Consider the following 54,658-nt stretch of genomic DNA (forward strand, 5'->3'; position numbering starts at 1 on the left):
GGGTGGAGGGGGTGGAGTGCGGGGCGTTCGACGTGAAGTGCGCGATGGTCTCGGCCGGCAGGGGCGGGACGTCGATGGGGATGGACCCGTTGCGGAGCGAGCGCGTGGCCAGCGCGCCGGCGGCGACCGCGGCACGGGCCGCGATCGGGGAGAGCTCCGACGGTTCGCCGAACGCGACGGACCGCAGGAACTCGGTCATGGTGAGCAGGTCGGCGTCGGCGTGCCCGTCCTGGACGCCGTCGATCGGGTACTCGCGGTCCCCCGTGGTGTCCCAGCCCCGGCGGTGCGTCCAGACCTTCACGACGCCACCACCGGTGTCGCCGATGTTCTCGAGGCGCCCCTCGGTGCCGATGACGGTGTAGTTCCGCCAGTAGTCCGGGGTGAAGTGGCACTGCTCGTAGCTGGCCTGCACCCCGTTGTCGAGCGTCATCATCACCATCGAGACGTCCTCGACGTCGACGACGGGGTTCAGCCCGGTCTGGGCGAGCGGCGGCCAGTTGTCGTGGGAGAACCAGTCCCCCATGAGCTCGCCGCTGCGGTCGCGCCGGTCGGTGACGTCGCCGTAGACCGACAGCGAGCCCATCCCGACGACCCGGGCGGTGTCACCCCCGCCGAGCGCGTGGATGACGTCGAGGTCGTGGCTCGCCTTCTGCAGGAGCAGGGAGTTCACCTTGCTGCGGTCGGCGTGCCAGTCCTTGAAGTAGTAGTCACCGCCGTTGCCGACGAAGTGCCGGCACCAGACGGCCTTGACCTGACCGATCTCGCCGCGGTCGACGATCTCGCGCATCAGGCGGACGACGGCGGCGTGCCGGAAGTTGTGCCCGACGTACAGCGGCGTCCCGGTCTCCGCCGCGGTGTTCAGGACGGCGTCGGCGTCCTCGACCGTGATGGCCAGCGGCTTCTCGAGGTAGACGGCGATGCCCGCGCGGAGCAGGTCGATCGCGATCTCGGCGTGGGTCCAGTCCGGCGTGGTGACGATGGCCGCGTCGACGTGACCGGTGAGGTCACGGTGGTGTTCCACCACCAGGGCGTCCGGGTACTCGTCGTGCCCGCGCCGCCGACCGGCCGCGGTGACGTCCGCCACGGCCACGACCCGTGCCTGCAGCGCCGCGTCGTCGGCCGTTGCCTCGGCCACGTGGCGGGCGATGGCGGACCGCTGGCCCATCCCGATCACCGCGACGCGGAGTCCTGCGTTGTCAGCGCCCATGCTCACAGCTCCCTTGCGTGAATGTGACGCCCATGATGCCGAATCGATCATGAATGCACAATAGGCGCTCACGGATCGCTCACGCATCCGTGCCGGGGAGGGTTTTACACGATCGAAACGTCCGGACCGTTCCGGGGTGGCCGCAGGGGGTGCTCAGTCGGCGACGACGAGCTCCACGCCGGCGCTGGCCAGGTCAGCAGCGAACGAGGCAGGCACCGGCTGGTCGGTGACCAGGACGTCGATGCGGTCGAGCGGGCAGATCCGGGCGAAGGTCGACCGTTCGATCTTGGTCGAGTCGGCGACCACGACGACGCGTCGTCCGACCGAGGCGAAGTGGCGGCTGACCTCGGCCTCGCCCTCGTGCATGGTGGTCGCGCCGTACTGGCCGGTGAGACCGTCGACGCCGAGCACCACGAGGTCGAGGGCGAACTCGTCGAGGGTGTCCCGGACGAGCGGCCCGACGAGCTCGTAGGACTGCCGCCGCGCCACTCCACCGGTGACCACGATCTTCACGTTGGCGCGGACGGACAGCTCGTACCCGACGTTCAGCGCGTTCGTCACGATCGTGATGCCGAACTCGCCGTCGGCGCGGATGAACCGCTCGCTCTTGCCGAGTTCACGCGCGACCTCGGTCGTGGTCGTCCCGCCGTTGAGGCCGACGGTCTCCCCCGGCTGCACCAGTCGGGCGGCCGCGCGGGCGATCGCCGTCTTCGCCTCGGCCTGCCGGGCGATCTTGTACTGCAGCGGGAGCTCGTACCCGGCCCCGAGTGCTGCCGCTCCCCCGTGCGTGCGCGTGACGAGCCGCTGGTCGGCGAGGGTCGCGAGGTCACGGCGAGCCGTCGCGGCGGAGATCCCGAGCAGCTCCCCGATCTCGGCGATCGACACGTTGCCGCGTTCGCTCACCAGTTCGAGCAGGGCGTTCAGCCGCTGTTGGGGGGTCATGACGGTCATCCTACGGCGTCACCACCGTCCCCCGGTGATCGGAAATGACGTTTTCCCCTTCCCTTGCGCACGATCGCTCGCTACGCTTCCTGATCATCGATCACCCGGATCGATCCGGACCCGGAAGGCTCCCATGACCGACACCTTCGTGAGCGCTGAACTGGCCTCGCAGCCGGAGACCTGGCGTGCAGCCGCCGCGCTCCTGCCGACCTTCGCCGACGCGCTCCCCCAGCCGGGCGAACGCGTGGCCGTGATCGGCTGCGGCACGAGCTGGTTCATCGCCATGAGCTACGCCGTCGCCCGTGAGCAGGCGGGCCTCGGTGTGACCGATGCCTTCGCCGGATCCGAGTACCCCGCGTCCCGCGAGTACGACCGCGTGCTCATGATCAGCCGCTCGGGCACGACGACCGAGATCGTCGACCTGCTGCAGGCCCTGCCGTCGCAGCGGACCGTCCTGATCACGGCCGTCGCCGACAGCCCTGCCGCGGCCGTCGCCGACCAGGTGATCGCCCTGCCCTTCGCCGACGAGCGCTCGGTCGTCCAGACCCGCTTCGCCACCACGACGCTCGCACTGCTGCGGGCGTCCATCGGTGACGACGTCGACGCGCTCGCAGCCCAGGCCGAGACCGCGCTGACGGTGCCGATCGACGACCTGCTCGACGCCGAGCAGGTCTCGTTCGTCGGTCGTGGGGCCGCAGTCGGCCTGACGTTCGAAGCCGCGCTCAAGACGCGTGAGGCCGCGCAGTTCTGGGCTGAGTCCTACCCGGCGATGGACTACCGGCACGGTCCCATCGCGATCGCCCAGCCCGGCCGGCTCGTCTGGTCGCTCGGCACGGCACCCGAGGGCCTGGCCGACGAGGTCGCCACCACCGGCGCCCGCTTCGTCCAGCACGACCTCGACCCGATCGCCGGACTCGTCGTGGTGCACCGGTTCGCCGTCGCCCTGGCCGAGGGACGCGGGCTCGACCCGGACAACCCCCGGTCGCTCACCCGGTCGGTCATCCTCACCTGATGGGTGGCGCAGGCGCGGTGCTCGGGGTCGACGTCGGCGGCACGGGCATCAAGACCCGGCTGACGACGGCCGACGGACTCGTCCTCGACGAGACTCGGGTACCGACGCCGCGCGACGACCCGGGCGCCGAGCGCCTCGCCGCCGTCGTCGCCGAACTGGCCGCACAGGCCACCCGACGGGCGCCGCTCGGAGCCATCGGGGTGGTGACCCCCGGCGTCGTCGACGAGACCCGCGGCACCGTGGACCTGTCCGTCAACCTCGGGTGGCGCGACGTCCCGGTGCGTGACCTCGTCCGTGCCGAGCTCCTGCGTCACGGGATCGACGTGCCGCTCGCCTTCGGCCACGACGTCCGCGCCGGCGCCCTGGCCGAGGTCCGGGCCGGTGACCCGGCGCTCTCGCGGGGGTCGGTCTCGTTCGTGCCGGTCGGCACCGGGCTCGCGAGCGCCCTGGTGGTCGACGGCGTCGTCGTGTCCGGCGGTGGCTGGGCGGGGGAGATCGGGCAGGTCCGCATCCAGACCGGTCCGCACGCGGGCCACCGCGTCGAGGAGATCGCGTCCGCCGGGGGAGTCGCACGTCGTTCCGGCGCGCCGTCCGCTCACGCCGCCATGCTCCTGGTCCGCCAGGGCGACCCCGCTGCCCGTGCGGTCTGGGACGACTGCGTCGCGGTCCTGGCCGACGCGCTCGCCTGGACGACCGCGGTCGCCGGGGTCCACACCATCATCGTCGGCGGGGGACTCGCCGAGTCGGGGCCGCTGCTGCTCGACCCGCTGCGCGACGCCGTCACGGAGCGCCTGCAGGGCGTCCGTGTCCCCGTCGTCGTCCCCGCCCGGCACGGCGACGCAGCCGGCGCCATCGGAGCGGGGATCCTCGCACGCGCGCTGCTCGAGACCGAGACCGGGGTCCTGCTGTGACCACCCTCGTCCGGGCCCATCGCATCGTCACGGCCCAGGCAGACCTGCACGACGGCTGGCTCGTCATCGGTGACGACGACACCGTGCTGGCGACCGGCACCGGGTCCCCGATGCGCACGGACACCGCCGTCACCGTCGACGGCGCAGTCGTGCCCGGGTTCGTCGACCTGCACGCCCACGGCGCGCTCGGGCACGACTTCGCCGGGTGCTCCGCCGAGGACGCCCGTGCCGCCGCTGGGCACCACCGGTCACGGGGCACGAGCACCCTGGTCGGGTCCATCGCCACGGGCGAGCGCGCGGACACCGTGGCGGCCCTCACCCGGCTCCGGCCGCTCGTCGCCGACGGCACGCTCGCCGGACTGCACCTGGAGGGGCCGTGGCTCGCGCCGGCCCGTCGCGGGGCGCACCGCGTCGACCTGCTGCACGCCCCGGACCCCGCCGAGGTCGACGCCTACTGCGACGCCGCGGGTGGCGCGATGCGGATCGTCACGCTCGCGCCGGAGCTCCCGGGTGCACTCGACGCCGTCGCCCGTTTCGTCGACGCCGGGGTCGTCGTCGCCGTCGGCCACACCGACGCCACCGCCGAGCAGACCCGCCGCGCGGTCGACGCCGGGGCCTCGCTCGTCACCCACCTGTTCAACGGGATGCCCCCGCTGCACCACCGTGCGCCCGGGCCGGTCGGGGTTGCGCTCTCCGACGACCGTGTGCTGCTCGAGTGCATCGTCGACGGCCACCACTTGGACCCGGTCGCCGTCGAGATCGTCCAGCGCAGCGCTCCGAGCCGGATGGTCCTGGTCTCCGACGCCATGGCGGCGACGGGCTGCCCCGACGGGGCGTACACGGTGGCCGGATCGGCGGTGACCGTCCGCGACGGGCTCGCCGTGCTCGCCGACGGTTCGTCGCTGGCGGGCAGCACGATCACGGTCGCCGACGCCGTCCGCCGCCTGCTCGACGCCGGGACCGACCTGCCCGAGGTCGTCGCGGCGTCCGCGGGGCGTGCCGCACGCCTGCTCGGGGCTCCGGCACCGCTCAGCGTGGGCGCCCCCGCCGACCTGGTCGTGCTCGACCCGGAGCGCGGCAGCGTCCGAGCCCTGCCGACGGCGGTGGTCGCATGATCCTCGTCGTCACCCCGAACCCTGCCGTCGACGTGACCTACCGGGTCGCCGAACAGCGCATCGGCGAGACCCAGCGCGTGCTCGAGGTCCAGCGGCGCCCGGGCGGCAAGGGCCTGAACGTCGGACGGGTCCTCGCCGCCACCGGTGTCCCGACCCACGCCGTGGTGCCCCTCGGCGGCGACGGCGGGCACTGGATCGCCCACGCCCTCGACGACCTCGGACTCGCCCACACCGACGTCGCTGTCCAAGGCGAGACCCGCACGACCGTGACGGTGGTGGACGACCTCGCCCACCCGACGATGTTCGGCGAGCCCGGACCCGTGCTCAGCCCCGACGAGTGGGACACCGTCACCAGCGCGGTCGAGCAACTGCTCGACGACGGCGTCGCCGGCGGCACCCGCGGTGCCGCCGGCGCCCCGGCCGCCGCGGCCCTGGTCGTGTCGGGCTCACTGCCCCGCGACACCGACCCCACGGTCGTCGCCCGCTGGGTCACCACCGCCCGCCGCCGCGGTGCGCTCTCCGTGGTCGACTGCTCGGGCACCGCGCTGCTGGCTGCCGCGTCGGCCGGGGCGACGGTCTGCAAGCCAAACCGCGAGGAACTGCTCGAGGCCACGGGCACGGACGACGAGCGCTCGGGGGCACTCCGGCTCCTCGGACTCGGCGCGACGGTCGTCGTGGTCTCTCGCGGCTCCGACGGCATCGCCGCCCACACCACCGAGCACGTGCTCGAGGTGCCGGCGGTCCCCGGGGTCTCGGGTAACCCCACCGGCGCCGGCGACGCAGCCACCGCCGGACTCGTCGGTGTCCTGGTCGATGTCCTCGTCGGTGCTGGCCTCTCCGCGCCCGACGGCAGCGTCCCGGCCCCCGACGACGCCACCCTGTTCCGAGCCCTCCGCTCCGCCGCTGCACACGGGGCCGCCGCCGTCCTCCAGCCGGTGGCCGGCGTGGTCGACCCGGCAGACGTCGACCGCTTCCTGTCCACCCCGCCCGCTCCCGCCCACGACCGAACGAGGACCCCCGCATGATCACCGACCTCGCCCTCACCGGCCTGCTCGACACCGCCCGCACGGCTCGCCGCGGGGTCGGTGCGTTCAACGTGGTGCTGCTGGAGCACGCCGAGGCGATCGTCTCCGGCGCCGAGCTGGCCGCTCTGCCGGTGATCCTGCAGATCAGCGAGAACTGCGTCCGGTACCACGGTGGCCTCGCACCGATCACGACCGCGACCCAGGCGGTCGCACGTGCCGCCGACGTCGAGGTCCTCGTGCACCTCGACCACATCGAGGACCCGGAGCTGGTGGTGGCCGGTGTCGACCTGGGCGTCGACTCGGTCATGTACGACGGCTCACACCTGGACTTCGCCGCCAACGTGGCAGTGACCCGCGAACTCGCTGCCCGGTGTCACGCCGCGGGCGTCGCGATCGAGGCCGAGCTCGGCGAGGTCGGCGGCAAGGACGGTGTGCACGCGCCCGGCGTCCGCACCGATCCGACCGACGCCGCCGCGTTCGTGGCCGACACCGGGGTCGATGCCCTGGCGGTCGCGGTGGGGACCTCGCACGCGATGCAGACCCGCGAGGCGTCGGTGGACCGTGACCTGGTCGAGCGCCTCCGTGCCGCGGTGCCGGTGCCGCTCGTGCTGCACGGGTCCTCGGGCCTGTCCGACGACGAACTCCGTGGCGCCGTGCACGCGGGGATGACGAAGATCAACATCTCGACGCACCTGAACGGCCTGTTCACCCGTGCGCTCCGTACCGTGCTCGATGAGCGGCCGGACGTCGTCGACCCGCGCAAGTACGTGTCGGCGGGCCGGGACGCCATCGCCACCGAGACGGCACGGCTGCTGACGCTCCTGCACGCCTGACGCGCGAGCGGGCGCGAGCTGGCGCTCAGCAGAGCGGGACGTTCACCGCGAGCCCGCCCATCGCGGTCTCCTTGTACTTCGACGACATGTCCGCCCCGGTCTGCCGCATCGTCTCGACGACCTGGTCGAGCGACACGTGGTGCACCCCGTCGCCGCGCAGGGCCATCCGGGCGGCGTTGATCGCCTTGTTCGCCGCGATCGCGTTCCGCTCGATGCACGGGATCTGCACCAGGCCGCCGATCGGGTCGCAGGTCAGCCCGAGGTTGTGCTCCATCGCGATCTCGGCGGCGTTCTCGACCTGCTCCGGCGTGCCCCCGAGGACCTCGGCGAGCCCCGCAGCCGCCATCGACGCCGCCGAACCGACCTCGCCCTGGCAGCCGACCTCGGCGCCGGAGATCGACGCCCGTTCCTTGTAGATCGACCCGATCGCCCCGGCGGTGAGCAGGAACCGCACGACGGCGTCGTCCCGTTCGGCGGCGGGGGCCTCGGCGACCGCGGGCACGTAGGTGAGCGCGTAGTACAGGACCGCGGGGATGATGCCGGCTGCGCCGTTCGTCGGGGCGGTGACGACACGTCCGCCGGTGGCGTTCTCCTCGTTGACCGCCATGGCCACGAGGTTCACCCACTCCATCGCGAAGAGCGGGTCGTGGTCGGGGTCCTCGCGGGTGAGCTGCTCGTGCCAGGTGGCGGCGCGACGACGGACGTCGAGTCCCCCGGGCAGGCACCCGCCCCGGCGGACGGATCGGTCGACGCACGACTCCATCACGCCGTGGATGCCCAGCAGTCCGGACCGGATCTCGGCGTCCGTCCGGGTGACGGCCTCGTTCGCCAGGGCGACGCCGCTGATCGGCAGGCCGGAACCGGCACACGCGGCGAGCAGCTCGGCGCCGCTCGAGAACGGGTACGGCACGGCGTCGTCGACCGGGATCGCGGCACCGGCGACGGCAGCGGATGCGTCGGCCGCGGGCTCCGCCGCCTCGTCCCGTGCGATGAACCCGCCACCGATCGAGTAGTAGGTCTCGTCGGCCAGGTCGGTCCCGTCGGCGTCACGGGCACGCAGCCGCATGGCGTTCGGGTGCCGGGGCAGCATCGTCAGGGGGTGCAGGACGATGTCGGCGAGGCGGAACGGCACGCTCGCACCGCCATCGAGGCGCAGGACACCGTCGCGTTCCACGGCGTCGAGCGCGAGGACCATGGCATCGGGGTCGACGGTCTCCGGGTGTGACCCCATGAGCCCGGCGACGACGGCACCGAGCGTGCCGTGGCCCTGCCCGGTCGACGCGAGGGACCCGTACAGGTCGACCACCACGGACGCCACGGGCAGGCCACGGACGAGGGTGGCGAACTCGGCACCGGCCCGCATCGGGCCGACGGTGTGCGAGCTCGAGGGGCCGACACCGACGCTGAACAGATCGAAGGCGGAGACCGGCACGCCGCCACACTAACCCGTCCGGACGGACCGGTGCTCAGCGCCGCGACCCCGGAGCCGTCAGCGCCGCCGACCACCCTCGGGCGGCATCACGAACCACAGCACGACGTACGCGATCCACAGCGGCCCGGGGAAGAAGCTCAGGATGACCCAGACCACCCGGACCAGGGTGCGGGACAGGTTGAAGCGATCGGCGAGACCGGCGCAGACGCCGGCCAGCAGACGACCGTTGCGGGGACGGGAGAGTGTGCTCATACCGACGACGCTACGCAACGCCGCCGGTCGAGCGCATCCGGGACGCACCCCGAGCGTGGTGGGGGAAACCCCCGGACCGGCCCTGAGCGGCCCTGGGATCAGGGGATGAGGACGATCTTGCCGCGGGTGTGGCCCTGCTCGAGCTCCTCGAAGGCGTCCTGCACGCGGTCGAGCGGGTAGGTCGCGGCGATCGGCACCTCGATGGCGCCGTTCGCCACCTCGAGGGCGAGCGCGCCGAGGATCTCCGGGTCGGCGGTGTCCGCGCTGCCCGAGGCCTTCGCCCCGACCTCGGCGGCCTCGTCGAACGCGATGATCGTCTCGATGCGGTCGACCGGCACCCCGAGGGCGATGCCGAGCCGGACGTACTCGGCGCCGTGGGTGTCGATCACGGCGTCGATGCCGTTGGTCGCGAGTTCGGTGATGCGCTCCTGCAGCCCGTCGCCGTACGCGACCGGCCGTGCACGCTTGGAGCGGAGCCACTCGTGGTTCGCCTCGGAGGCGACGGCGATGACGTCGATGCCCTCGTTCGCGAGGAGCTGGGTGACGAAGCCGCCGACCCCGCCGGCGGCGCCGGACACCACGACGGTCTCGCCCGGACGCGGGTCGACCGCACGGACGGCTGCGGCTGCGGTGGTCGCGATGACGTCGAGGCCACCCGCCACGGTCCAGTCGAGCAGGCGTGGCTTCTGGACGACCTGGACGGCCGGCACGGAGACGTACTCGGCCTGGCTGGCGCGGTCCCACGACCAGCCGATCACCTCTTCGCCCTCGTCGACGCCGTCCACCTCGGCCCCGACGGCCACCACGATGCCGGCGAAGTCGGTGCCCTGCCCGGACGGCAGATCGCCGCCGAACGCACCCTGGCGGATGGCGGACTCACCGGGGTTGATGCCCGCGGCGCGGACGCGGACGAGCACCCGCCCGGGCGTCACCTCGGGAACGGGCACCTCGGCGACGTGCAGGACCGATCGGTCACCCCACTCGTCGAAGCGGACAGCGCGCATGGTCTCCGGGATCTCAGTCATCGGAACCGACGCTACCCCGGCGCGCGGCACCCGGTCTGCGTGGACCGCTCCATCCCTGCGAGGACGCGAAAGGGAGAGGGTGCGAGACTGGGGGCATGCCCATCCTGAACAAGGACATGCAGGTCTGCATGTCGCTGGCCGCGCGCCCGAGCAACATCGGCACCCGGTTCCACAACTTCCTGTACGACGAGCTCGGCCTCAACTTCCTGTACAAGGCGTTCACCACGACCGATCTGCCCGGCGCCGTCGTCGGCATCCGCGCGCTCGGGATCCGCGGCTGCTCGGTGTCGATGCCATTCAAGGAGGCGATCATCCCGCTGGTCGACCACATCGAGGACTCCGCCGCCGCGATCCAGTCGGTCAACACGGTCGTGAACGACGACGGCGTGCTCACCGCGTCGAACACCGACTACGAGGCGATCGCCGCCCTGCTCGGGTCGCACCAGGTCGACCCGGCTTCGCGGGTGCTGCTCCGCGGCTCGGGCGGCATGGCCAAGGCCGTCACGGCGGCGTTCCGCGGCGCCGGCTTCGACCGGTTGACGGTCGTCGCCCGCAACGAGCAGACCGGCCCGGCCCTGGCGTCGCAGTACGGCTACGAGTGGGTCGCCGACGAGCGCGAGGCGGGGGAGACCGACCTGGTCGTCAACGTCACCCCGCTCGGCATGCGCGGCGACCAGCAGGACGCACTCGCCTTCGCGCCGGAACGGATCGAGGCGGCGCACACCGTCTTCGACGTGGTCGCGTTCCCGTCGGAGACCCCGCTCGTGCGGGCGGGCCGCGACGCCGGCAAGCACGTCATCACCGGCGCCGAGGTCATCGCCCTGCAGGCGGCCCGTCAGTTCGAGCGGTACACGGGCGTCGCCCTGACCGACGACCAGGTGGCGCGGGCCAGCGAGTTCTCGCGCGCCGAGTAGTCGACGCACCCACAGGGCGGACGGGAGGTGGGCCCCACCCGCCGGTTCCGGCGTGACGCGCCAGCGGCACGACGGCCGCGACGGGAGGCCCGTGGCGACGCCGCCACGGGCCTCCCGTCCGTCTCGTGGGCCGTCTCAGGCGTTCGCCGCGCGCCCGACGGCCACCCACTCGAGCCGGCGGAGCGTCTCGCGGTTGCGGATCCAGATGAGCGGCTGCATGAGGAAGTCGGGCACGTAGGAGCCCGGTCCGGCCACGGCGTTCTCGGTGATCGTGACCTTGCTGCCGTGCCGGTGCGGTTCGACCGTCAGTTCGACGCGGGCCTCGCCGATGGGCCAGCCCTTCGGCTGGATGACCATGCGGTGCGGCGGCTCCCACACCAGCGACGTCGTGACGTCGTTGATGACGATCGGCCACGCACCGAACGAGTGGTGCAGGTGGGTGCCGACCTGCGGCCAGCCGGACTCCTCCTTGCGCATGCGCGAGGCGCCGACCACCCAGGTCGTGTAGAGCCACCCGTCGCCGAGCACGTCGAAGACGGCTTCGGGACGGCAGTGCAGGATGCGGACGTTCTTCGCCATGGTGATCAGCCTTCCGGGGTGAGGTCGACGTCCTCCGGCAGGCCGAAGGTGTGCCGGAGTGCGCTCTTCGCCGCGTGCCAACCGGCCATGCCGTGCACGCCGGGGCCCGGCGCGGACGACTCGGAGCACAGGTACATGCCGCCGCCCATCCGCCACGGGTCGCTGGACAGGACGGGGCGCTTGACGAGCTGCCAGAAGCTCGCGGCACCGGCGGCGATGTCGCCACCGACGTAGTTCGGGTTGTACTCGCCCATCTGCACGGCGGTGCGGGAGCTCGACGACAGGATCGTGTCGCGGAACCCCGGCGCGAACCGCTCGATCTGGCGGGTGACGGCCTCGGTCGGGTCGACGTCCGACCCCGCGGGGACGTGCGCGTAGGCCCAGAAGACGTGCTTGCCCTTCGGGGCGCGGGTGGGGTCCACCACCGTCGGCTCCGCGCCGAGCACGTACGGGCGCTCGGCGTGCTGGCCGTTCGCGACGGCACGTTCGGCGGCCGCGATCTCCTGGCGGGTCCCACCGATGTGCACGGTCCCGGCCTTCCGCAGCGACTCGTTGGTCCACGGCACCGGGTCGGACAGCGCGAAGTCGACCTTCGCTGCCGCGTTGCCGAACCGGAAGCGACGCAGCGCCCCACGCTTCGGCGTCGGGATCTGCTTGCCCGCGATCCGGAGCATGCCGGGCACGCTCGTGTCGAACAGCACCGCCTTCGCCGGGGTGAGGTCACCGAGCGACCGGACCTCCTGCCCCGTGACGATGCGGCCGCCGTGCGCGACGAGGTCCGCGGCGAGCGCATCGACGATCGCCTGGCTGCCCCCGATCGGCACCGGCCAGCCGCGGGCGTGCGCGTAGGAGCCGAGCGACAGGGCCGCCGCCGCGGTGGACAGGGACGGCAGGTGCTGGATCGAGTGCGCCGCGACGCCGGACACCATCGCCGGGGCGGCCTCGCCGCGGAAGCGCAGGTTCCACGCGGCGGTGCCCTGCTCGAGCGCCCGCAGGCCGAAGCGCAGGACGGTCAGGGGGTGCCGCGGCACGTGCAGCAGCGCGTCGGTCGCGAAGTCGGCGACCTGGTCGGCGTTCTCCGCCAGCGGGGCCATCAGCTGCTTGAAGGCCGGCCCGTCCACCCCGAGCTCGGCGGCGGTGCGGTCGAGGTCCTGGTAGGCGATGCCGGCGCGCCCGCCGTCGAGCGGGTGGCCGTACTGCACCTCGGGCAGGCGGAGCTCGATGCGCTCCTCCATCCGGAACAGCCGGAAGAACTCGGACTGCAGGGCCATCGGGTGCACGGCGGAGCAGACGTCGTGCAGGAAGCCGGGCAGGGTGAGCTCGGCCGTGCGGGCGCCGCCGCCGATCGTGTCGTTCCGTTCGACGACCTCGACCGACAGTCCGGCGCGTGCGAGCGTCACCGCTGCCGCGAGCCCGTTCGGTCCCGCTCCGACGACCACCGCATCAACCATGCACCGAGCCTAGGGACTCGTGACTGCGTGTGGTGTCGGTCAGATCACCGAGGCGCCTGTCGACACCGCCACTCGCTTCCGATCCAGGACGTCGTCGATACGGTGCGCACCGGTGATGAACGCTGCTGCGTCGGGGTCGATCGCTCGGGCGATCGCGACGATGTCGTCGCGGATGGCCGGCAACGGCGCATTGTGGATCGGTTCGTGGTGGGCGAGCCGGTTCCGGAATCTCCGCACGGCATCGAGTCGCCGGTGCAGCTGCTTGCGTCGGACCGCCCCCAGGCCGGGGAACGCGTGCACGAGCCGGGGCTGCCAGAGCGTCGTCTCGTAGCTCCAGATCGGGTCTCGGGGGATCCCCGCATCGGTGAGGCCGACCCAGAAACCGAAGCTCGTCGCGGCGACCACCTGATCCGGTTCGGGATCGGTGAAGCCCCGTCGCCGCAGGGTTCGAGTTGCGTCGTCGACCGCTCGGCGTTCGCGGTCCAGCAGGTGGACAGCGGAGTCGTTCCACCAGTCGTCACGACGGCCCCGGCGGAGTTCGTCGTGGAGAGCATTCCGGACGAACACTTCGAGGCAACCGACGGGACCCCAGAACGCCGACGCGATTTCTGAGTTCCAGGCGTAGAGCCGGGCGGCGAGGTCGGTACGGCCGTCGTAGCGAGCCGTGTACCGGTCGAAGCGCGCTGCGCTGAGCAGCCTCGGGAGCGCCTGCAGCGTGGCTGGATCGATCATCGCGCCCCTCGTCGCACCCCTCTGAGACAGCAATCGCCCCAGGAGTCCGGCGAGCCGAATGGTCCTGGGGCGTTACTCGATGAGCCTATCGAAGACGGGCCGGTATATCAAGTACCGGTCAGGTGCGCGAGGTGTCGGGGTCGGCCGGGTCCGACTCGTCCTGGTCACCATCGGCGTCGTCGGGTTCGTCGGCGTCGACCGGGGTCGATCCGACGGGGTGCTCGGCGAGCAACTCGGCGAAGTCCTCGTCGAGCATCTGCTGCAGCCGGTCGTCACGGCCGATCTCGTAGTCGTCCGCCGGGCGCTGCGCCCAACCGAGGCGTCCGACGACGGTGGTGCCGATGTCGTCCCAGGCGCGGGCCCGCGCGGCGAGCACGATGCCGTCGACGAAGTGCTGGTCGTCGCGCCGCTTGTCGAGCATGGTGGCGAGCTGCTCGTACGTGGCCTCGCGCATCCGGAGCTTCAGGTCGTCGCCCCGCCGGTAGTCGTGCTGGTGGCGGGAACGGCCCTTCTGCTTGCTCGAGGTGGAGCGGATCTCCCGCATGCGTGCGGCGTCGCCCCGCTGTTCCTCGGCCATGCGGTGGAGTTCCTCGCGCGTGGCCTCGGCGATGAGCGCGTGGTCGAAGTACCCCTGGTCACGCAGGGCGTTCGTGATGATGCGGTTGGCCACCGCGATGGTGACCGCGGCCTTCGCGATGAGGAAGCCCTCGTCGACCGCCCGCTTCAGTTCGACCTGGCTGATGGGTCGATCGCGCACGTCGGGGTTGCGTCGTCCGAACAAGGCCATGCTCCGACGATACCGGCGACCGGTGTCGGTCGGCCTGCACGACGGCGACGGGCGTCAGAGCAGCAGGCCGTACACCGCGACGTCGACACGCTCGGGCCCGAGGGGCAGCGCCCCGCGCAGGGTGCCCTCGTGCGCGAAGCCGAGCCGCTCGGCGAGCCCCCGGCTCCGCGCGTTGTCGACCGCCGTCCGGATCTCCATCCGTGCGCACCCGCGCGCCCGGGCGACCCCGATCAACACGGTGGCCGCCCGCCGGACGACACCACGGCCCTCCTGTCCGGCGTCCACCCAGTAGCCGAGCGATGCCTGGCCCAGGTACGGGTCGAACGTCAGCGACGCCACCCCGACGATGCGGTCGTCCGCCCGGATGACGCAGGGCAGCGCGCGGTCCATCGCGAACTGGCCGAGCAGGCGCTCCGTGTGCAGGGCGATGGCCTCGCGGGTCTGGGGATCCCAGGCCCAGGGCTCGGCGGCACGCAGACGATCGGTGTTGGCGTGCACGAGTGCGAGCACCTGGTCGACCGTCGTCAGGTCGCGCAGCGTCAGCGTGTAGCCGTCACCGAGGTCGCGTCCGAACGTCGTCACCGTTCCGACACTAGGCAGCCCTGCCTGTCACTCGTACCGGAGCGCCTCGATCGGGTTCTGCCGTGCGGCTCGTCGTGCCGGCAGGGTCCCCGCCAGGAACGCGATGAACATCACGACGAGGATGATCGTGGCGACGGACCCCGGTGCGAACTGCATGATCTGCAGCCCCGGCAGGTCTTTCAGGAGCGTGCCGGCCAGGACGTTCGAGATCCCGGTGCCGAGCAGGATCGCGACCCCGGCGCCGATGGCACTGCCGAGGAACCCGATGAAGACGGCTTCGAGCGAGAACAGCGTGTAGACCTTGCCGCCGCCCATGCCCATCGCCTTCATCAGCCCGATCTCGCGGGTGCGCTCCTGGACGCTCATGAGCAGGGTGTTGATGATGCCGAAACCGGCGGCGATGAGCGCGATCACGGCGAAGGCGTTGAGGACCCCCACGATGCCGCTGATGACGGTCTGGAACTGGCCGAGCTGGTCCTGGATGGTCTGGCCGAGGAACCCGTCGTCGGCCAGGGACTTCTTGACCGTGGTGACGGAGGCGTCGGCGTCGAGCGTCGCGGTGGCGCTGGCGTAGGACGTCGCGATCGAGTCGGGCTTGCCGATCTCCTGCGCGGCCTGCATGGCATCGGTCAGTGCGGCGTTCGCCCCGGCACCGCTGCCGAACAGCGACTCGTTCTGCACCCCGACGACGGTGGCGGTGAGCGTGTGCTCCTTGCCCTGGTAGTCGTCGACGGCGATCGTGAGCTCCTTGCCGACGGCGGCCGAGGCGCTGCCGAGACCCATGTTCTTCAGGTAATCGGTGGGCAGCATCACCTGGTTGGCGTCGGTCTCGTCGTCGAGCTGCTTGCCGCTCGCCAGGTCGGCGTCGAGCTCGCCGGCGTTGGCCGTGAGCGACACGACGTACTTGCCCTGGTCCCCGTACTCGGCGTACTTCGGCGCGAGGGCGACCGCGGGGCGGAGGCTCTTGATGCCGTCGGTCTTCTCGATGGCGTCGACGTCGGACTGCGAGAGGTACGAGAACGACGCCGGGCCGCGGTCGACGCTCTGACCGGACGCCTCGGGGTCGTACTTCGCCGGGCCGCTGTCGGTCGAGGTGGAGTCCACGGCCTTCGTGACGACCAGGGTGCCGTCGTCTCCGATCGAGGAGACCTGGCTGTCGATGTAGTTGCTGACGCCCGTGCCGATGGCCGACGTGAGGGTGATCGTGAAGGCGCCGATGAAGATCGCGATGACGGTCAGGGTCGTGCGCAGCTTCGAGCGGAAGGTGTTCGAGACCGCGGTGCGCAGGAGGTCGAGGAAGTTCATGCGGAGTGCCTTCCGTGCGTGGCAGACGCGTCGACCGCGTCGTCGGGTCCGCCGACGATCAGGCCGTCGCGGACGTTCACGCTGCGGTCGCAGCGCGCGGCGAGCTCTTCGTCGTGCGTGACCACGACGAGCGTGATCCCCCGCTCGCGCTGCAGCCCGAACAGCATGTCCTCGACCACCTGTCCGGTGTTCGTGTCGAGGTTGCCGGTCGGCTCGTCGGCGAAGATCACGCTCGGCTCGCCGACCAGCGCCCGGGCGATGACCACGCGCTGCTTCTGCCCGCCGGACAGGTCGTTGGCGTCGTTCTTCGCCTTGTCGGCCAGCCCGAGCGCATCGAGCGCCGCCATGCCCCGTCGCTTCCGCTCGGCCCCGGAGACACCGGCGATCTTGAGCGGGAGCACGACGTTGTCGAGCACCGAGGTCTTCGGCGTCAGGAAGAACTGCTGGAACACGAACCCGAACGTGCTGTTGCGCGTGCGGTTCACCTGCCGGGCACCGAGCGTCGCCGCGTCGGTGCCGTCGAGCAGCACCTGTCCGGCCGAGGGCTTGTCGAGCAGCGCGAGCAGGTGCATCAGCGTCGACTTGCCGGAGCCGGACTTGCCGACGATCGCCAGGCTCTCGCCCTGGTGCACCGCCAGCGACACCCCCTTGAGCGCGTCGAACCGCGTCGCGCCGCGGCCGTAGGTCCTGGCGAGGTCACGGGCCTCGAGCACGGGAGTGGTCATGGCTTCACCGTAGTGTCCGATGCACGACTGCAAGTTTGCGTTTGCTGTAGATCATGTGACGTTCCGGTTACAGTCGGGCCATGCCCGACTCCGCGACGCCGTCAGAACTCGGTCTCCGTGACCGCAAGCGCATCGAGACCCGCAACCGCATCGCCGAGGCGGCTCGGTCCCTGGCCCTCGAGCAGGGCGTCGACGGCACCACGATCGAGCAGGTCGCCGCACGGGCCGACGTCTCCCCGCGGACGTTCTTCAACTACTTCGAGAGCAAGGAGGACGCGGTCCTCGGGCACACCGAGCTCGACCTCGAACCCGCCACCCTCGAGGCGCACCTGGCGGCCGTCGCGGGGGAGCCGGCGGCGCAGGCCGTCGTGGACCTGGCGTTCCTGGTGTTCGGGTCGTCGTTCGGCGACGAGCACGAGCGCCTCGAGCGCAAGGCCGTCATCGTGCGGTTCCCGCAGCTGATGCGTCGGCAGGTCACGCGGATGACCACGGTCGCCGAGGCGATGACCGGCGCGGTGCGCACGATCCTCGAGCGCGACCCGGCCTGGGGGCCGGAGGCGGCGACCCCGCAGGCGGCGGAGATGCTGCTCGGCATGTGCATGACGGGGCTCCGCAGTGCCGCTCGGCACGAGGGCTCCGACCCGGAGCAGGTGCGTGCGGCGGTGGTCGCGTCGATCCGCGACACGGCTGCGCGCATCGCCGCGGCCTGAGACGTACCCACGAACGGACGGGAGGTGGGCCCCACCAGCTGGCACCGCGCCTCCCGTCCGTTCGTGGGGACGTCGAGAACGGTCAGGGCTTCGTGATGAAGCCCTCCTTCACCATCCAGTCGAAGGCGACGTCGGCCGGCTCACGCCCCTCGACGTCGACCTGGCGGTTGAGCTCCTGCAGCACGGCGTCCGTGAGCTTCGGCGAGATCTGGTCGTAGATCCCCTCGAGCTGCGGGTACTCCTTCAGCGTCTCCGAGTCGATGACGGGCGCGACGTTGTACGCCGGGAAGAAGCCCTTGTCGTCTTCGAGCACCGTCAGCCCGAGCGACTTGATGCGGCCGTCGGTGGTGAAGACCTCGCCGAAGTTGCACTTGCCACGGTCGGTGGCCGTGTAGACCGTGCCGGTGTCGAGGATGCTGACGTTGCTGCTCGGCACCCCGTTCGACCCCGAACCGCCGAGCTCCAGACCGTACTTCTTGAGCATCGGCTTGAAGCCGTCGGCACGGGAGTTGAACTCCGACTCCACGCAGAACGTTCGCTGGTCGACCGGCAGCTTGGTGATGTCGGAGAGCGTCTTGACGTCCCCGAGCTCCTTGACGGCCTCGTTGCGGACGGCGAACGCGTAGGTGTTGTTCATCGGCGCCGGTTCGAGCCAGGTCAGCCCGTTGCCGGCGTCCTCCTTCTTCACGGCCGTCCACTGCTCGGTCTTGTCCGGGATCCCCTTCGTGTGACCCATGAAGGTCAGCCAGGCGGTGCCGGTGTACTCGTACGTGAAGTCGGCCGCGTGCGAGGTCATCAGCTCACGGACCGCGACGCTGCCGGGCACGTTCGTCTCGTCGGTGACGTCGAACCCGGCGGCCTTGGCGGCGAGCACGGCGATCTTGCCGAGCACGAGCTGCTCGGTGAAGTTCTTCGACGTCACGGTGATGTGGGCACCGGCCGGCAGGTCGTCGATGCGCTGGATGGAGCCGGCGCCGGCCTCGGGCACGAACGAGGTGGCGGGCTGCAGGCCGCACCCGGTCAGGACGAGGGCGGTGGCACCGGCGACGAACGCGGCGGCTCCGACCCGGGTGCGGGTGCGGCGGGTGCGGCGGGTCATCGGAGTCCCTTCGGTCGTGCGACCGTCTCGACCACGCGGCCGAGCCAGTCGATGGAGAGGGCGAGCAGGGCGACGAGCAGGGCCCCGGCGACGAGCACCTTCGGCAGGAACAGCGTCACGCCCGTGGTGATGAGCAGACCGAGTCCGCCCGCACCGACGAAGGTCGCCAGGCTCGCCGTGCCGACGAGCAGCACGAGGGCGGTCCGGATGCCCGAGAGCATCACGGGCACCGCGAGCGGCAGTTCGACGCGCATCAGCACGCTGAAGGCGCTCATCCCCATGCCGCGACCGGCCTCGACCAGGCGGTCGTCGACGCTCTGCACGCCGATCATGGTGTTCCGGAGCACCGGCAGGATCGCGTAGAGCACGAGCGCGATGACGGCGGACGAGCTGTTCAGGCCGAGCCAGGCGGCGAGCAACACGATGAGGCCGACGGCCGGGGCCGCCTGCCCGAAGTTCGCGACGGCGAGCACGTACGGGCTCGCCCGGCGCAGCGGCCCGCGGGTGAGCACGACGCCCAGCGGGATGCCGATCACGAGCACCAGGACCGTCGACTGCAGGGTCAGCACGAGGTGCTGGCCGGTCAGGGCCAGGATGTCCGCCGGGTTGAGCGTCGTGCGCTCCGTCGGGGTCAGGTCCGCCGTCGCGAGCCACACCGCGAAGCCGGCCAGGACGACCAGGATCGCGATCGGCTGGAACAGCAGGCCCTTCCACGAGGTGCTCGCACCGGTGGCGGGGCCGGCAGTGGCGACTGCGCTCACAGGTCTTCTCCGGTGGGCATGGCCGACACCGGTGACGACGGCATGGTCTCGATCGGGTTCGTGTTCGTGCCGACCGGCGTGTAGGCCTGGTCGCCTGCGGCGGTCGCGCGGGAGCGGGTGATCGCCTCCATCACGGTCTCGACGGTGATGACCCCGCGGAACGCGTCACGACGACCGGTGACGAGCGCGGCGCCGGCGCTCGATACGAGCATGGTGTCGAGCGCGTCGTTGAGGGTCGCGGCCTCGCCCACGACGGGCAGGCCGGGCTCGACGCCGTCGGGGATGCGGTCGAGACGCTCGAGCTGGCGGCGCGACGGCCACCCGATCGGGCGCTGGCGGTGGTCCACCACGACGGCGTGCTGGTGCCCGCCGGCCTCGTTCATCCGCTGCAGCACGGCCTTGACCTCTTCGCCGGGCGAGCACGTCACGGCCGACTCGACCTCGACGTCGCGCACGCGGTTCAGCGTGAGCTGCTTCAGGCCCGCACCGGAGCCGATGAAGTTCTCGACGAACTCGTTCGCCGGCTCGGCCAGGATCCGCTCCGGGGTGTCGTACTGCACGATGTGCGCACCCTCGGTGAAGATGACGATCCAGTCGCCGAGCTTCACGGCCTCGTCGAAGTCGTGCGTGACGATGACGATCGTCTTGTGCAGTTCCTCCTGGATGCGCAGGAGCTCGTCCTGCAGGCGCTGGCGGGTGATCGGGTCGACCGCACCGAACGGCTCGTCCATGAGCAGGACGGGCGGGTCCGCCGCGAGCGCACGGGCCACGCCGACGCGCTGCTGCTGGCCACCGGAGAGTTCGCGGGGGAACCGGTCGCGGTAGGTGTCGGGATCGAGCGAGACCAGGTCGAGCAGCTCGTCGACCCGCGCCGCGATCTTCTCCTTCGACCAGCCGAGCATCTTCGGCACGATCGCGATGTTCGCCGCGACCGTCATGTGCGGGAAGAGCCCGCCGGCCTGGATCACGTAACCCATGCGGCGGCGGAGCTCGTCGCCGTCGATGCCCGTGACGTCGTCGTCGCCGACGACGATCCGCCCCTGGGTGGGCTCGATCAGACGGTTGATCATCTTGAGGGTCGTCGTCTTGCCGCAGCCGGACGGGCCGACGAGCATGACGATCTTGCCGGCCGGGATCTCGAGCGTGATGCCGTCGACGGCGGGCTTCGACTGCCCGGGGTACCGCTTGGTGACCTCGTCGAGCAGGATGCTGCGCCCGGTGACGTCCCCGTCGGGCGCGGTGGTGGTGGCGGAGTCAGTGCTGGACACGGATACCTCTCGAGATGGTCAGGCGGCCGAGGCCGATGAGGAGCAGGTCGAGGACCAGGGCGAGCAGGACGACGCCGACCACCCCGACCACGACGGAGAACAGGGCGTTGGCGCCGCCGAGGCGGGACAGCCCGGAGAAGATGAAGCCGCCGAGCCCGGGGCCGAGCGCGTACGCGGCGATGGCGGCGATGCCCATCACCATCTGCGCGGCAACGCGGACACCGCTCAGGATGATCGGCCACGCCATCGGCAGCTCGACCTGCAGCAGGGTGCGGAACCGGCTCATGCCGATGCCACGCGCCGACTCGACGACGGCAGGCGGGATCTCGGCGAGACCGACGACCGCGTTGCGCAGGATCGGCAGCGCGGCGAAGAAGACGACCGTCACGACCGACGGCAGGACGCCGAAGCCGAGCGGGACGATGAGCAGGCCGATGACGGCGAACGACGGCAGGGTGAGGCCGATGGCCGACACCCCGTTCGCGAACGCGGTCAGGCGCGGGCTGCGGTAGACGAGTGTGGCGAGCACCACGGCGATGACCGTGGCGAGGACGACGCACTGGACGACCAGTGAGAAGTGCTGCCACGATGCGAACCAGATCTGGTTCCATCGCTCCACGACGTACTGGAACACGGGTGGGCGCTCCCCTTCCGGTCGGCTGAACTGCCCACAGATCGGGGCACGAGCTCGGCCAAAGCTACGCAGCAGCTGGACCGGTTGTACAACGCAACCCGACCGATACGACGGTTTCCCTTGCAGTTGCGAGGATGACAACCCCTGATCAGCAGGGGTTCACCAGGGCGAGCCTGGGAGAACGGTAACGATCGGTCTGCGTGCTCGGCTATGCGCCCAGGCCGCGCAACCCCGCTCGCTCAGCGATGTCGACGAGCTGCTCGCGCCACCGGACCCATTCCTCCGGGGACTTGTCGGCCAGGTTGCCGTCACCGTCCCCGGCCAGGCCGTCGAGCATCTCGCGCACGATGTCGGCGTGACCCGCGTGCCGAGCGGTCTCGTACGCCATGTGCACCAGGATCCGGTGCAGGGTGACGTCCCGGTGCCCCTCCGGCCACCACGGCACGGTCCCGGTGGCGGTGAGGTCGAGCGCCTCGATCGTGGCATCGGCGTGGGCGGCACTCCGGTGGTGGAAGGCCACGATGTCGGCCATGGTCTCGTCGAGCGAGGCGTACATGTCCTCGCCGTCCTCCGACTCGAGCCAGGCGGGCTGGTCCGGCAACGGCCGCCCGAACACCTCGCCGAAGTAGCCGGCCTGCACCCCGGCGACGTGCTTCACGAGCCCGAGGACGTTCGTGCCCGTCGGTGTCACCGGCCAGCGGGCCTGCCGTTCCGCCAACCCGTCCAGCTTGGCCAGCAGGGCGGCACGGTGCTTCTGCAGGTACCGGTGCAGCGTCCGCTTCACCGCGGCGTCGGCGACCGTCGCGCCGTCGGGGTTCCGCGCTGCCCCTTCGTCCGACAGCAGGGCGTTGCCGCTCGCCGCCGGGGTGCTGGTGCTCGCGGGGTGCACCTCGGGGACCGCTTCGACGTCGCTCATGCCCCCGATCGTGCCACCCGGAGCTCCTCCAGGCGCGCCGACTCCTGCACGGCGACCCGTTCGGCCGTCAGCAGCAGCCCGGCGACCTCGGCACCGGTGCGTGCCGGGGCGTCGTTCCAGCTCGTCAGGTCACGCACCCGCCCCATCCGGATGTCCGGCGCGGGGCACCACAGCACGGGCTCGCCCTCGTCGCGGGCGAGGGCGTGCCACACGACGTCGAGCGCGTGCTGCACCCGGGGCGCGTGGACCGCGTGCGGCCCGCCGGCGGCAGACACGACCGCGCCGACCAGGCAGGCACCGACGAGCGGCCGGCCCTGCACGTCCATCGCGGCGGCGCTGGAGGCCTTGCGCTCGCGGCCGTGCTCGTCGAGGTAGGCGAACCAGGCGTGCTGGACCCACCCGCGTTCGACGACCGCGCGGGCATCGGAGAGCAGGTGGACGAGTTCGCCGAGTTCGCGCACCCGGTCGTCGACCCGTCGCGCGCGGGCGGCGGCGCGGCGGTCCGACAGACGGTCGAGCAGGCCGCGGAGACCGGGTCGGACGGGAGCGGGGGAGGCGTCGGTGGCGACGTCGTGCTGGACGCGGAGCTCGAGGGTCATGGTGGCCCCTCCGATCGGCTGTGCACGGATGGTGCGGTCACGATAGCCCCGCGGGGACTCAGTCGTCCAGCACCGCGTCGATGCTCCGTCGCGCGACGCTCCGGAAGGCGCGTTCGTCTGCGGTCGCCAGCGCGGACGCGAGCGCGACCACCCACCCACGTGCGCGCAGCCAGGTGGCATCCGGCGCCGCGACGCGCGCCCGGAACGCCCGACGCCCCGGCCAGTCCAGCGTCAGCCAGGCGGTGGCGAGGTCGACGGCCGGGTCGCCCGCGGTGACGTCCCCGAAGTCGACCACGGCCGACAGGCGGTCGGCTCCGTCCGACGAGTCGACGAGCAGGTTGAAGGGGTGCAGGTCGCCGTGCACCCAGACGGGAGGCCCGGCGTGCGCGGGCACGGCCGCTGCGGTCCGCCACAGCGTGGCCAGCTCTCCGGCCCGGTGCACGCCGTGCTCGTCGAGTCGCGTCAGCACGGCGTCGCTCCGCGACGCGAGCGGCACCGCACGGAACGGGTTCGCCGGGGCGTCGTCCGGGGCGGGGACGTGCAGGAGTCCGACGAACGCGGCGAGCGCCTCGGCGACGGGGACCCCGGCCGCCCGTTCACCGATCGCCGTGCCGGGCAGCCACGGCACGATGCTCCACGACCACGGGTACCCGAGGGCGGGGCGGCCGGTCCGCACCGGGGCCGGCACCGGGACGACCGATCCGACCCGGGCGGCGATGTCCGGCAACCAGCGCTGTTCGTGTTCGACGAGCCGTGCGGCCAGCTCCCGACGGGGGACCCGGACGGCCAGGTCGTCGCCCAGACGCAGCACGACGTTGTCCCAGCCGTTCGCGACGACCTCGAGCGGGAGCCCGGCCAGGTCGGGGTGCTGGTCGCGCAGCAGGGACCGGACGAGCGGGACGTCGACGTCGACCTCGGCAGCGGGTGTGGGCACCGCGTCAGGCTAGTGGGCCGCCGGACACATGCCCGCGAACTGGGGCCGGTGGCGCGACACCCTTCTCGGTAGTCTCAGAGGCGAGGTGACGTGGGTGTTTCCCTGGGGGGACCCGCGTCACTCCGGAGCGATGAGCGCGACGAGCCGCGGGATCTCCGGACGCAGCCGTTCGGTGACGAACGCGTCCAGCAGGACCGTCCAGAGTTCCCGCAGGCCCGCGAACAGGTCAGCCCGGCGGGTCATCACGTCCGAGACGGTCTGCACGCCGGTGTAGGCGCGGACGACGACCCGGCCGACCAGGTCCGGGTCCCACCGCTGGTCGAGCTCGCCCACCTCGACGGCCTGCCGCGCGAACCCGGCGACCACCGTGGTCCAGTCGGTGTACGGGTCCTGCCGGGCGACGTCGCTCGCGGCCACGTCCGTCGACAGGCGCACCCCGGCGCTCACGACGACCTCGGACGTCATCTGGACCGCGAGCCCCTGGCACAGCCACATGATCGACTCGAGCGGGGTGGTGCCCCGGGCCACCGCGGCCTCGCCGTAGCGGCGGGAGATCGCGTGCTGCTCGGCGACGACCGCCCCGGCCATGTCGGCCTTCGACGTGAAGTGGAAGTACAGCGCACCCTTGGTCATCCCGATGCGTTCGGCGATGCCGTCCATCGAGGCACCGACGTACCCGCGTTCGTCGAACTCCGCGGCCGCGCCCTCGATGATCGCCGTCCGGGTCGCGAGCGACCGCTGCTGCCGGGTCGGTCGGTCCTGCGCCATGGGGTCCGATCGTAGTCAGCGCACGCTGCCGCCGGGGTCCACTGGCCGCATTCGGCAGGCGTTCGGCCGGGTGCCCTACGGTCGGTCGCCATGGACGGATGGCGGAACCCTGCGCGCTGGGCACGGACGGGTCGGTGGCTGCTGCTGCCGATCGCGGTGCTCGACTGGGTCGCGCTCGCGCCGCAGACCATCGTGGTGCTCGCGTTCCTGATCGCCGTCGTCGGGCTCGCCGGCATGGGTGCGGCCCTCGTGGTGCACATGCTCCGCCGGTCCCGTGGGGCGATGGCCGGCCTCGGGGTCGTCCTGCTGCTCGGTGGCCTCGTCGTGTTCGGCCTCGACCCGTTCCCCGGCTCCTTCCCGCTCATCCAGTCGTGGTGGCCGGAATCGATCACGCAGCCGCAGCACGTCGGCAGCGCGTACTGGCAGCTCGCCGGCCTGGGCATCGAGCTCGCCGGGTTCGCCCTGCTCGCCACGCTGCTCGTGGTCTCGCTGACCGGCACTCCGCGCCCGCGGCCGGACCGCTTCCGCTCCTGACGCGCGCGGCACGATCAGCTGGCGCGGCACGACCGGATGGCGCAGCACGCACGCTCAGTGCCGCGTGAGCACCACCAGCGTGACGTCGACCACGGCGTCCGTGGGGACGGCCGTGCGCACCCGTTCGACCACGGTGGCCCCGTCCGGAGCCGAGCGCACCAGCGCAGCGAGGTCGTCCAGGTGCCGGAGCCCGTCCAGCGACAGGACGCCCTGGGTGCAGATCGCCAGCCGGTCCCCGGGGTCCAGGTCGAGCGCGCCGGGCGACCGTGGGATCGACTCCGGTTGCAGCCCGAGCGGCAGGTCGAGCGGGTGCAGGACGCGAGCCGGACCGTCGGCGGGGACGAGCACGGCGAGGCCGTGGCCGGCGTCGCCGAAGTCGACGTGACCCGACGTCGGGTCGAGCCGCAGGTGGAAGAGCGAGCCGACGGCGTCCGCAGCCGACAGGTCGGCGGTGACCTGCGCCTCCAGGCCGACGATCGCGTCCGACATGGCCGAACCGGTGCGTGCCGCCACGGCACCGCGGACCGCCGCGGCGAGCAGGCCCGACGCCGGGCCGGCCGCGCTCACCCGTCCGACGGTGACGTGCAGGGCACCGTCCGGTGCGACGCGCCAGTCGGCGACGTCACCCCCGCCGTCGTCGTGCTGTGCCACCAGGACGTCGAGGTCGTACCCCGGCACCGCGACCGGGTCTGGCACCAGGCCGTCGAGCACCCGACGGACCCGTCCTCGGTCGATGGCGACGCCGAGCTCGCGCTCCGCCCACCGGGCCAGGTCACCCAGCAGAGCGACGTCGTCCGGCGAGAACGTGCGCGGCACCGCGTCCATCAGGCACAGCGTGCCCACCCGGGTGCCGTCGACCATGGTCAACGGTGCGCCCGCGTAGAACCGGATGCCGTGCTCCGCCACCGCCGCCGTGTGCGCGAACCGGGCGTCGAGCGACGCGTCCGGGATCACCATCGGTTCGCGGGTGAGCACCGTCGACGCGCAGAACTGCTCGCTGGCGGGGACGCTCGATCCCTGGTGCCAGCCGAAGGTCGACTGCGTGGTGACGAGGTCGTGGTGGACGAGGTTGAGGAAGGTCAACGGGACGTCGAACGCCTCGTGGGCCATGCGGGTGATGCGGTCGAAGCGCTCCTCGGGTCCTGATCCCAAGATTGCGAGCGCCTCGATCACCGCGGTGCGCCTGTGCGCACCGTCGAGATGGTTGGTCACCCGGCCTGTCTACCCCCATCGTCCGTCAGGAACCAGTCCCGTGGGTGGGGGTCAGCCGTCAGCTCGCGGCGCTCGGACACCGGGGCGGCCCAGGCGGCGGCGTTCGACAGCACGCGCTGGATGTCCGGGTGGTGGTACACGGGGTACTCCTGGTCGCCCGGCGAGAAGTAAAAGACCTTGCCGAGCCCCCGACGGTACGCGACGCCGGAGCGGAAGACCTCGCCTCCCGCGAAGGTCGACAGGAACACCTCTTCGTCGGGGCGCGGGATGTCGAAGTACTCGCCGTACATCTCCTGCCGGTCGATGACGATCGGGTGCGGGACCCCGGCGGCGATCGGGTGCTCGGGCGCGACGGTCCAGACGAGTTCGCGCTCGCCGTCGTTCCGCCACTTCAGCGAGCAGGTCGTGCCCATCAGGCGCTTGAACGGCTTGGAGTAGTGGCCGGAGTGCAGCACCACCAGGCCCATGCCGGCGTGCACGGCATCGACGACCAGGTCGACGACGGCGTCGCTCACCTCGTCGTGGGCGGCGTGGCCCCACCAGAACAGCACGTCCGTGGTGGCCAGTCGTTCGGCGGTGATGCCGTGGTCGGGTTCCTGCAGGGTGGCGGTGGAGACGTCGGCCCCGGGCTGCAGCTGCCGGAGCGCCTCGGCGATCACGGCGTGCATGCCGTCGGGGTAGTGCCCGATGACCGTCGCGTCACCGCGGGTCTCGTGCACGTTCTCGTTCCAGACGACGATGTTCAGGGGACGGTTCTCGGTCGACGGCGACATGCAGGCAACGCTACCCGTGCTCGGTTCGCGCATCCACTGGCGTTTTCTGATCGTTTGGCCTACCTTCAGATCACATTCGCGCAGGACGGCAGCGCCAGGGGGCGCCGATCACCGTCCGCGCCGAGGACAGGGGCTCGTCCGATGCAGCACCGCACCATCACCACCGTCGCACTCGCGGCGGTGCTCGCACTCGCCGTACCGACCACCGCGTGGGCATCACCCACCGGTCACCACTCGAAACGGACCGCGACCACCTCGACCGTGACCTACACGGCGAGCGACGCGGTCATCCCGAACCCCTCGCGCGGGTTCGACCACACCACCGAGACGCACTACCGCGCCGACGGCACCGGGTACACGCCGCTCGACGCCGCGACCCTCCAGGGCTACCGGGCCGAGGGCGTCACGCAGGTCGTCCGGGTGTTCTACATGGAGGCGTTCGTCCAGCAGCGGCAACTCAGCCCGGCCTGGCTCGCGCTCGTGCAGCACGACTACGACACCGCGCGCGCCGCCGGCGTGGGTGTGATCACCCGGTTCGCGTACGTCCAGGGTGGCTCGTACCCGTACTCGGCGCCGTACGGTGACGCCGACCTGCCGACCGTGCTCGCGCACATCGAGCAGCTCACCCCGACGCTCCGCCGGAACGCCGACGTCATCCCGACCCTGCAGGGGGGATTCATCGGGCTCTGGGGCGAGGGCTACTACACCGACCACTTCGCCAGTGACCCGGCGAACCCGGGTGTGCTGACCGAGGCCGACAAGGACGCCCGACGACAGGTCCTGCAGGCCGAACTCGCCGCTCTGCCGTCCAGCCGCTCGGTCCAGGTCCGCACGATGCAGATGAAGCAGGACGCCCTCCGCACGCCGTCCGGCACGGCCGGGGCGCTCACCCCGGCGCAGGCGCACGACGGGTCGGCAGCGTCGCGCATCGGGCACCACAACGACTGCTTCCTCGCCTCGCCGGACGACTTTGGCACGTTCCTGAGCAACCCGCTGTCGCTCGACCAGGACTACCTGGCGGCGGAGTCGCGGTACGTCCCCGTCGGTGGTGAGACCTGCGCCGTGAACGCGCCGCGGACCGACTACCCGTCCGCCTCGGCCGAGATGGCGAAGTACCACTACAGCTACCTCAACCTGGACTACAACAAGGACGTCCTGGCGACCTGGGGTGCAGACGGCATGACCGACGCCGCGAAGAAGCTCGGCTACCGCTTCACGATGACGTCGAGCACCGCCACCTCTGGCGCGAAGCCGTCGGTGGCGGTGTCGATCCGGAACGACGGCTGGGCGGCGCCGTACAACAGCCGCCCGGTGCAGCTCGTCCTGACCGACGGCGATCGCCGGGTGACCGTGCCCGTGACCGCCGACGCGTCGTCCTGGCAGCCGGGACGGACCGTGACCGTCCGGGCGTCGCTGGCCGACGTGCCGAACGGGCGCTGGGACGTCGCCCTCGCCCTGCCGGCACCCGAACGCTCGGTGGCAGCGAACCCGGCCTTCGCGATCCAGACGGCGAACACCGGCACGTGGGACGAGAGCACGGGTGTGAACCGCCTCGGCCAGACGGTGGTCGTGCGGCACTGAGCGGACCCGCAGCGCGCCCCGGGTCGGACGATCCGGGGCGCCCTGCTGTCTGTCAACCGGGTCCGCCACGATGGTGGCCATGACCCCACGCTCCCTGTTCCGCGCCGCCGCGGTGGCCGAAGTCGTGACCTGGACCCTGCTGATCATCGGGATGATCCTGAAGTACGGCCTGGACGCCGGTGACTGGGGTGTCCGCATCGGCGGTGGCGTGCACGGCTTCGTGTTCCTGGCGTACCTGGTGGTCACGACGATCGTGGCGGTGAACCAGCGGTGGTCGTTCGGGGCGCTCGTACTCGGCTGGGCCAGTGCCGTCGTGCCGTACGCCACGGTGCCGTTCGAGGTCGCGGTCGCCCGCCGCGGCATGCTCGAAGGCTCCTGGCGCCGCTCACCGGACGCCCACTCGGGCTTCTGGGACCGTCTGCTGTTCTTCGTGGTGCGTCGGCCCGCCGTGGCCGCGGGCATCGGGGTCGTGGCCGTCGCCCTGGTCTTCACCGGGCTGCTGGCCGCCGGCCCGCCCGTTCCCTCCCGCGGCTGACGCGACGAGCGCCCACGCGTCACTTCGTGAGCAGCAATGGTCGGGTGCGTGGTGCGGACGCGACCATTCCTGCTCACGAAGCGCGGCCGTGGTCGCGACCACGGACGGACGGGAGGCCCGGTGCCAGCTGGCACCGGGCCTCCCGTCCGTCGGCTGGTCGCTGCTAGAGCGCTGCCAGCGCCGCGTTCAACGTGGCGGACGGACGCATGACCGCGCTCGTCTTGGCGTCGTCGGGGCGGTAGTAGCCGCCGATGTCGGCCGGGTGACCCTGCACCGAGACGAGCTCGTCGACGATGGTGTGCTCCTGCTCACCGAGCTTCGCCGCGAGGTCCGCGAACGACGCCGCGAGCTCGGTGTCCTGGGTCTGCGCCGCGAGTTCCTCGGCCCAGTACTTCGCCAGGTAGAAGTGGCTGCCGCGGTTGTCGATCGAGCCGAGCTTCCGACCCGGGGACTTGTCCTGCTCCAGGAACGTCCCGGTGGCACGGTCGAGGGTCTCGCCCAGGATCTTCGCCCGCTCGTTGCCCGTCACACCGGCGAGGTGCTCGAGGCTGACCGCCAGTGCGAGGAACTCGCCCAGGCTGTCCCAGCGCAGGTAGTTCTGCTGCACGAGCTGCTGCACGTGCTTCGGGGCGGAACCACCGGCACCGGTCTCGAACAGGCCGCCACCGCCCAGCAGCGGGACGACGGAGAGCATCTTCGCCGAGGTGCCGAGCTCCATGATCGGGAACAGGTCGGTCAGGTAGTCGCGCAGGACGTTGCCGGTGACCGAGATGGTGTCCTCGCCGCGGCGGATGCGCTCGAGCGAGAAGCGCATGGCGTCCTCGGGCGCGAGGATCTCGATCTGCAGGCCCTCGGTGTCGTGCTCGCCGAGGTACTGGCGAACGAGCCCGATGAGGTTCGCGTCGTGCGCGCGGGTCTCGTCGAGCCAGAACACGGCCGGCGTCGCGGAGGCACGGGCGCGGGTGACGGCGAGCTTCACCCAGTCGCGGATGGCGACGTCCTTGGTCTGGCAGGCGCGCCAGATGTCGCCGGGCTCGACGTCGTGCTCGATGACGACGTCGCCCGAGGCGGTCGTGACGCGGACCACACCGGCGCCGGGGAGCTCGAACGTCTTGTCGTGCGAGCCGTACTCCTCGGCCTTCTGCGCCATCAGGCCGACGTTGGGCACGGAGCCCATCGTCGACGGGTCGAAGGCGCCGTGGGCGCGGCAGTCGTCGAGCACGGCCTGGTAGATGCCGGCGTAGCTCGAGTCGGGGATGACGGCGAGGGTGTCGTGCTCGTCGCCGTCCGGGCCCCACATGTGGCCCGAGGTGCGGATCATCGCCGGCATCGAGGCGTCGACGATGACGTCGCTCGGCACGTGCAGGTTCGTGATGCCCTTGTCCGAGTCGACCATGGCGAGCTCGGGGCCGTCGGCGATGCCCTGCTTGAAGGCACGCTCGATCTCGGCGCCGTTCGGCAGCGCACCGAGGCCGGCGAGGATCGAGCCGAGGCCGTCGTTCGGGGTCAGGCCCGCGGCGGCGAGGTCGGCGCCGTAGCGCTCGAACACCGACGGGAAGAACGCCTTGATGACGTGGCCGAAGATGATCGGGTCCGAGATCTTCATCATCGTGGCCTTGAGGTGCACGGAGAACAAGATGTCCTCGGCGGCGGCGCGCTCGATCTGCTTCCGCAGGAACGACTCGAGTGCGGCCACGTGCAGCACGGTGCCGTCCACGACCTCGCCCTGCAGGACGGGGATCGACTGCTTGAGGACCTGCTCGCTGCCGTCCTCGGCCACGAAGGTGATCGTCAGGACGTCGTCGGCGGGGGCGATCCAGGACTTCTCGTTCGACCGGAAGTCGTCGACGCCCATGGTGGTGACGTTCGTCTTCGAGTCACGCGACCAGGCGCCCATGCGGTGCGGGTGCTTGCGGGCGTAGTTCTTGACCGACAGGGGTGCGCGGCGGTCGGAGTTGCCCTCGCGCAGCACCGGGTTGACGGCACTGCCCTGGACACGGCCGTAGCGGGCACGGACGTCGCGCTGCTCGTCGGTCGTGGCCTCGTCCGGGTAGTCGGGAAGGTCGTAGCCCTGCGCCTGCAGTTCCTTGATCGCGACCTTGAGCTGGGGGATCGACGCCGAGATGTTCGGCAGCTTGATGATGTTCGCCTCGGGGGTCTTCGCCAGGTCGCCGAGCTCGGCGAGGGCGTCGTCCAGGCGCTGCTCGTCAGTGAGCCGCTCCGGGAACTGGGCGATGATCCGGCCGGCGAGCGAGATGTCGCGGGTCTCGACGTCGACACCCGCGGTGCCGGCGAAGGCCTGGATGACCGGGAGGAAGGAGTGGGTGGCGAGGAACGGCGCCTCGTCCGTGAGGGTGTAGATGATCTTGGCCATGCTGGCGGGTACTCCCTTGTTCGACCGTCGGTACGTCCACGGTACTCGTGGCGCAGGATGTCTCGACATCAAGATACATGGCCCCCGCTTCCGCGCGGCAGATGCTCGGCCGACACCCTGGAGGCGCACTGTCGACACATAGGAACGGTGCGTGGACTGGTCTTCCGCAGCACCAGAGCGAGGGAGAGCGCGCATGACCACCACACGGCAGACCCCGGACGACTTCGGCTGGACCGCGGAGGACCTGCGGTCCGCCTACGCCTCGGACGGCAGCGGGCCCTACCGGTACGCGCCGGACGGCTCCGGCCCGTTCTCGTACGACCCCGACGGCTCCGGTCCCTGGCTCGTCGGCCCCGAACCCCGACGGAGCACGAAGCGGTTCGCACCGCGTCAGCGTGGCAGCCGGTCGCGGTTGCGGCGGATCGGGACGGCCTGCACCGCCGGGGCGCTGGCGCTCGTGCTCGCCGTCGGCAGTGTCTCCGTCGTCGCGCACGCCGCTCCTCCACACCCGTCGGTGCAGGCGAGCGCCGTGCAGGGCTCCGGACCCGACGGAGCCTGAGCCTCAGTCGCCGATCGAGACGCGGAACACCCGGACGCCGGCGGCACGGAGCCCGGCGAGCCCGAGCCGCATGCGCAGCGGCCGGAAGGGCCGGCGGAACCCGGACGAAGCCGACGCGGCATCGATCTGGTGCAGGACCTCGGACGTCAGGGTGCGCTCGAGCTTCGGCGCGAGCCGGGTCACCCCGGACACCGTGACGACGATGCGGACAGCGTGCGGCGCGAGCATCGGAGCGATGAGCTCGGCAGCCGCCTGCGCCCGGTGGAACGCGGGGTCGTCACCGGGGCGACGGATCGCGATGACGGCCAACGCCGCGTCCCACGTCTCCTCGGGGTCCGGCAGGTCGTCGACCCCGATGACCCGCATCCGCGCGGCGTCGATCCCGGCGCGCACGGCCGCGGCCCGGAGCACGGGCAGGAGTTCCTGGGTACCGGCCAGCACGACGTCGGCCGACGCCAGGTCGACCGTTCCGTACCGCTCACGCGGCGATCGGGCCATGGTGCGGGTCCTTCCGTCGCTTTCCCCTGACCGTACCGATACAGAGGGCCCGGGGGACGCTTCCGCCCGCGGTGATCAGGGGCCTCCCAGCGCACTCGGTAACGAAAAGATCACGAAAGGGCCTGTACAAAGCGACAGAGTCGTGCAGAATGGTGGGCGGCCATGACGACTGCACCCGAACTCGACCAGCACCCGGAGACCCCGGTGGTGCACCTGTCCCGTCGCGCCGCCCTCGAGGCCGAGCGCGCAGCAGCCCGCGGACCGCAGCGTCGCAGCAAGACGGCGCCGGTCGCGAAGGCCGCCAAGCCCGAGAAGCCGGCCAAGGCAGCGAAGGTCGCCAAGCCGGCGAAGGCCGCGAAGCCGGCCAAGGCGCCGAAGGCCGCGAAGGTCGCCAAGCCCGTGCAGGCCGTCGTCCTCGCGACCGCGTCCTCGGCCACCGAGCCGGCCGGCCGCCGCTCCGCAGCCGCACGTGCCACCACCGAGCACGTCGACGACCGCATCCAGCGCGTCGTCCGTCGCCCCGCACCCAAGGTGACCCGCGTCGCCAGCGCACCCCGGGCCTCCCGGTCGGCCCGCGCCGGACGCATCACGCTCACCAGCGCCGCGGCCGCCATCGCGATGTTCGCCGCCTCGGCGATGCCCGCCCACGCGAGCGCCGGCACCTCGATGGCCACCTCGACCATCGCACCGATCGTGCGCACGCAGGACTACGCCGTGACCCAGGCGGTCACGGCCGCCGGGTTCGACCGTGACGGCTTCACCGTCGGCGGCGGCTCGACCGTCACCACGAAGACTGCTGGTTCCGCCGACTCCGCGGCGACCGCCGGAGGCGCCGTGTCGTTCGGCGGCGCGGTCCGCTCGCCGTTCCCCGGCCCGGTGCAGATGAGCTCCGGCTTCGGGTACCGCTCGGCACCGTGCGGAGCGTGCTCGTCGCTGCACCAGGGCCTCGACTTCACCCCGGGCATGGGCACGCCGATCGGCGCCGTCGCCGCGGGCAAGGTCCGGGTCTCGGGCACCTACTTCTCGTACGGCAACGCGGTCATCATCGACCACGTGGTCGACGGCCGTCAGGTCTCCACGCTCTACGGCCACATGATCCCCGGCTCCTCGCCGCTCAAGGTCGGCGACACCGTCGCGGCCGGGCAGTTCATCGGGCTCGTCGGGTCCTCCGGCGTCTCGACCGGTGCGCACCTGCACCTCGAGGTCCTGATGGACGGCGTCACGCCGATCGACCCGAAGGCGTGGCTCGAAGCCCGCATCGGCCGCTCGCTCACGCTGTAGCGACCGCTCCCCGCACCGACCGCTCCCCGTCGCGACGGGGGATCCACAGCCGCTGTCGAGCGGCAGCACGGCGATGTCCCAGTCGGCCTGTGCAGACTCACAGGCATGGACGATCCCCACAGACCGCCCGCCCGTCGTCGATCCGAGGCGGCTGCCCGCTGATGGGCGCCGACACCTGGATCGCCTTCGGGCTCGTCATCCTCTTCGTGCTCGTCGGCGGGGTCTTCGCGGCCGCCGAGATCGCACTCGTCTCCCTCCGCGAATCCCAGCTGCAGCAGCTCGAACGCCGCGGCCCCCGCGGGATGCGGGTCGCCGAGCTCGGCCGCGACCCCAACCGGTTCCTGTCCGCCGTGCAGATCGGCGTGACCGTCGCCGGGTTCTTCTCCGCCGCGTACGGTGCGTCCTCGATCGCACCCGACGTCGCACCGCTGTTCCAGGGGCTCGGCCTCGAGCAGGGCACGGCCGAAGCCGTCGCGCTGGTGCTGATGACCCTCGTCATCGCGTACCTGTCGCTCGTGTTCGGCGAGCTCGTGCCGAAGCGCCTCGCCCTGCAGCGTGCCGAGGGCTTCTCGATGGCCGTCGCCCCGACCCTGGAGCGCTTCGCGGTGCTGATGCGGCCGGTGATCTGGCTGCTCTCGAAGTCCACCGACACCGTCGTGCGACTGCTCGGCGGCGACCCGAACGCCCGCAGCGAGTCGATGAGCACCGAGGAGCTCCGCGGCCTGGTCGACGAGCACACCGGCGTCGACGAGCAGGGACGCCGGATCGCCCGCAGCGCCCTGGACGCCGGTGACCGCATCCTGCGCGAGTCGATGCGCCCCTGGTACGACGTCTCGACGCTGGATGCCGGCCTCTCCGTCGCCGAAGCCACCGACCAGGCCATCGCGGCCGGGCACACCCGGTACCTCGTGACCTCTGGCGGGCGTGACGAGGTCCAGGGCTTCGTGCACCTCCGTGACCTGCTGCGTCCGATCGACCCCGCCGCCCCCGTCGCCACGCTCGTCCGGCCGGTGCTCGCCCTGCCCGAGACGAAGTCGCTGTCGAGCGCGATCGCGGACATGCGCACCGACGGCCACCAGATCGCCCTGGTGGTCGACGAGTACGGCGGCAGCGCCGGCATGGTCACGCTCGAAGCGCTGCTCGAGGACCTCGTCGGCCGCATCCGCGACGAGTGGGACTCCACCGAGTACGACGAGTCGATGCTGGCCCACGACGGCGTCGACGGGGCCACGGTGCTCGAGGACCTGGCTGCGGACGGCGGCCCGGTCCTGCCCGACGGCGACTACGAGACCGTCGGCGGGCTCGTGCAGGTGCAGCTGGACCGCGTACCCGAGGTCGGTGACGTCGTCCTGGCCGGCGGCCACCGCCTCGAGGTGACCGCCATGGACGGTCACCGCGTCGCGCGGGTGCGCATCGGACCCGACGCCGCGCCCTGACCGCGGCCCCCCAGCGGTCGGGAGGCCCGTGGCGGCCCCGCCACGGGCCTCCCGACCGGCCCTGGTCGCGTCCACCCCGTCGAAGCGACTGAATCCCGCGAACGTTCGGGCACGATCTGTCGCTTTCGCGAACCGGACGGTAGGGCGACCCGCGAAGTGTCGCGTCTGCGCACCGGGGGCTGACGGGTACCGCCCGTGCCTGCCGGACGGACAGCCCGGGCACGTACGCTCGTCGCATGGGTATCGACGTGCGCAACGAGATCCGCGACTTCCTGTCCTCCAGACGGGCGCGGCTCACCCCCGAGCAGGTCGGCATGCCGTCGTTCGGCGGCGGGGTCCGACGCGTGCCCGGGCTGCGTCGGCACGAGGTCGCCATGCTCGCCGGCGTCAGCGTCGACTACTACACGCGACTCGAGCGCGGCTCGCTCAAGGGCGTCTCGGACAGCGTGCTCGAGGGCCTGGCGAGCGCCCTGCAGCTCGACGAGGACGAGCGTGCGCACTTGTGGGACCTCACGCGCCTGGCGAACTCCGGCGCGAAGGTCATGCACCGGAACGTGCCGACCCGCGTGCGCCCCGGCGTGCAGCGGCTGCTCGACGCCATCACCGGCGCACCGGCCTGGGTGCGGAACGAGCGCGGGGACGTCGTCGCGACGAACGAACTCGGCCGTGCGCTCTACGCACCGCTCTTCGCGGGCCCCGGACGCCCGGTGAACACCGCTCGCTTCACCTTCCTCGACCCGGCCGCCCGCGACTTCTTCCCCGACTGGGCGCAGACCGCGAAGGACGCCGTGGCCGTGCTCCGGACCGCCGCGGTGTCGAACCCCTGCGAGCCGGGGCTCATCACGCTCGTCGGTGAGCTCTCCACCCGGAGCGAGGAGTTCCGCGGCTGGTGGGCCGCCCACGACGTCCGGATGCAGCGCACCGGCAAGAAGCGCATCGACCACCCGATCGTGGGGGAGCTGCGGCTGTCCTACGAGGCGCTCGACCTGGTCGCCGACCCCGGCCTGACGCTGTTCTCGTACTCGGCCGAACCGGGCAGCGAGTCCGAGCGGTCGCTCGCGCTGCTCGGCAGCTGGGCCGCGACGGAGCGGGCAGAGCAGTACGCGGCCCTGCGCGAGTCGGAGTCCGAGTCCGAGTCGGTCGACTGACCCGGACCCCGCGGCTTCGTAGGGTGGGGACGTGACGAGGACGACGGACGGCTCAGCCGGGGACGCGGACCACCGGCAGCACCGCCGGCCCGAACCCGCGTTCGCCCGCGCGGTCGCGAAGGCACTCGGCGACGCCCGGACCGTCCTCGACATCGGTGCCGGTTCCCCTTCGTACGCGCCGACCGACCGCGATGTGACCGCCGTGGAGCCCGCCGGAGACCTGCCCTTCGCCGACGACATCTTCGACGCCGCGATGACGACCTTCTCGCTGCACGAGTGGGACGACCTCGAACGCGGGCTCGCCGAGGTGCGTCGCGTGACCCGGGGCCCGATCGTGGTGCTGACGTTCGACCCCGACCGCATCGAGCGCTCCTGGCTCGCCGAGTACGCGCCCGAGGTGCTGGCGGCCGACGCCCGTCGCCACCCCGCACTGCCGCGGATTGCCGACGCGCTGGGCGACGACACCGTGACGAGCACCCCGTTGCCGATCCCGTTCACGTGCGTCGACGGGTTCGCCGAGGCGTACTACGCCCGCCCCGAGCGACTGCTCGACCCCGGCGTGCGCCAGGCGGACCCGACGTGGGGCCTGGTCGACGAGTTCACCGTCCGGCGGTCGGTGGCAGCGCTCCGGACCGCGCTGGAGTCGGGGGAGTGGGACCGGCGGCACGGGTCGTTGCGGATCCGCCCGACGTACGAGGGCTCGGTCGTCCTGGTCACGGCGACGCCGAACCGGCCGCGGACGGACCGGGCGGGCTTGACACCCGGTCGTAGGCTGGTCGGGTGAGCTTCCAGGAGGTGGTCGGCGCCCGTATCGCCGGCATCAGGGCGTGAGGCCCTCGGTCGTGCCCTCGGGTGCGGCCGCCCTCGTCGAACCCTGACCTCCTCCGCCCGGTGCGGTGTGCGTCTGCACGCCCCGGGCCCGCACGAAAGCGATCACCCATGCTCCCCATCGTGGAGAAGACCCTCCGCACGTCCTTCGTCAACGCCTCGCGCAAGGAGGTGTCCGACCTCACGCTGCCCGCCGGCTTCGAGACGCTCGACTGGGACGCGCTCGACTACCTCGGCTGGCGCGACCCGAAGATCGGGCGGCGTGCGTACGCCGTCGTGCCGACCCTGGACGGCGACCTGATCGGCATCCTGTTCCGGCAGGCCGAGGCCTCGCCCCGCTCCCGTGCCCAGTGCTCGTGGTGCCAGGACGTCAAGCTGCCGAACGACGTCGCGTTCTACAGCGCGAAACGGTCCGGGCCGGCCGGACGGAACGGCAACACCGTCGGCACCCTGGTCTGCCAGGACTTCCAGTGCTCGCGGAACGTCCGGAAGCTCCCGCCGCCCGCCTACGAGGGCTACGACGTCGAGGCCGCGCGCCTCCGGCGCATCGAGGACCTGCAGGTCCGGGCCGCGTCCTTCGCCGCCGAGGTCTGAGACGCCGGCGTCCTCGAAGGACGCCGCCGAGTCAGCGAGACGCCGCCGGATTCGGAGGCGTCTCGCGCTGACGCCGGCGTCTCGCGTCCGCAAACGCGACTGACGACGGACGGGAGGCCCGTGACGGATCCGCCACGGGCCTCCAGGCCGTCAACCGGTCGCGTCTACCGACCGATGGTCGACATGTCGGGGTAGCGGTCACCGGTCGGGACCGGCAGCGCCGACAGGCGCGACAGCTGGTCCGCCGTGAGGGTCAGGTCGGCTGCGCCGACGTTCTCCTCGAGGCGGGAGACCCGCTTCGTGCCGGGGATCGGGACGATGTCGTCGCCCTGGGCGAGCAGCCAGGCGAGCGACACCTGCGCCGGGGTGGCGCCAGCCTCGGTCGCGATGTCCTTGACCGCGTCGACGATGCGCATGTTCTGCTCGAACGCCTCCTGCTGGAAGCGCGGGTTCGCCAGGCGGAAGTCGTCGGAGTCCAGGTCGGACGGCTTCGTGATGGCACCCGTCAGGAACCCGCGGCCGAGCGGCGAGTACGGCACCAGGCCGATGCCGAGCTCGCGCAGGGTGTCGAGCACGTCGCCCTCGGGGTCCCGCGTCCACAGCGAGTACTCGCTCTGCAGCGCGGTGATCGGGTGGACGGCGTGGGCCTTGCGGATGGTCTCGGCACCGGCCTCGGACAGTCCGATGTGCCGGATCTTGCCCTCCTGCACGAAGCCGGCGAGCTGGCCGATGACGTCCTCGATCGGGACAGCCGGGTCGACGCGGTGCTGGTAGTAGAGGTCGATGTGGTCCGTGCCGAGGCGCCGGAGTGAGCCCTCGAGCGCCTCGCGCACGGACTCTGGCTTGCTGGAGATCCCGCGCTGCTGCGTCGGCGTCTCTTCACCGGCCTCGTGGTGGTACAGGCCGAACTTGGTCGCGATGACGACGTCGTCGCGGCGGCCCTCGAGCGCGCGGCGCAGGAGTTCCTCGTTCGTGTAGGGGCCGTACGCCTCGGCGGTGTCGAACAGGGTGACGCCGAGGTCGATCGCGCGGTGGATGGTGCGGATCGACTCGTCGTCGTCGGTGCCGGCGCCCGTGTAGAAGGCGCTCATGCCCATGGTTCCGAGGCCGATCGGTCCGACCTCGAGGTCTGCGAGCTTGCGTGTCTGCATGCTGCAGGTCTACTCCCGGTCCCCCTGACGGCGGGAGGCACTGGCTGTACCCGCCTCCGCACCGCTACGCTGCGAGGGACGGGGCAGACGCCCCGGGCTCGGGGGAGTGTCATGGTCATCATCTGGATCGTCATCGCCGTGGTCGTCGTGCTCGGCGCCCTGCTCGTCGTGCTCGAGGTGCAGAACCGCCGTCGGCGGCGAGCGCTCGCGGACCTCGAGGACTTCTCCGACCCCACGGCCGGGTCACGTGCCATGGTCGAGGCCGACGCCGCTCGATCGACGGCCGAAGGGGTGTCGAGGACCGCGCACCCGGGTGGCAGCGCCTCCAGCGGGATGTTCTCCGGCTGACCCACCCGGCCGCTCCGGCGGTTGTCGGAAGCAGCGGGTCCGCGGTGACCAGGGCTACCGGCGCTTCGTGAGGTTCCTCCAAGGTGCTCGCACGATTGCTCCGCGCACTGGTGTGATCAATCCGTGAACCTGTACTTCCGACTGCTCTTGCTGCAGCTGCGGACCCGTCTGCGCGCTCGGGTCGGTGGACGCCGCCGGGCGTCGCTCTGGGACGAGGTCCGGACGCCGTTCCGGGTCGCTCCCACCGACCTCGACCCGCTGCGGCACGTCAACAACGGCAAGTACCTGTCGATGCTCGACCTCGGTCGGCTCGACCTGATGCTCCGCTCCGGGTACTGGGCAGCACTGAGCGAGCACGGCTGGTACCCCGTCGTCTCGGCGCAGACGATCACGTACAAGCGGTCGCTGACGCTCGGGCAGCGGTTCGAGCTCCGCACCCACGTGCTCGGGGTCGACGACCGTGCCGTGTACCTGGAGCAGACGTTCGTGCGGCAGGGTGCCGTGATGGCCCGCGCGGTGGTGCAGGCCCGGTTCCTGCGACGTTCCGGCGGGACGGTGCCGACCGCGGACCTGCTCGAAGCGGCGGGCGGCGCGGACCGCGACCTGACCGTGCCCGACTGGGTGCACGACTGGGCGAGTGCGACCCGGATCAGCAGCAGCTCGGCCTGACCCGCGCTGATCGACGTCGCCGGCCGGTCCTACGATGACCGCATGGACATCGTCGACCTGGTGCTGCCGGACGTCGCCGCGTGGCGCGCCTGGCTCGACGACCACGAGCACGAACCCGACGGCGTGTGGCTCGTCCTCGCCAAGAAGGGCGTCACCGAGCCGACGACGCTGACCTACGACACCGCCCTCGACGAGGCGCTCTGCTCCGGGTGGATCGACGGGCAGCGGCGCGGGCGCGACCACTCCACCTACCGCCAGCGGTTCACCCCGCGCCGGAAGGCCTCGCTGTGGTCGCAGCGGAACCTCGGCCTGGTCGCGGCACTGATCGCCGAGGGGCGGATGCGGGAGCGCGGGCACGCCGAGATCGAGCGCGCCAAGGGTGACGGCCGGTGGGACCGCGCCTACGCCGGATCCGCCACGGCCACGGTGCCCGAGGACCTGCAGGCCGCGCTCGACGCCGCCCCCGCAGCCGCCGCACTGTTCGCCGAGCTCGACGCCACGAACCGGTACGCCGTGCTGCACCGCATCACCACCGCCCCGAACGCCACGGTGCGGACGAACCGGCTCACCAAGCTCGTCGGCGGACTCGAACGCGGCGAGACCCCGTACCCGCGGCCCGCCCGTCCGTAGACCTGCGAACACCGCAAGCGGTCGGGGGACACCGACTCAGGGACCGGCAACGCACCGGGCGTAGACCGGGGACATGACCACAGGCACTGACACCACGAACCGTCCGGCCGCGTCCTCCGGCACCTTCCGCATCGGCGGCGACCTCGAGGTCAACCGGCTCGGCTACGGCACCATGCAGCTCACCGGGCCCGGCGTCTGGGGACCGCCGAAGGACCACGACGAGGCGATCCGCGTCCTCAAGCGCGCCGTCGAGCTCGGCGTGAACTTCTTCGACACCGCCGACTCGTACGGCCCCTACGTCGCCGAGGAGCTCCTCAAGGAGGCCCTGCACCCCTACGGCGACGACGTCGTCATCGCCACGAAGGCCGGCCTCACCCGCACCGGCCCGAACGTCTGGCCGCCCGTCGGCCGCCCCGAGTACCTCCGGCAAGAGGCCGAGATGAGCCTCCGCCGCCTGGGCCTCGAGCGCATCGACCTGTTCCAGCTGCACCGCATCGACCCGAAGGTCCCGCTCGAGGACCAGGTCGGCGAGCTGAAGAAGCTGCAGGACGAGGGCAAGATCCGCCACATCGGCCTGTCCGAGGTCTCCGTCGACGAGGTCAAGGCCGCGCAGGAGATCGCCACGATCGTCTCCGTGCAGAACCTCTACAACCTGCAGAAGCGTGACGCCGAGGAGCTGCTCGACTGGTCCGAGGAGCAGGGCATCGGCTTCATCCCGTGGTTCCCCCTGGCCACGGGTGGCCTGACGGGCGAGGACTCGCCGCTCACCGAGATCGCCGAGCGCAAGGGAGCCACCCCGGCGCAGCTCGCGCTCGCGTGGCTGCTCAAGCGCTCCCCGGTGATGCTGCCGATCCCCGGCACGTCGAGCGTCGCGCACCTGGAGGACAACCTCGCGGGTGCCACCGTCGAGCTGACCGACGACGAGTTCGAGGAGCTGGCGAAGCTGGGTCACTGACCCGACGCGACCAGCAGACGGACGGGAGGCGCGGTGCCAGCTGGCACCGCGCCTCCCGTCCGTTTTCCGCCCTGTTCAGATCCGTGCTTGCGCACGCATACCGGGTATGTGCATACTCAGTATGGCCACGGTGGCCCGAGACAGGGGAAGTGTCATGAGCGTTCGGATGGGCGTACTCGCGCTGCTGGTGGGGGGACCCGGCTACGGGTACCAGCTCCGGGGGGAGTTCGAGCACCGCACCGGCGGGAGCTGGCCGCTGAACATCGGCCAGGTCTACACGACCCTGGACCGCCTGGAACGCGACGGCCTCGTGGCCCGCGGCGACGCCGACGACGACGGACACGTCGTCTACACGGCGACCGACGCGGGTCGGGCCGAGGTGGCCCGCTGGTTCAGCGAGCCCGTGCCGGCCAAGCGCGGCCGCGACGAGCTGGCGATCAAGTTCGCCCTCGCCGTGACCGTGCCCGGGGTCGACGTCGCCCGGCTGGTGCAGGTGCAGCGCGGTGCCGCGATCCGGAACCTGCAGGACCTGACGCGGCTGAAGCGCACGACCGACCCGTCGACGGACCTGGCGTGGTCGCTCGTGCTCGAGTCGATGGTGTTCCAGGCCGAGGCCGAGGTGCGCTGGCTCGACCACGTGGAGTCGAGTGTCGCGCGGTACCGGCCGGACGAACACCCGGCGGCGCCTGCCAGTGCCGACGCCTCCGCTGCCGCTGCCGCTTCCGCTCCCCGGAGCGCGCGGTGACCGCCGCACCGCTCCTGCAGCTCGACGCCGTGAGCGTGCACTACGGCTCCGGCGCGAAGGCCGTCACCGCCCTGGCCGGGATCGACCTGCGGGTCGAGCGCGGCGAGATGGTGGCCGTGATGGGCACCTCGGGGTCGGGCAAGTCGACGCTGCTCGCCTGCGCCGGCACCCTGCTGCCGCCGACGAGCGGTGAGGTGCTGATCGACGGCGCCTTCGTGTCCGACCGTCCCGCCAAGGAGCTCGCAGCGCTGCGGCGCCGGCTCATCGGGTTCGTGTTCCAGGACTTCAACCTGATCCCCTCGCTGACCGCTGTCGAGAACGTGGCACTGCCGCTCGAGCTGGACGGGTGGAAGGCCTCGCAGGCCCGCCGCGCCGCGGAGCTCGCGCTGGACAACGTCGAGCTGTCGCACCGCTCCGACGCCTACCCGGACGACCTGTCCGGCGGCCAGCAGCAGCGCGTCGCGATCGCCCGCGGCGTGGTGGGCGAGCGCCGGCTCGTGCTCGCCGACGAACCGACCGGAGCCCTCGACTCGCAGACCGGCGAGGTCGTGCTCCGCATGCTCCGTCGGCACGTCGACGCCGGAGCCGGCGCCCTCCTGGTGACCCACGACGCCCGGCACGCGGCCTGGGCGGACCGGATCGTGTTCCTGCGCGACGGTCGGGTGGTCGACGAGACCGTGTACTCGGGCGTCGAGGCCGCGCTGACGGACCGGACCGCCTCGTGAGCCGGGGTCGGCGTGCCGGGACCGGCCGGACGCCGTTCGCCCTGAGACCGGCGCTCCGTCTGGGGCGTCGACTGGCGTTCGCGAAGGCGGGCCGCGCGGCACTGATCATCGCGCTCATCGGGATCCCCACCGCCGGGTTCGCCGCCGTCGCCGTCGTCGTGCAGTCCACACAGGCCACCGCAACCGAGCGGCTCGACTACGACCTCGGCCAGGCATCGGCGCAGATGCGGGTGTCCGGCCCGGACCTGCCCGGCATGGTGCAGGACCCCGTCCAGTGGCAGTCCACGGACTCGAAGCGGAACAGCCCCGTCACGAAGTCGGACGAGGACTCCCCGTTCACGAACGTCCTGGCCCACGTGCCCGACGGCGCGCTGTCGATCCCGGTCGGCGGCACACCCGTCGTGGTCCAGGGGCCGAAGGGTCCCGTCGGCCTGACCGCGGTCGAGGGCAGCGTCTGGGACCCGTCGCTCGAGGGCCACTGGCACGTGCTCGACGGTTCCAGGCCGACCACGCGCAGTGAGCTCATGGTCACGCCGGCGACGCTCGACCGCCTCGGGGCGCACATCGGCGACACGGTGGACCTGACCGACCCGGTCACCAAGCGCTTCACGATCACCGGCACCATGACCGACCTGGGGACGGACCCGGGTTCGCAGGGCGTGTTCCTGCCCTGGGGCACGACGCTCTCGACGACCGACACCACCGACGACGTCGGGCTCACCGACGTCACCGTGTACCTGCCGTCGGACGCCCCGACGTGGTCGGAGATCCGGCAGCTCAACGCGCACGGCATCATCGTGCAGTCGCGTCCGGTCGTGCTCGACCCGCCCGACGCCCGGCTCTCCGGTGGGCAGCTGGGCTCGACACTCGGCTGGTACCTCGGGGCGATGGGGTTGCTCGGCGTCTTCGCGATGTTCGAGGTCGCCCTGCTCGCCGGGGCCGCGTTCCTGGTCGGTACCCGGGCGGACACCCGCTCGTACGCCATCGTCACGAGCGTCGGCGGCGACAAGCGGTTCGTCCGCACGATCGTCGCCGGGTCGGGCCTGGTGCTCGGGCTCGTCGGCGCGGTCCTCGGGGTCGCCGCGGGCACCGGGATCGGTGTGCTCGCCTACCGGCTGATCGACAACGGCAACGTGGCGTCGTTCCCCGGGTTGCACGTGCCGCCGCTCCTGCTGCTGTCCATCGCGGCCGCCGGGGTGCTCGCCGGACTCGTCTCCGCGCTCGTCGCCGCACGGTCGGCGACCCGGATCAACGTGCTCGCGGCGCTGCGGGGCTCGCTCCGTCCGGTGCCCGTCAGCCGTCCGGCCCGCCGTCGTCGGCGCATCTGGGGCCCACTGCTCATGGTCCTCGGAGCCGTGATGACGATGGCGTGCGGCGTCGGCGTCCTCATGCTCAACGACCGCCCGGTGCAGCACGACCGGTGGGCCTACGTCGTCGGTGCCGGCGTCGCGATCGGGCCGTGCCTGATGCAGCTCGGCATCGCTATCTGCTCACCGTGGCTGCTCGCCCTGATCACCCGGCTCACCTCGCGGGCCGGTCTGTCCGCCCGGCTCGCCGCCCGCGACGCCCGCCGCAACCCGGTCCGCACGGTACCCGTGCTGGCGAGCGTGATGAGCGTCGTGTTCGTGGCCTCCGTCGTGATCACGTGGAGTGCGTCGAGCCACGCCCAGTACGTCCGTGGGTACGAGTACACGACGGCGGTCGGGGTCGCGACGGCCGAGGTGCAGACCGAGACGAAGGACGGCGGCAGTACCGGTCGCCACGACGCAGAACTGACGGCCCACGCCGCGAAGGTGGTGTCCGGGGTCTTCGACCAGGACCGCATCCGGGTGCTCGGTGTCGCGCAGGAGCAGCCGGGCGACACCCCCTCGACCGTCACGATCCCGCACCGCTGGAGCGCGTACGACTGCCCGGTGAACGACACCAGGAGCTGCTCGTACTACCTGGACACGGCGAGCGTGTCGAGCCCGCACATCTGGACCGGGACCGTGGACGACTACGCCGTGCTCACCGGGCACCGGCCGTCCGCCGCCGTGCGGGACGCGCTCGAGGGCGGCGAGGCCGTGTCGCTCTGGCCCGAGTACGCCCACGACGGTGCGGTCCGCGTCGACACCTTCCACGACCGGACGTGGGAGAGCGACCCCATCACCGAGCGCAGCCGACCGGCGGCCAGCGTCTCGATCCCCGCGGTACTCGACGTGCAGACCCCGCGGATCCAGGTCGGCGTCTTCATGACGAAGGCGACCGCCGAGCAGTACGGCGTGCCCGTGGTCGACGGCATGCTCGTCACGACGCTGCCCCACGACCTCGACCCGGCCCAGGCGGACGAGCTGAGCTCGGCGTGGCAGAGCTTCGGCGGCGACGACCGTGCCCGGTGGAGCGGCCCGTCGTTCATGTACGAAGCCGGCCCGATCGACAACGAGGCGATCATCCGGGCGATCGTGCTCGCACTGGCCGCGGCCGTCACGATCGGTGCGACGGCGGTGGCGATCGGACTCGCACGGTCCGACGGCCGGCGGGACGACGAGGTGCTCGACGCCATCGGTGCCGCACCGCGCCTGCGCCGAGGGGTGTCGACCTGGCAGGCGGCGATCCTGGCCACGGTCGGCTCGGTGATCGGGACGCTCCTCGGACTCCTGCCGATCCGCGCCCTGACCCTGCGCTTCACCGAGAGTCCGGTCGGGGTGAACCACATGCCGTTCGTGCCGGACTGGCCGGTGCTGGCCCTGCTCGCGGTCGGCCTGCCCCTCGTGGTGACGGCCGGGGCCTGGCTGACCTCGCGGGGTCGGCGGCGGGTGGCGGTGCGACGGGCGCACTGACGCGCGCGCTCCGCGAGCACGAGACGGACGGGAGGCCCGTGGCGGCGTCGCCACGGGCCTCCAGTCCGTCAGGGAGTGAGCAGAACGCGACGGGTCGCGTCTCCGGACCCGTCGCGTTCTGCTCACTCGATGCCGATCACGCGAGCTCGGGCAGCGCCTCCGCGTAGGTGCGGAAGTCGCCGCGCTCCGTGTGGATCGCCCACAGGCGGTCGGCGATGGACTCCCCGGAGTGCTCGGGCTGCCCGTCGTCGATGCCGAACGGGATGATGAGCTGGCCGACGTGGACGTCCTCGTCGCGGACGGCGTCGTGCAGCAGCTGCGCGTAGGCGCTCTCGGCCGCGAAGGCGACGGACGTGCCGGTGACGCGGGCGCCCGGTCGGACCGCGCTGCCGCCGTTCACGAACAGGATCGTGCCGTGGCCGATCGCGCGCATGCCGGGCAGCACCTGGCGGACGGCGTTGACCGAGCCGTAGACCGAGAACTCGATCGGGCCGACCAGGTCGTCCGCCGTGGTCTCGAGCACGGGGCGCATGTACTCCTTGGCGGGGAGCGGGCTGTACTGCAGCACCTCGATGGGGCCGAGCTGCTCGGTGGCGCGCTCGAGTGCGGTGCGCAGGGAGTCCCCGTCACGGACGTTCGCGGCGAACCCGGCTGCGGTGTGGCCGCGCTCACGCAGCTCCGCGGCGAGGCCGTCCAGCCGGTCCTGGTTGCGGGAGATCAGGGCGACGGCGAAGCCCTCACGGGCGAAGCGCTCGGCGACGGCGAGGCCGAGGCCCTTGCCGGCCCCGACGATGGCGATGGTGGTCATGCGGTGTACTCCTCGTCGCTCACGTGCTCGAGCCAGGTGGTGGTCGTCGCCGGGTCGGCGGCGGCCTCGAGCATCGCGAGGTGTTCCATGTAGTCGGTGGGGGTCGCGCCGTGCCAGTGTTCCTCGCCGGCAGGCGTGTAGACGGTCTGTCCAGCCTGCACCTCGATGACGCGGCCGTCCCGGGTGCCCATCCGCGCGACGCCCTCGGTGACGTGCAGGGTCTGGCCCCTGGCGTGCGAGTGCCACGCGGTGCGGGCGCCGGGCAGGAACCGGACCTTGGCGACGGTCATCGTCTGACCAGGCTCCTTCGGCGAGGCGATGGCGTCGAGGTACACGTCGCCGGTGAACTGCTCGGGCGGGTTCTTGACGGTCGGCTGCTTCGGTTCGATCTGCATGCCGACGACGATAGGCCGCCGTGCGCACCGTCGGGAGGTGCCGACAGACCCCCTCAGGGGTTTCCCGAACGCAGCGTGTGTGATCGACCCACGACCCCGGGAGGATCATCGTGGACACACCCGCCGGAACGCCCCACAGCCGCCGCCGCTGGTCGGTGGCCGGCCTCGCCGCCGTCGCCGCACTGGCCCTCACCGCCTGCACGAGCGGCGACGGAGCAGAGCGGGACGGATCCGACCGGGACGGTTCGCCGTCGGCGCGCGCGACCGCGCCCGCCGACCTGTCGGCCGGTCAGGTGGCGCTCGACGGTGACACCACCGACGTGGTCACCGGCCTGGAGGCTCCCTGGTCGGTGGTCCTGACGGGTGACGACGGCGACGCACTGGTCAGCGAGCGCGACTCGGCCCGGGTGCTCGAGCTGCGGTCCGACGGCACCACCCGTCAGGTCGGCACCGTCGACGGAGTCAGCCACGGCGGCGAGGGCGGACTGCTCGGGCTCGCGCTGCACGACGACGACCTGTTCGTGTACTCCACGGCCGACGACGGCAACCGGATCCAGCGGTACGAGTTGACGGGGAGCACCGGGTCGTGGGGTCTCGGCGAGGCGACGACGATCATCGACGGGCTGCCGAAGAACACGTTCCACGACGGCGGGCGGATCGCGTTCGGGCCCGACGACATGCTCTACGCGAGCGTCGGGGACGCCGGCGCGAGCACGGACGCGCAGGACGAGGAGTCGCTCGCGGGCAAGATCCTGCGGCTCACCCCGGACGGCGACGTCCCCGCCGACAACCCCATCGACGGGTCACTGGTGTGGAGCCTCGGGCACCGCAACGTGCAGGGCATGGGGTGGTCGTCGGACGGCACGATGTTCGCGTCGGAGTTCGGCGAGAACACGAACGACGAGCTCAACGTGATCGAGCCCGGGTCGAACTACGGCTGGCCCGAGGTCGAGGGCACCGGCGGCGAGGACCAGGGGTTCGTCGACCCCGTGCAGCAGTGGTCCACCGACGAGGCGTCCCCGAGCGGCCTCGCCGTCGTCGACGACACGGTGTTCGTCGCGAACCTGCGGGGCGAGGTGCTCCGTGCGGTCCCGGCCGACGACCCCGGCACGGCGACCGAGTACTTTGCGGGGGACTTCGGCCGCATCCGGACGGTGCTCGAGGGGCCGTCGGACACGCTCTGGTTCGTCACGAACAACACCGACGGCCGCGGGACACCGTCGAGCGGGGACGACCGGATCGTCTCCGTCCCGTTCACGCGCACGTGAAAGGGGTTCCCGCAGCCCCTCGCTCGCGCCGGACGGGGCGAAGTACCGTGACGGCATGAACCACCGCGACGAAGCGCGCGACTTCCTCTCCAGCCGTCGCGCCCGCATCACCCCCGAGCAGGCCGGCGTCGAGACCTTCGGCACACGGCGCCGCGTCACCGGGCTGCGTCGCGAAGAGGTCGCACGCCTGGCCGGCGTCAGCATCGACTACTACACGCGACTCGAGCGCGGGAACCTGCAGGGGGTCTCGGACAGCGTGCTCGACGCCATCGGCCGAGCCCTGCAGCTCGACCCCGCCGAGCAGGAGCACCTGCGCGACCTGTCGCAGCACCAGAACGAGACCCCGCGTCGCGCCGGTCGTGTCGTGCCCGTCGCTGCCGTCCGGCCCGAGCTGCAGTACCTGCTCGACGTCGTCACGGACGCCCCGGCGATGATCATCAACAACCGGCAGGACATCGTCGCCGCGAACGCGCTCGGCTTCGCGATGCACTCGGACCTGGTCGCGGCACCGGCGCGGCCGATGAACTTCTCGCGCTTCATCTTCCTCGACCCCCAAGCGCGGAACTTCTACCAGGACTGGCAGCGGGCCGCGCACACGAACGTCGCGATCCTGCGCCGCGAAGCGGGCCGGACGCCGAACGACAAGGACCTCGCCGCGCTGATCGGCGAGCTGTCGATGCGGAGCGACGACTTCCGCGGCCTCTGGGCAGCGCACGACGTCCGACGCCACTACGCCGGCGTGAAGTCGTTCCGGCACCGCGTCGTGGGGCCGCTCGAACTCCACTTCCAGACGCTCGAACTCGCCGAGGACCCGGGACTCGCGCTCACCATCTACCCGGCGACGCCGGGCAGCCCGACGGCCGACGCCCTGCGGGTGCTGGCTTCGTGGGCGGCGACCGAGGGCATCGCGGAGCGGGCGCGCCAGCTCGCCTGACGCGGTGGTCGCGACCACCGCATCTGCCGGGAGGGACGGGGCGGGCCCGCACCGCGCCTCCAGGCCGCTCGTGGTCGCGTCAGACCTCCGGGATCACCCGGTCGAACCGGCTCGTGTCCGTCCCGTCCGGGTCCGGGCCGATCCCTGCTGACGGGTACCAGCAACCCCTGCTTGCGACACCCGGCCGGCCGTACCGTGGAGGCATGGACACCAGAAGCGAAGTGCGTGACTTCCTCCGCACACGCCGCGAGCGGGTCACACCGCAGCAGGTCGGTCTGCCCGACTTCGGTGGGGTCCGCCGCGTCAAGGGACTGCGGCGCGAAGAGCTCGCACTGGTCGCGGGGATGAGCGTCGACTACTACGTCCGGCTCGAGCGCGGGAACCTGACCGGGGTCTCCGAGAGCGTCCTCGAGTCGTTGTCCCGTGCGCTGCGTCTCGACGATGCCGAGCACGCGCACCTGTTCGACCTGGCCCGTCTGCAGAACGCTTCGGGTGCCTCGCGCCGGACGATCCCGACGTCGAAGGTCCGGCCGAACGTGCAGCGGGTGCTCGACTCGATCAGCGCCCCGGCCTGGGTCCGCAACGGCCGGTTCGACTTCCTCGCCGGCAACACACTCGCCCGCGCGGTGTACTCGCCGCTGTTCCTGTCGCCCTCCGGCACCCCGAACACCGCGCGTTTCGCGTTCCTCGACCCGCGCGGTCAGCAGTTCTGGCGAGACTGGGACTCGGTCGCCGGCGACGTGGTCGCCGCCCTGCGCGCCGAGGCGGCCCGCTCGCCGTACGACAAGGGACTGACCGACCTGATCGGGGAGCTCTCCACCCGCAGTGACGAGTTCCGGCGGCGATGGGCCGCACACGACGTGATGCGGCACCGGAGCGGTGTGAAGCGCGTGCACCACCCGGACGTGGGCGACATCGACATGAGCTACGAGACGATGGAGCTCGTCACGGACTCGGGGCTGACCATGGTCGTGTACGGCACCGAGCCCGGGTCGGCGTCCGAGGAACGGCTGCAGCTGCTGGCGAACCTCGCGGCGACGAGCGCGACCGGTGCGACGAGTGCGGCGGCTGCGTCGACCGCTTCCGTCGCCGGTGCTGCTTCCGTCGCTGGTGCTGCTGCTGCCGGGGAGGACGCGTGAACGAGACCGAGTCCGTCGAGACCGTCGTCCCGGCTCCGCCGACCGGGTTCCTCGGCCGACTGCGGCTCCGGTGGCGTGCCGAGCAGGAGATCCACGAGCTCACCCGCGACCGTGAACTCGAGGAGCGGGTCCGAGCCGAGGCAGCGGTGCGGCTCGCGCCCGGGCCGTGGCACCTGGGGGAGCTGTTCCGGCGACGGTGACGGCTGAGGGGGGAGGACAGCACCTGTCACGGCTCCGCGGTCGGCCCTAGCGTCGAGGACATGACCTTCGCCGACACCGACCCCGAGTTCGCCCGGTACCACGCCGACTTCGTGGACGAGACCCTGCGGAACGCATCACTCAGCGAGCACGACCGCGTGGTCGTCCAGCTCGGTGCGACGATCGCGGCCGGGGCGCCGACGGCGTTCCGCGATCTGCTGGACGAGGCCCTCGACGGCCCGCTCTCGCCCACCGAGGCGAAGGAGATCGTCTACCAGGCCGTGGCCTACGTCGGTTCCGCACGCGTCGGCGACTTCCTGACGATCACCAACACCGTGCTGGTCGCCCGCGGGGTCACCCTGCCGTTGGCCGGACAGTCGACGACGACCCCGGCGGACCGACTCGAGCGCGGCCGAGCGGTGCAGGGCTCCGTCGTCGGTGCGGACCGCGTCGACGCGATGTACGAGAACGCCCCCGCGGACGCCGTGCACTTCCAGCGGTTCCTGTCCGGCAACTGCTTCGGGGACACCGTCGGCCGGGACGGGCTGTCGCTGCCCACCCGTGAACTCCTGACCTTCGCGCTGCTCGCGGCGCTCGGCGGGGCCGACGCCCAGGTGCAGGGGCACGTGGCCGGCAACCTGAACGTCGGGAACACCCGCCAGCAGATGCTGGACGTCCTGACCGTGCTCGTCCCGCTCATCGGCTACCCGCGCACGTTGAACGCCCTGGCCGCCGTGAACGAGGGAGCACCCGCAGCATGACCACCGACCACTCGATGTCGACCGGCCGGACCCTGCTGTTCGCCGTCGCCGGGGGAGCGGCGGTGGGCAACCTGTACTGGTCGCAGCCGCTGCTCGACGACATCGCATCGTCGCTCGGCACCTCGGCGTCACTCGCCGGGCTGCTCGTCACGCTGACCCAGGTCGGCTACGCCCTCGGCATCCTGCTCGTCGTGCCACTCGGGGACGTCCTCGACCGCCGGCGCCTCATCCCCTGGGTGCTCGTCGCCTCCGCCGTCGCGCTGCTGCTCGCCGCGATCGCTCCGACCTTCGCGGCGCTCCTGGTCGCCCTGGCACTGGTCGGGCTGACCACGGTCGCCGGGCAGCTCCTCATCCCGCTTGCCGGGGACCTCGCGGACCCCGCGCAGCGCGGACGTGTCGTCGGCACGATCGCCTCCGGGGTGCTCACCGGCATCCTGGTGTCGCGGACGATCAGCGGCCTGGTCGCGGACGCGTTCGGGTGGCGTGCGATCTACGTCCTCGCCGCCGTCGTCGCGGTCGTCCTCGCCCTGCTGCTGCGGCGGGCCATCCCGGAGCTCGACGCCCGCGGCAAGGTGGCGTACCCGCAGCTCATCCTGTCGGTGTTCCGTGCAGTCCGGACCCACCGGACCGTGCAGGTCACGCTCGTGATGAGCTCGTCGGTGTTCGCCGTGTTCACGATGTTCTGGACCGCCCTGACGTTCCTGCTGAGCAGCGACCCCTACGACTTCTCCACCAGCAGCATCGGGCTGGTCGGCCTGGTGGGGCTCGCGGGCGCCGTGGCGGCGCAGCGGGTCGGGCGACTGCACGACCGGGGACTGTCGGTACCGGTCACCGGGGGAGCGATCGTGCTCCTGCTCGTCTCCCTGGTCGTCGCCGGGATCGGTGCGCACTCGATCGTCGTGGTGCTGCTCGCCGTGCTGCTGCTCGACGTCGCCGTGCAGGCCGCGAACGTGCTCAACCAGACCCGGCTCTTCTCGGTGGACCCGGCCGCGCGGAGCCGGCTCAACACGGCGTTCGTCACCTCGAACTTCATCGGCGGGGCGATCGGCTCCGCGCTGGCGTCGGTGCTGTGGAACGCCGGGGGCTGGACGGCGGTCACGATCGGCGCCGCGGTGCTGGCGGGGTTCGCCGCGACGGTCTGGGTCGTGCACCGGAACCGCGGGCTCGTGGTCGAGCCGGAGCGGGCCTGAGTCAGATCGCCAACTCGACGTCACGGCCGTTGACCGTGACGATGATGCGTGGGTTCTCGGCACCGGTCGCGGTGATGTAGCTCCGGAGGGTGGAGAGCAACATGTCCTCGCGCCGTTCCATCTGCGACACCGCCCCCTGACTGATGCCGAGCTCGTGTGCGATCTCGGCCTGCGTGCGCTTCCCCGCTTCACGCACCATCGCCAGGCTCATCGCGTGGACTCGGTCGAGGTCGTCGGCCTCGGTCTCGAGCGCGGCAACGGCGTCCGCGATGTCCGGCTGTCTCAGGAGACGCTCGACGCGGTCGTTCCCGCGGACGAAGTCCTTCTTGCCCATCATCGTTCCTTCGCTCCGCGTCGTTCCTTCAGCAATATTAGCTGAAGCTGATGCGCAGCCCAGGGCGGGGACCACGGGGCTCAGCGGACCAGGGGGTTCGCGACCTCGAGCTCACCGTGGTCGACGAGCCAGCGCACGGCGTCCAGCACGGTCTCCTCGGCGGTGAACGCCGGTGCGTAGCCGAGAAGACGACTCGCCTTCTCGGTGCTGAAGACCTGGCTGCGGGACAGGTGCTCCCAGCTGGCGTCAGCGTGCTCTGGAGCCGTGGTCTCGCGGAACCGGTCCCACGTGACGGGGTCGAGCCGGGCCTCCTGGCCGAACCACGACGCTGCCAGGTGGGCATACCCGCGCGCGGTGAGCGCCGTCGGAGCCGTGACGAAGAAGTCCTCGCCCGCCGCCGCATCGCGGTGCTCGACCGCGAGCTGGAACGCCTGCGCGACGTCGTCGGCGTGCACGTGTGCCATCGTCTCGGCGCCGAGCCCGGGGACCTCGAGCGGTTCGCCGGCGGACAGCTTCGTCAGCACCGACGTGTCGAGGTTGCCGAGCGGACCGATCGGCGTCCAGCCCGGACCGCTGATGTGCCCGGGGTGTAGCGACGTCGTGACCAAACCGCCTGATGCGGTTTCTTCCTTGAGCATCCGGGCGATGGCGTCCTTCTGGACGCCGTAGTCACCGAACGGCGGGGTCGCGTTCTGCTCGGTGATCGGCAGCACGTGCGACGCCCCCGCACGCCAGATCGAGCCGCAGTGCACCAGGTGCGTACCGGTACCGCGGAGCGCGTCGACCAGCGCTGCGGCGGAGGACTCGGTGAAGCAGACGAGGTCGACGACGGCGTCGGCACCGAGCGCGGCGATGCGGCTGCCGAAGGTGCCGTCGCGGTCCTCCTGCTCGCGGTCGGCGGTGATCCGCTCGACCTGCTGCCACTCCGGGGCGTCGGCGTACGGGGTGCTCGTGCCGCGGGTGACGGCGACGACCCGGTGACCCGAGCGGACGAGACGGGGGACGAGGAACGAGCCGATGTGGCCGGTGGCTCCGATGACGACGATGTGCATGGGGGCCACCGTAGGCCGAGGCGTGCGGATCGTGAGCAGGAATGGTCGGGTGCGGCGGTGCGACCCGACCGTTCTTGCTCACGAAACGCGCCCGCGGCGTGCGCGGCGCCCACGGCGAGCAAGCGCAGCGCGCCCGCCGCGCACGAGCGGAACGCTCAGTCGGCGGTGATGACCTTCACGGAACCGGCGATGGTCGCGGCGTCCTCGGCGAGCGCGACGACGGGGTCGGGCAGGCCCGCACCCCCGAGGGCCTTGCGAGCACCCCAGCCGACGAAGCTGCCGACGAGGGCACCGACGCCACCGAGGATCGCGCCCTCGATGCGCAGGTCGCGCTTGCCGGTGGTGCCGAGGGCGGCACCGGCGAGGGCACCGGACGCGACCCGTCCGAGCAGTGCCGAGGGGGCGATGCGGTTCGGGGTCTTCGGCAGCTTGTCGCCGATGAGCTCACCGATGGCGGAGGCCACGAGCAGCCCACGGCCGACCGGGGTGCTGAAGACCTTCCACTGCTGCCACGAACCCTTCAGCGAGGACCGGTCGTGGTTCAGTGCGAGGACGGCGAGCGGGGTGGCGCTCCGGCCGCCGCTCATGATGCCGAGGACCAGGGTGCGGACCAGGGTGTGCTGCTCGTGCTGCTTGCTCATCGTGACTCCTGTCGTGTTGCCCCCG

59 protein-coding genes are annotated in these 54,658 nt (G+C 71.8%); 29 read left to right on the plus strand and 30 right to left on the minus strand.

All coding sequences use genetic code 11. The features are described 5' to 3' along the window. Positions 1–1,207 (minus strand): Gfo/Idh/MocA family protein (locus DEJ03_RS15370; RefSeq protein ID WP_181422751.1); only part of this gene is annotated, 1,207 nt, incomplete at its 3' end. Between the two features lie 153 nt (positions 1,208–1,360). Further along, positions 1,361–2,149 (minus strand): DeoR/GlpR family DNA-binding transcription regulator, encoded by a 789-nt coding sequence (locus DEJ03_RS15375; RefSeq protein WP_027466817.1) that lies wholly within the window; start codon positions 2,147–2,149, stop codon positions 1,361–1,363. Between the two features lie 133 nt (positions 2,150–2,282). On the opposite strand from DEJ03_RS15375, the gene DEJ03_RS15380 reads away from it, so the two are divergent. The 5 genes from DEJ03_RS15380 to DEJ03_RS15400 are packed head-to-tail and all read left to right on the plus strand — an operon-like array spanning position 2,283 to position 7,045. Then, positions 2,283–3,161 (plus strand): SIS domain-containing protein, encoded by an 879-nt coding sequence (locus DEJ03_RS15380; RefSeq protein WP_110865297.1) that lies wholly within the window; start codon positions 2,283–2,285, stop codon positions 3,159–3,161. Further along, positions 3,161–4,072, plus strand: a complete 912-nt coding sequence (locus DEJ03_RS15385) for an ROK family protein (RefSeq protein WP_071406233.1) — start codon at positions 3,161–3,163, stop codon at positions 4,070–4,072. Before DEJ03_RS15380 ends, DEJ03_RS15385 begins: the two co-directional genes overlap by 1 nt. Then, positions 4,069–5,187, plus strand: a complete 1,119-nt coding sequence (gene nagA, locus DEJ03_RS15390; protein ID WP_110865298.1) for an N-acetylglucosamine-6-phosphate deacetylase — start codon at positions 4,069–4,071, stop codon at positions 5,185–5,187. The genes DEJ03_RS15385 and nagA overlap by 4 nt, the downstream gene beginning before the upstream one ends. After that, positions 5,184–6,212 carry a 1-phosphofructokinase family hexose kinase gene (locus DEJ03_RS15395; protein ID WP_110865299.1) on the plus strand — a complete coding sequence of 343 codons (1,029 nt, stop codon included), beginning with the start codon at positions 5,184–5,186 and terminating at the stop codon, positions 6,210–6,212. Before nagA ends, DEJ03_RS15395 begins: the two co-directional genes overlap by 4 nt. Then, a complete protein-coding gene (locus DEJ03_RS15400) occupies positions 6,209–7,045 on the plus strand; it encodes a class II fructose-bisphosphate aldolase (RefSeq protein ID WP_181422752.1) in 837 nt (278 codons plus the stop codon). Before DEJ03_RS15395 ends, DEJ03_RS15400 begins: the two co-directional genes overlap by 4 nt. Before the next feature lie 25 nt (positions 7,046–7,070). Here the strand turns inward: DEJ03_RS15400 and DEJ03_RS15405 are convergent, their stop codons facing one another. From DEJ03_RS15405 to DEJ03_RS15415, 3 genes are all read right to left on the minus strand, one after another. Further along, on the minus strand, positions 7,071–8,477 hold the full coding sequence (locus DEJ03_RS15405) for an L-serine ammonia-lyase (protein ID WP_110865300.1): 1,407 nt from the start codon (positions 8,475–8,477) through the stop codon (positions 7,071–7,073). A gap of 57 nt (positions 8,478–8,534) precedes the next feature. Beyond that, positions 8,535–8,729 (minus strand): PspC domain-containing protein, encoded by a 195-nt coding sequence (locus DEJ03_RS15410; protein ID WP_027466823.1) that lies wholly within the window; start codon positions 8,727–8,729, stop codon positions 8,535–8,537. Positions 8,730–8,827: 98 nt separating this feature from the next. After that, a complete protein-coding gene (locus DEJ03_RS15415) occupies positions 8,828–9,754 on the minus strand; it encodes an NADP-dependent oxidoreductase (RefSeq protein ID WP_071406237.1) in 927 nt (308 codons plus the stop codon). Positions 9,755–9,849: 95 nt separating this feature from the next. Between DEJ03_RS15415 and DEJ03_RS15420 the strand changes: the two genes are divergently transcribed. Beyond that, positions 9,850–10,668, plus strand: coding sequence for a shikimate 5-dehydrogenase (locus tag DEJ03_RS15420; protein ID WP_110865301.1), 819 nt, complete (start codon positions 9,850–9,852; stop codon positions 10,666–10,668). Positions 10,669–10,803: 135 nt separating this feature from the next. Here the strand turns inward: DEJ03_RS15420 and DEJ03_RS15425 are convergent, their stop codons facing one another. From DEJ03_RS15425 to DEJ03_RS15455, 7 genes are all read right to left on the minus strand, one after another. After that, positions 10,804–11,247 carry an SRPBCC family protein gene (locus DEJ03_RS15425; protein ID WP_027466826.1) on the minus strand — a complete coding sequence of 148 codons (444 nt, stop codon included), beginning with the start codon at positions 11,245–11,247 and terminating at the stop codon, positions 10,804–10,806. Positions 11,248–11,252: 5 nt separating this feature from the next. Beyond that, on the minus strand, positions 11,253–12,698 hold the full coding sequence (locus DEJ03_RS15430; RefSeq protein WP_110865302.1) for an NAD(P)/FAD-dependent oxidoreductase: 1,446 nt from the start codon (positions 12,696–12,698) through the stop codon (positions 11,253–11,255). A 39-nt stretch (positions 12,699–12,737) separates the two neighbouring features. After that, a complete protein-coding gene (locus tag DEJ03_RS15435) occupies positions 12,738–13,430 on the minus strand; it encodes a hypothetical protein (RefSeq protein WP_110865303.1) in 693 nt (230 codons plus the stop codon). 118 nt (positions 13,431–13,548) lie between these two features. Further along, positions 13,549–14,217 (minus strand): hypothetical protein, encoded by a 669-nt coding sequence (locus tag DEJ03_RS15440; protein WP_027466829.1) that lies wholly within the window; start codon positions 14,215–14,217, stop codon positions 13,549–13,551. A gap of 54 nt (positions 14,218–14,271) precedes the next feature. Further along, positions 14,272–14,799 (minus strand): GNAT family N-acetyltransferase, encoded by a 528-nt coding sequence (locus DEJ03_RS15445; protein WP_181422753.1) that lies wholly within the window; start codon positions 14,797–14,799, stop codon positions 14,272–14,274. Between the two features lie 27 nt (positions 14,800–14,826). Beyond that, positions 14,827–16,104, minus strand: a complete 1,278-nt coding sequence (locus DEJ03_RS15450; protein WP_110865305.1) for an ABC transporter permease — start codon at positions 16,102–16,104, stop codon at positions 14,827–14,829. After that, positions 16,101–16,829, minus strand: coding sequence for an ABC transporter ATP-binding protein (locus DEJ03_RS15455; RefSeq protein WP_031260145.1), 729 nt, complete (start codon positions 16,827–16,829; stop codon positions 16,101–16,103). Before DEJ03_RS15455 ends, DEJ03_RS15450 begins: the two co-directional genes overlap by 4 nt. 80 nt (positions 16,830–16,909) lie before the next feature. Between DEJ03_RS15455 and DEJ03_RS18135 the strand changes: the two genes are divergently transcribed. Next, positions 16,910–17,539, plus strand: coding sequence for a TetR/AcrR family transcriptional regulator (locus DEJ03_RS18135; RefSeq protein WP_110865306.1), 630 nt, complete (start codon positions 16,910–16,912; stop codon positions 17,537–17,539). Between the two features lie 82 nt (positions 17,540–17,621). On the opposite strand, the gene DEJ03_RS15465 is transcribed toward DEJ03_RS18135, so the two are convergent. From DEJ03_RS15465 to DEJ03_RS15500, 8 genes are all read right to left on the minus strand, one after another. Then, on the minus strand, positions 17,622–18,638 hold the full coding sequence (locus tag DEJ03_RS15465) for a glycine betaine ABC transporter substrate-binding protein (RefSeq protein ID WP_110865307.1): 1,017 nt from the start codon (positions 18,636–18,638) through the stop codon (positions 17,622–17,624). Next, positions 18,635–19,399, minus strand: a complete 765-nt coding sequence (locus DEJ03_RS15470) for an ABC transporter permease (protein WP_110865308.1) — start codon at positions 19,397–19,399, stop codon at positions 18,635–18,637. Before DEJ03_RS15470 ends, DEJ03_RS15465 begins: the two co-directional genes overlap by 4 nt. Next, complete coding sequence (locus tag DEJ03_RS15475) at positions 19,396–20,667, minus strand: ABC transporter ATP-binding protein (RefSeq protein ID WP_017887899.1); 1,272 nt, start codon at positions 20,665–20,667, stop codon at positions 19,396–19,398. Before DEJ03_RS15475 ends, DEJ03_RS15470 begins: the two co-directional genes overlap by 4 nt. Further along, positions 20,654–21,301 (minus strand): ABC transporter permease, encoded by a 648-nt coding sequence (locus DEJ03_RS15480; protein WP_071245638.1) that lies wholly within the window; start codon positions 21,299–21,301, stop codon positions 20,654–20,656. Before DEJ03_RS15480 ends, DEJ03_RS15475 begins: the two co-directional genes overlap by 14 nt. Before the next feature lie 208 nt (positions 21,302–21,509). After that, on the minus strand, positions 21,510–22,217 hold the full coding sequence (locus DEJ03_RS15485) for a DinB family protein (RefSeq protein WP_110865309.1): 708 nt from the start codon (positions 22,215–22,217) through the stop codon (positions 21,510–21,512). Beyond that, entirely contained in the window at positions 22,214–22,816 is a 603-nt protein-coding gene (locus DEJ03_RS15490) for a hypothetical protein (RefSeq protein WP_110865310.1), read from the minus strand. Before DEJ03_RS15490 ends, DEJ03_RS15485 begins: the two co-directional genes overlap by 4 nt. A 58-nt stretch (positions 22,817–22,874) precedes the next feature. Continuing rightward, entirely contained in the window at positions 22,875–23,750 is an 876-nt protein-coding gene (locus tag DEJ03_RS15495; protein WP_110865311.1) for an aminoglycoside phosphotransferase family protein, read from the minus strand. 117 nt (positions 23,751–23,867) lie between these two features. Beyond that, positions 23,868–24,518 carry a ScbR family autoregulator-binding transcription factor gene (locus DEJ03_RS15500; RefSeq protein ID WP_110865312.1) on the minus strand — a complete coding sequence of 217 codons (651 nt, stop codon included), beginning with the start codon at positions 24,516–24,518 and terminating at the stop codon, positions 23,868–23,870. A gap of 90 nt (positions 24,519–24,608) precedes the next feature. Between DEJ03_RS15500 and DEJ03_RS15505 the strand changes: the two genes are divergently transcribed. After that, positions 24,609–25,052, plus strand: a complete 444-nt coding sequence (locus tag DEJ03_RS15505; RefSeq protein WP_110865313.1) for a disulfide bond formation protein B — start codon at positions 24,609–24,611, stop codon at positions 25,050–25,052. Positions 25,053–25,106: 54 nt separating this feature from the next. Here the strand turns inward: DEJ03_RS15505 and DEJ03_RS15510 are convergent, their stop codons facing one another. Both DEJ03_RS15510 and DEJ03_RS15515 read right to left on the minus strand, forming a co-directional pair. Next, positions 25,107–26,264, minus strand: coding sequence for a GAF domain-containing protein (locus tag DEJ03_RS15510; protein ID WP_110865314.1), 1,158 nt, complete (start codon positions 26,262–26,264; stop codon positions 25,107–25,109). Continuing rightward, a complete protein-coding gene (locus tag DEJ03_RS15515; RefSeq protein ID WP_258370872.1) occupies positions 26,261–27,037 on the minus strand; it encodes a ThuA domain-containing protein in 777 nt (258 codons plus the stop codon). Before DEJ03_RS15515 ends, DEJ03_RS15510 begins: the two co-directional genes overlap by 4 nt. A 141-nt stretch (positions 27,038–27,178) precedes the next feature. Here DEJ03_RS15515 and DEJ03_RS15520 point away from each other — a divergent pair, with 141 nt between their 5' ends. Next, the gene (locus DEJ03_RS15520; protein ID WP_110865315.1) at positions 27,179–28,618 is read left to right on the plus strand and encodes a DUF4832 domain-containing protein; all 1,440 of its coding nucleotides are present in this window, start codon (positions 27,179–27,181) and stop codon (positions 28,616–28,618) included. A 79-nt stretch (positions 28,619–28,697) separates the two neighbouring features. Beyond that, entirely contained in the window at positions 28,698–29,153 is a 456-nt protein-coding gene (locus tag DEJ03_RS15525; protein WP_110865316.1) for a DUF3817 domain-containing protein, read from the plus strand. Positions 29,154–29,316: 163 nt separating this feature from the next. Here DEJ03_RS15525 and DEJ03_RS15530 read toward each other — a convergent pair whose 3' ends face one another. Continuing rightward, positions 29,317–31,527: an NADP-dependent isocitrate dehydrogenase gene (locus DEJ03_RS15530; protein ID WP_110865317.1), complete on the minus strand. Its 2,211-nt coding sequence runs from the start codon at positions 31,525–31,527 to the stop codon at positions 29,317–29,319. Positions 31,528–31,720: 193 nt separating this feature from the next. Between DEJ03_RS15530 and DEJ03_RS15535 the strand changes: the two genes are divergently transcribed. Continuing rightward, entirely contained in the window at positions 31,721–32,086 is a 366-nt protein-coding gene (locus DEJ03_RS15535) for a hypothetical protein (protein ID WP_110865318.1), read from the plus strand. A 3-nt stretch (positions 32,087–32,089) separates the two neighbouring features. On the opposite strand, the gene DEJ03_RS15540 is transcribed toward DEJ03_RS15535, so the two are convergent. Then, entirely contained in the window at positions 32,090–32,584 is a 495-nt protein-coding gene (locus tag DEJ03_RS15540; protein WP_071406257.1) for a hypothetical protein, read from the minus strand. Between the two features lie 162 nt (positions 32,585–32,746). On the opposite strand from DEJ03_RS15540, the gene DEJ03_RS15545 reads away from it, so the two are divergent. The 5 genes from DEJ03_RS15545 to DEJ03_RS15565 all read left to right on the plus strand — a co-directional run bounded on the left by DEJ03_RS15545 (position 32,747) and on the right by DEJ03_RS15565 (position 37,871). Then, entirely contained in the window at positions 32,747–33,865 is a 1,119-nt protein-coding gene (locus tag DEJ03_RS15545) for a M23 family metallopeptidase (RefSeq protein ID WP_110865319.1), read from the plus strand. Positions 33,866–34,026: 161 nt separating this feature from the next. Next, positions 34,027–35,301, plus strand: coding sequence for a hemolysin family protein (locus DEJ03_RS15550; protein WP_110865320.1), 1,275 nt, complete (start codon positions 34,027–34,029; stop codon positions 35,299–35,301). A 236-nt stretch (positions 35,302–35,537) separates the two neighbouring features. After that, the gene (locus DEJ03_RS15555; protein WP_071406260.1) at positions 35,538–36,449 is read left to right on the plus strand and encodes a helix-turn-helix transcriptional regulator; all 912 of its coding nucleotides are present in this window, start codon (positions 35,538–35,540) and stop codon (positions 36,447–36,449) included. Positions 36,450–36,480: 31 nt separating this feature from the next. Continuing rightward, positions 36,481–37,233: a class I SAM-dependent methyltransferase gene (locus DEJ03_RS15560; protein WP_110865321.1), complete on the plus strand. Its 753-nt coding sequence runs from the start codon at positions 36,481–36,483 to the stop codon at positions 37,231–37,233. Between the two features lie 155 nt (positions 37,234–37,388). Continuing rightward, positions 37,389–37,871, plus strand: a complete 483-nt coding sequence (locus tag DEJ03_RS15565; protein WP_110865322.1) for an FBP domain-containing protein — start codon at positions 37,389–37,391, stop codon at positions 37,869–37,871. A gap of 164 nt (positions 37,872–38,035) precedes the next feature. Here the strand turns inward: DEJ03_RS15565 and DEJ03_RS15570 are convergent, their stop codons facing one another. Then, complete coding sequence (locus tag DEJ03_RS15570) at positions 38,036–39,022, minus strand: aldo/keto reductase (protein ID WP_110865323.1); 987 nt, start codon at positions 39,020–39,022, stop codon at positions 38,036–38,038. A gap of 111 nt (positions 39,023–39,133) precedes the next feature. Here DEJ03_RS15570 and DEJ03_RS15575 point away from each other — a divergent pair, with 111 nt between their 5' ends. The 7 genes from DEJ03_RS15575 (at position 39,134) to DEJ03_RS15605 (ending at position 45,913) form a co-directional block, all read left to right on the plus strand. Further along, positions 39,134–39,370, plus strand: a complete 237-nt coding sequence (locus DEJ03_RS15575) for a hypothetical protein (protein ID WP_110865324.1) — start codon at positions 39,134–39,136, stop codon at positions 39,368–39,370. A gap of 123 nt (positions 39,371–39,493) precedes the next feature. Continuing rightward, entirely contained in the window at positions 39,494–40,039 is a 546-nt protein-coding gene (locus DEJ03_RS15580) for an acyl-CoA thioesterase (RefSeq protein WP_110865325.1), read from the plus strand. 42 nt (positions 40,040–40,081) lie between these two features. Next, positions 40,082–40,669 carry a YdeI family protein gene (locus tag DEJ03_RS15585; protein WP_110865326.1) on the plus strand — a complete coding sequence of 196 codons (588 nt, stop codon included), beginning with the start codon at positions 40,082–40,084 and terminating at the stop codon, positions 40,667–40,669. Positions 40,670–40,742: 73 nt separating this feature from the next. Continuing rightward, positions 40,743–41,624 carry an aldo/keto reductase gene (locus tag DEJ03_RS15590; protein ID WP_027466858.1) on the plus strand — a complete coding sequence of 294 codons (882 nt, stop codon included), beginning with the start codon at positions 40,743–40,745 and terminating at the stop codon, positions 41,622–41,624. Positions 41,625–41,778: 154 nt separating this feature from the next. Beyond that, positions 41,779–42,369 carry a PadR family transcriptional regulator gene (locus DEJ03_RS15595; protein WP_258370876.1) on the plus strand — a complete coding sequence of 197 codons (591 nt, stop codon included), beginning with the start codon at positions 41,779–41,781 and terminating at the stop codon, positions 42,367–42,369. Further along, positions 42,366–43,094, plus strand: a complete 729-nt coding sequence (locus DEJ03_RS15600; protein ID WP_071404089.1) for an ABC transporter ATP-binding protein — start codon at positions 42,366–42,368, stop codon at positions 43,092–43,094. Before DEJ03_RS15595 ends, DEJ03_RS15600 begins: the two co-directional genes overlap by 4 nt. Further along, positions 43,091–45,913, plus strand: coding sequence for an ABC transporter permease (locus DEJ03_RS15605; RefSeq protein WP_110865328.1), 2,823 nt, complete (start codon positions 43,091–43,093; stop codon positions 45,911–45,913). Before DEJ03_RS15600 ends, DEJ03_RS15605 begins: the two co-directional genes overlap by 4 nt. Before the next feature lie 136 nt (positions 45,914–46,049). Here DEJ03_RS15605 and DEJ03_RS15610 read toward each other — a convergent pair whose 3' ends face one another. Continuing rightward, positions 46,050–46,721 carry an SDR family oxidoreductase gene (locus tag DEJ03_RS15610; RefSeq protein ID WP_027466861.1) on the minus strand — a complete coding sequence of 224 codons (672 nt, stop codon included), beginning with the start codon at positions 46,719–46,721 and terminating at the stop codon, positions 46,050–46,052. Continuing rightward, positions 46,718–47,116, minus strand: a complete 399-nt coding sequence (locus DEJ03_RS15615; RefSeq protein ID WP_110865329.1) for a cupin domain-containing protein — start codon at positions 47,114–47,116, stop codon at positions 46,718–46,720. Before DEJ03_RS15615 ends, DEJ03_RS15610 begins: the two co-directional genes overlap by 4 nt. Before the next feature lie 110 nt (positions 47,117–47,226). Here DEJ03_RS15615 and DEJ03_RS15620 point away from each other — a divergent pair, with 110 nt between their 5' ends. The 6 genes from DEJ03_RS15620 to DEJ03_RS15645 all read left to right on the plus strand — a co-directional run bounded on the left by DEJ03_RS15620 (position 47,227) and on the right by DEJ03_RS15645 (position 52,606). After that, positions 47,227–48,384: a sorbosone dehydrogenase family protein gene (locus DEJ03_RS15620; RefSeq protein WP_110865330.1), complete on the plus strand. Its 1,158-nt coding sequence runs from the start codon at positions 47,227–47,229 to the stop codon at positions 48,382–48,384. A gap of 55 nt (positions 48,385–48,439) precedes the next feature. Then, the gene (locus DEJ03_RS15625) at positions 48,440–49,318 is read left to right on the plus strand and encodes a helix-turn-helix transcriptional regulator (RefSeq protein WP_110865331.1); all 879 of its coding nucleotides are present in this window, start codon (positions 48,440–48,442) and stop codon (positions 49,316–49,318) included. A 203-nt stretch (positions 49,319–49,521) separates the two neighbouring features. Continuing rightward, on the plus strand, positions 49,522–50,457 hold the full coding sequence (locus tag DEJ03_RS15630; protein ID WP_181422754.1) for a helix-turn-helix transcriptional regulator: 936 nt from the start codon (positions 49,522–49,524) through the stop codon (positions 50,455–50,457). Beyond that, on the plus strand, positions 50,454–50,657 hold the full coding sequence (locus DEJ03_RS15635; RefSeq protein WP_110865333.1) for a hypothetical protein: 204 nt from the start codon (positions 50,454–50,456) through the stop codon (positions 50,655–50,657). The genes DEJ03_RS15630 and DEJ03_RS15635 overlap by 4 nt, the downstream gene beginning before the upstream one ends. A gap of 60 nt (positions 50,658–50,717) precedes the next feature. Beyond that, on the plus strand, positions 50,718–51,416 hold the full coding sequence (locus DEJ03_RS15640) for a carboxymuconolactone decarboxylase family protein (RefSeq protein WP_110865334.1): 699 nt from the start codon (positions 50,718–50,720) through the stop codon (positions 51,414–51,416). Then, positions 51,413–52,606: an MFS transporter gene (locus DEJ03_RS15645; RefSeq protein WP_110865335.1), complete on the plus strand. Its 1,194-nt coding sequence runs from the start codon at positions 51,413–51,415 to the stop codon at positions 52,604–52,606. Before DEJ03_RS15640 ends, DEJ03_RS15645 begins: the two co-directional genes overlap by 4 nt. A gap of 1 nt (position 52,607) precedes the next feature. Here DEJ03_RS15645 and DEJ03_RS15650 read toward each other — a convergent pair whose 3' ends face one another. From DEJ03_RS15650 to DEJ03_RS15660, 3 genes are all read right to left on the minus strand, one after another. Next, positions 52,608–52,940 (minus strand): sigma factor-like helix-turn-helix DNA-binding protein, encoded by a 333-nt coding sequence (locus DEJ03_RS15650; protein WP_206647601.1) that lies wholly within the window; start codon positions 52,938–52,940, stop codon positions 52,608–52,610. Positions 52,941–53,020: 80 nt separating this feature from the next. Next, positions 53,021–53,992 (minus strand): NAD(P)-dependent oxidoreductase, encoded by a 972-nt coding sequence (locus DEJ03_RS15655; RefSeq protein ID WP_110865337.1) that lies wholly within the window; start codon positions 53,990–53,992, stop codon positions 53,021–53,023. 155 nt (positions 53,993–54,147) lie between these two features. Then, positions 54,148–54,633, minus strand: a complete 486-nt coding sequence (locus tag DEJ03_RS15660; RefSeq protein WP_163342984.1) for a DUF4126 family protein — start codon at positions 54,631–54,633, stop codon at positions 54,148–54,150. Between the last annotated feature and the right edge of the window lie 25 nt (positions 54,634–54,658).

Origin of the sequence: Curtobacterium sp. MCLR17_043, from assembly GCF_003224215.1 — a bacterium.
Taxonomy (GTDB): Bacteria; Actinomycetota; Actinomycetes; order Actinomycetales; family Microbacteriaceae; genus Curtobacterium; species Curtobacterium flaccumfaciens.

Coding starts and splice junctions, on each gene's coding strand:
- DEJ03_RS15660 (WP_163342984.1), bottom strand. CDS start 54,633: ATGAGCAAGCAGCACGAGCAGCACACCCTGGTCCGCACCCTGGTCCTC.
- DEJ03_RS15565 (WP_110865322.1), top strand. CDS start 37,389: ATGCTCCCCATCGTGGAGAAGACCCTCCGCACGTCCTTCGTCAACGCC.
- DEJ03_RS15595 (WP_258370876.1), top strand. CDS start 41,779: ATGAGCGTTCGGATGGGCGTACTCGCGCTGCTGGTGGGGGGACCCGGC.
- DEJ03_RS15440 (WP_027466829.1), bottom strand. CDS start 14,217: ATGGCCTTGTTCGGACGACGCAACCCCGACGTGCGCGATCGACCCATC.
- DEJ03_RS15410 (WP_027466823.1), bottom strand. CDS start 8,729: ATGAGCACACTCTCCCGTCCCCGCAACGGTCGTCTGCTGGCCGGCGTC.
- DEJ03_RS15650 (WP_206647601.1), bottom strand. CDS start 52,940: ATGGGCAAGAAGGACTTCGTCCGCGGGAACGACCGCGTCGAGCGTCTC.
- DEJ03_RS15395 (WP_110865299.1), top strand. CDS start 5,184: ATGATCCTCGTCGTCACCCCGAACCCTGCCGTCGACGTGACCTACCGG.
- DEJ03_RS15380 (WP_110865297.1), top strand. CDS start 2,283: ATGACCGACACCTTCGTGAGCGCTGAACTGGCCTCGCAGCCGGAGACC.
- DEJ03_RS15585 (WP_110865326.1), top strand. CDS start 40,082: ATGGACATCGTCGACCTGGTGCTGCCGGACGTCGCCGCGTGGCGCGCC.
- DEJ03_RS15420 (WP_110865301.1), top strand. CDS start 9,850: ATGCCCATCCTGAACAAGGACATGCAGGTCTGCATGTCGCTGGCCGCG.
- DEJ03_RS15540 (WP_071406257.1), bottom strand. CDS start 32,584: ATGGCCCGATCGCCGCGTGAGCGGTACGGAACGGTCGACCTGGCGTCG.
- DEJ03_RS15645 (WP_110865335.1), top strand. CDS start 51,413: ATGACCACCGACCACTCGATGTCGACCGGCCGGACCCTGCTGTTCGCC.
- DEJ03_RS15455 (WP_031260145.1), bottom strand. CDS start 16,829: ATGACCACTCCCGTGCTCGAGGCCCGTGACCTCGCCAGGACCTACGGC.
- DEJ03_RS15435 (WP_110865303.1), bottom strand. CDS start 13,430: ATGATCGATCCAGCCACGCTGCAGGCGCTCCCGAGGCTGCTCAGCGCA.
- DEJ03_RS15640 (WP_110865334.1), top strand. CDS start 50,718: ATGACCTTCGCCGACACCGACCCCGAGTTCGCCCGGTACCACGCCGAC.
- DEJ03_RS15450 (WP_110865305.1), bottom strand. CDS start 16,104: ATGAACTTCCTCGACCTCCTGCGCACCGCGGTCTCGAACACCTTCCGC.
- DEJ03_RS15570 (WP_110865323.1), bottom strand. CDS start 39,022: ATGCAGACACGCAAGCTCGCAGACCTCGAGGTCGGACCGATCGGCCTC.
- DEJ03_RS15515 (WP_258370872.1), bottom strand. CDS start 27,037: ATGTCGCCGTCGACCGAGAACCGTCCCCTGAACATCGTCGTCTGGAAC.
- DEJ03_RS15615 (WP_110865329.1), bottom strand. CDS start 47,116: ATGCAGATCGAACCGAAGCAGCCGACCGTCAAGAACCCGCCCGAGCAG.
- DEJ03_RS15490 (WP_110865310.1), bottom strand. CDS start 22,816: ATGACCCTCGAGCTCCGCGTCCAGCACGACGTCGCCACCGACGCCTCC.
- DEJ03_RS15505 (WP_110865313.1), top strand. CDS start 24,609: ATGGACGGATGGCGGAACCCTGCGCGCTGGGCACGGACGGGTCGGTGG.
- DEJ03_RS15430 (WP_110865302.1), bottom strand. CDS start 12,698: ATGGTTGATGCGGTGGTCGTCGGAGCGGGACCGAACGGGCTCGCGGCA.
- DEJ03_RS15530 (WP_110865317.1), bottom strand. CDS start 31,527: ATGGCCAAGATCATCTACACCCTCACGGACGAGGCGCCGTTCCTCGCC.
- DEJ03_RS15400 (WP_181422752.1), top strand. CDS start 6,209: ATGATCACCGACCTCGCCCTCACCGGCCTGCTCGACACCGCCCGCACG.
- DEJ03_RS15425 (WP_027466826.1), bottom strand. CDS start 11,247: ATGGCGAAGAACGTCCGCATCCTGCACTGCCGTCCCGAAGCCGTCTTC.
- DEJ03_RS18135 (WP_110865306.1), top strand. CDS start 16,910: ATGCCCGACTCCGCGACGCCGTCAGAACTCGGTCTCCGTGACCGCAAG.
- DEJ03_RS15385 (WP_071406233.1), top strand. CDS start 3,161: ATGGGTGGCGCAGGCGCGGTGCTCGGGGTCGACGTCGGCGGCACGGGC.
- DEJ03_RS15630 (WP_181422754.1), top strand. CDS start 49,522: ATGGACACCAGAAGCGAAGTGCGTGACTTCCTCCGCACACGCCGCGAG.
- DEJ03_RS15555 (WP_071406260.1), top strand. CDS start 35,538: ATGGGTATCGACGTGCGCAACGAGATCCGCGACTTCCTGTCCTCCAGA.
- DEJ03_RS15525 (WP_110865316.1), top strand. CDS start 28,698: ATGACCCCACGCTCCCTGTTCCGCGCCGCCGCGGTGGCCGAAGTCGTG.
- DEJ03_RS15590 (WP_027466858.1), top strand. CDS start 40,743: ATGACCACAGGCACTGACACCACGAACCGTCCGGCCGCGTCCTCCGGC.
- DEJ03_RS15375 (WP_027466817.1), bottom strand. CDS start 2,149: ATGACCCCCCAACAGCGGCTGAACGCCCTGCTCGAACTGGTGAGCGAA.
- DEJ03_RS15550 (WP_110865320.1), top strand. CDS start 34,027: ATGGGCGCCGACACCTGGATCGCCTTCGGGCTCGTCATCCTCTTCGTG.
- DEJ03_RS15535 (WP_110865318.1), top strand. CDS start 31,721: ATGACCACCACACGGCAGACCCCGGACGACTTCGGCTGGACCGCGGAG.
- DEJ03_RS15465 (WP_110865307.1), bottom strand. CDS start 18,638: ATGACCCGCCGCACCCGCCGCACCCGCACCCGGGTCGGAGCCGCCGCG.
- DEJ03_RS15545 (WP_110865319.1), top strand. CDS start 32,747: ATGACGACTGCACCCGAACTCGACCAGCACCCGGAGACCCCGGTGGTG.
- DEJ03_RS15610 (WP_027466861.1), bottom strand. CDS start 46,721: ATGACCACCATCGCCATCGTCGGGGCCGGCAAGGGCCTCGGCCTCGCC.
- DEJ03_RS15485 (WP_110865309.1), bottom strand. CDS start 22,217: ATGAGCGACGTCGAAGCGGTCCCCGAGGTGCACCCCGCGAGCACCAGC.
- DEJ03_RS15575 (WP_110865324.1), top strand. CDS start 39,134: ATGGTCATCATCTGGATCGTCATCGCCGTGGTCGTCGTGCTCGGCGCC.
- DEJ03_RS15625 (WP_110865331.1), top strand. CDS start 48,440: ATGAACCACCGCGACGAAGCGCGCGACTTCCTCTCCAGCCGTCGCGCC.
- DEJ03_RS15415 (WP_071406237.1), bottom strand. CDS start 9,754: ATGACTGAGATCCCGGAGACCATGCGCGCTGTCCGCTTCGACGAGTGG.
- DEJ03_RS15520 (WP_110865315.1), top strand. CDS start 27,179: ATGCAGCACCGCACCATCACCACCGTCGCACTCGCGGCGGTGCTCGCA.
- DEJ03_RS15500 (WP_110865312.1), bottom strand. CDS start 24,518: ATGGCGCAGGACCGACCGACCCGGCAGCAGCGGTCGCTCGCGACCCGG.
- DEJ03_RS15655 (WP_110865337.1), bottom strand. CDS start 53,992: ATGCACATCGTCGTCATCGGAGCCACCGGCCACATCGGCTCGTTCCTC.